The organism is Nitrospira sp., assembly GCA_016788885.1.
Classification (GTDB): Bacteria; Nitrospirota; Nitrospiria; order Nitrospirales; family Nitrospiraceae; genus Nitrospira_A.
Genome location: JAEURX010000052.1, coordinates 1 through 55669, shown reverse-complemented (window position 1 = coordinate 55669; position 55669 = coordinate 1). Strand labels below are relative to the sequence as shown.

Sequence of the window (55669 nt, the reverse complement as noted above, 5' to 3'; positions counted from 1 at the left end):
GTACTGCAGACGGTGGGGCTGCATTTGACGACGGCGTCGAACTCGGCGTTTATCACGGTGCTGTATGTCGTCTTCGTTCCCCTCTACCTCCGCAGGCTCGGTGCGCACACGTGGGTGGCCAATGGGATGGCCTTAGTCGGCCTATGGTTCCTGGTCAAGCCAGCGGCATCCGCCAACCTCGGGGATGTGCTGACCTTGGGGAGCGCGGCTGCCTTTGCCGCGCATATCGTCTGTTTGGAACGGTATACGCGGGTGACTGACGCCGTCTCCTTGTTCGCCTGGCAATTGGTGCTGATGACAGTGGCCATGCTGGGGGCGATGTGGTGGGAGGAGCCGACTGCGACCATGTTCGCGCCAACGCAGGTGTTAGTGGTCGGGCTGGTGGTGACTGGGGTCTTGGCGACCGGCGCGTTTGGGGTGCAGATGTGGGCACAGCAACTCCTGCCGGCCCAGCAAGTCGCATTATTATTCGCGGCAGAGCCGGCTATCGCGGCCTGGCTGGCCTGGTATTTCCTGGGTGAGAACCTGGATGCGCAGGGATGGTTCGGCAGCGTGATGATCCTGGGCGGTGTCCTGCTTGGTTCGTGGGTGTCAGGTGAGGGGGCCGCGACACAGGCAACGTCCGTGTCTGTGCGTCCGGAGGGAGGGGAGCGTGGCTCAGAAGTTCGGGAATAGCCGATGGGTGCAAGAAGGATTTCTCGATAATCGAGAAGACGGGACGGTGGTTGGTCGGATCACCTTCGCGGTGCTAGGACCGGTCGAGTTCTATCTCGCCGGGAATTGCCGTGGAGAAATTGCCGGCAGAGTGATTCGGTTCAAGAATAGCCGGTTCGCGGATGAGGACCTTGCTGCTCAGGTGTTGGGTGACGTCGAGATTCCCCAGGTTGGGGACGCCAGTCTGATTTCCTTCGATCCGCACCCGCATTTGGTGCCGCATCCGTACATCGAGTGGTTCTCGATGAAGAAAAATCACTACCGTATCGAGTTGGCGCCGGAGGACGCGTGGATTGCGAGCGACGCGGAAATCGCAGAGATCGATTCGGTGAGCAGCGAGATTCGGGGGCGGTTGCGGGCTCTGTATGGGCGGAAGCCTGCGTCGGCGGAAGAATCAGAGTGGGTTTAGTGCGGCGTCAAGGGGGCGGGCTTGAATGACCGCCCCCCTTGTATCGTCAGGCGAGTTTGCTTTTTCCTTCCCGAACGTGCGTTGGGACTTCGCGGATATCCCACACTAAGCCGACCGCTTGCATGGCACGGAGGATGTAGTAGGTAATGTCGATTTCCCACCAATAGAATCCCTGGCGGGTCGAGGCCGCATAGTAGTGATGGTTGTTGTGCCATCCCTCGCCGAGCGTGATCATGGCAAGGATGAAGTTGTTCTTGCTGTCATCCCCCGTCTTGTAACGCTGCGATCCATACACATGCGAGAGCGAGTTGATCGTGCAGGTGCCGTGGAGCAGGGCCACGGTAGACACGAAGAACCCCCAGATCAACATTTGCGGACCATTCGTGCCGAGTCCTGGTGCATAGGCTTCCAGCAGCTTCCCCAGTCCGAACATGCCGAATCCGCAGATGGTGGGCACTAGCGTGTCGAAGCGATCCAGAAAGCGCAGTTCGGGGAACTTGGCGAAGTCGCCGATGCTCTTCAGGCGTGGCGGGAAAAACTTCTTGGAGCTGATCCAGCCGATATGGGCCCAGAGGAATCCTCCCTGGCGGACCGAATGCGTGTCTTCGGGCTTATCGGAATAGATGTGGTGGTGCCGATGGTGGCCGGCCCACCAGAGGGGACCGCGTTGTGCGCACGACGAGCCCAACAACGCAAAGGCAAATTGACAGGCTCGGGAAGTCTTGAATGTGCGATGCGAGAAATAGCGGTGATACCATCCGGTGATGGCGAACATGCGGATGAAGTAGAAGGCGGCGCAGACGCCTACGGCAACCCAACTCCAGCCGACGATGAACACGCCGAGACAGATCAAGTGGACCGTGATGAGCGGAATGGCCCGCAGCCAGTCCACGGTGGCGGGAGCAGCATCGGTTTTCATGTTTTCGATGCCGGCCCACGAATCAAACCAATGCAGGATCGTCAGCCAGGGTGTGTGGCTCGGGGCCTGCGCAACCGCAGGTTGTTCGACGGTTTTAGGCAGCTCACCGTTCTCGGGTAAGGTGAGTGGATGCAAGTCACTACTCATGCCACCTCCACAGTTGTGTCAATCAGGATGCGTTACCGAGGGGTCGCGCCGCTCTTGCAGTCGCGGGATTTCATCTTTGCGGCGCTTGCGAGTAATGCGATAGGCAGGCCGCTCAATACACGGGATAGTGTCGATCAGTGAGCGAAGAGACTCAGGTTTTCAGACACGTGCGAGTAGTATACACGGATCAGTAGGGAAATGTCGTGAGATTTTTGATCCTTGCGTCGGGATTTTTTTGACATGCGCGGCGGTTACGACGGGACTGTACGCCTCGGCCGGGGCGATGAGGCCGGCTGCGCAATCGTTCTCGGCTCAGATTGTTTGACTCTGTTCTGACTGCCCCTCTACAATGCGCCCCACTATGAATGATCGATTTTTGAAAGCGTGCCGGCGCGAACCGGTTGATTGTACGCCGGTCTGGTTCATGCGCCAGGCAGGCCGGTACATGATCGAATATCGACGATTGCGGGAAAAGCACTCGATCCTCGAACTCTGTAAAACGCCGGAATTGGCGGCGCAAGTCACCTTGCAGCCCATTGACCGGTTTGCCCTCGACGCCGCCATCATCTTCGCCGACATTTTGCTGCCCCTTGAACCGATGGGCCTCTCCCTGGAATTTGCCGAGGGCGAAGGACCGATCATTCACAATCCCGTACGGGATCGCGCGGCGGTGGATCGGCTCAAGGTCATGGACGACGACGGCCTTCAATATGTGATGGACGCCATCAGCCTCACCCGCACGATGCTGGCCGGCCGTGTCCCGCTGATCGGATTTGCCGGGGCTCCGTTTACGCTGGCGAGTTATGCCATCGAAGGGGGCAGCTCTCGCAACTACATTCATACCAAGCAGATGATGTACGGCGAGCCGGAAGTCTGGCATCGCTTGATGGATAAGTTTGCGCGGGTGATCACCGGCTACCTTCGTCGGCAAGTCAAGGCCGGGGCTCAGGCCGTGCAGCTGTTCGATAGCTGGGTGGGCTGCCTGTCGGCCGGTGACTATGCCGAATATGTCATGCCGCACGTGCAACTGATTTTTGACGGCCTCAAGCATGAGGGGGTGCCGCTCATTCATTTCGGCACCGGGACGACCGCCATCCTCAAGTCGATGCGTCAGGCAGGTGGCGATGTGATCGGCATCGATTGGCGCATTCCACTCGATGAGGCCTGGGCCATGGTGGGGCACGATCGCGCTGTGCAGGGAAACCTGGATCCGGTGGCATTGTTTGCTCCCATCCATGAGATTGAGCGGCGCGTGACGGACATTCTGCGGAGGGCCGGCGGACGTCCAGGGCATATTTTCAACCTTGGCCACGGCATTCTCCCCAATACGCCCGTGGAACATGTCGCCGCAACGATTGATCTCGTCCATCGATTAAGCAAAACATAACCAGGCTGCGGCTGGAGTTGAGCATGCCTCTATCCCAGCGACCGATCGCCATATTGCTGATGGCCATGGGTGGGCCAGATTGTCTGGACAATGTCGAGCCGTATCTGAAGGATGTGCGGGGCGGGCGACCGACCTCTCCCGAACTGGTGGAAGAAATCCGGACTCGCTATCGGATGACTGGCGGGAAATCTCCCGTGCTCGAGATTACGCGCGAGGTTGCCGGCGCGCTGGAACGGCGGTTGAATGACTCAGGCGAAGCACGCTATCGCTGCTACGTCGGGTTGCGGCATTGGCATCCTTTTATCAAGGAAACCTACGCCGAGCTGCGACACGCCTGCCCGGAACGGATTATCGGGCTGTGCATGGCGCCACAATACTCTTCCCTCAGCATCGGGGCGTACATGCAACAGGTGGAAGACGCGCGGGCTGCCTGTGCTGATGAGACGCCGATCAGTTTCGTGACGAGTTGGCATCGTCATCCATTGTTGATCGCCGCCATCGTCGAGCATATTCAGCGGACCTTGAACACGTTTCCCGCAGGCGTGCGTGAACAGGTGCCGGTGGTGTTTACCGCCCACAGCCTGCCGGAGCGGGTGATCGCCATGAAGGATCCCTACCCCGAGGAGGTCCATGGCACCGCTCAAGCGGTCTGTGCGCAACTCGGCGACCGCCCGACGCGCTTCGCCTATCAAAGTCAGGGACGCTCGGGAGAGACCTGGTTGGGGCCATCCGTTGAGGCGACAGTGGAGGCGTTGGCGGATGAAGGACACCGGCATGTGCTGGTGGCGCCGATCGGCTTTCTCTGTGACCACGTGGAAACGCTGTACGATATTGATATTGAGCTCACCGAGTCGGCCCGAGCCAAGGGAATTGACCTGAAACGAATCCCCATGCTGAACGCCTCGGCTCCATTGATCGACATCCTGACGTCGGTGGTGGATGCACACGAGTCCACGCTGGTTGATTAGACGGATGTTGAAACAGGCCTGCAGCATTGTTCTTGCGTCGCTCCGAGGGTCGACCTACCCAGCGACGTACGACTCACCTCCCCGCGTGGAGCCGTCGCGCTACAGGACCTGGTTGCCTATCCTCGGGAAATCATTCGTCGCTTATCCTGACGCTCGAAATGTTCATGGATCGTCGCAGTCTTGTCTCACCTCCTACTAGCAGCACCATCTGTGACGCGCACGCCAAAGTCAGTCATCATCATTGGTGGAGGTATCTCGGGCCTCTCTACGGCCTTTGCTCTTCTTGAGCAGGCGGCAACCGCCAACCTGCCGCTGTCCTGCACCATCCTTGATGCCGCGCCGGTCTGGGGCGGAAAGATCGTGACCCATCGGGTGGGCCAGCTGGTCATGGAGGCAGGGCCCGATTCGTTTCTGTCCCAGAAGCCCTGGGGGATGGAGCTCTGCCGACGACTAGGTATCACCGATCAGCTCATCAATACTAACCCGGTAGAAAAGAAGGCGAGCGTCCTCCGGGGCGGGCAGTTGCATGAGTTGCCGGAAGGGTTGGTGACCTTTACCCCGTCCCAGCTAGGACCGTTTTTTCGCAGCGGGCTCTTGTCCTGGATCGATCTGGCCAGAATGGGTTGCGACGTCCTGATTCCGCCGCGACGATCGACGGAGGATGAGTCGTTGGCGTCCTTCTTTCGCCGCCGGTTCGGTCGGCATGCCTGCGAACGGGTCATGGAGCCGTTGATGGCCGGTATTTATGCCGGTGATGCCGAACAGATGAGCCTTCGTGCGACCTTTCCTCGATTCTATGAATTGGAACAGTCGCATGGCAGCGTGATCCGCGGGATGATGGCGGCCCGTCGCGCTCGCGCGCAGGCCCCTTCCGACGGTCGCTCGCGACATACGATGTTTGTCACATTGAAACACGGCTTGGCGGATCTGGTAGCCGGCTTGACGGTTCGCATTCAGCAGGGCGGCGGCGTGCTCAAATCCGGAGTGCAAGCCGAAGCGGTCCGCGTCCGGTCGCATCAGGCGGGCCGGTGGATGTACGATGTGGTGTGTTCCGATGGGACGGCGCTTTCGGCAGAAGCCTTGGTGTTGGCGACGCCGGCCTATGTGAGTGCCGACCTCGTTCGGCCGTTGAGTCCCCTCGCTGCCGGGTTGATGGAGACGATTCCCTATGCCTCGACGGCGACGATTTCTCTGATCTATCCGGCCGCGGCGGTGGGACACACGTTGCAGGGGTTCGGCTTTGTGGTGCCTCGGGTTGAAGGCCGCGATTTGATTGCCGCGACGTGGACTTCGATCAAGTGGCCCCATCGTGCGCCGCCTGACGAGGTCTCGGTGCGGTGTTATCTTGGTGGTGTGGGGCGGGAAGCGATCCTCCAGCAGGACGATGAAGCGCTGGTGCGATGCGTGCGAGATGAATTGGCGTCTATTGTGGGCCTCCAGGCGGCGCCGCACTACGTGGACGTGAACCGGTGGCATCGGGCCATGCCGCAGTATACGATCGGGCATCTCGACCGGCTGGCACAGCTGGAGACGGCGGTGTCCCGATTCGGTGGGTTGTCAATCACGGGCGCCGGTTATCGGGGCGTCGGCCTGCCTGATTGCATCAGAGACGGCGCGGAGACAGCCGCCCGCACGCTTCGGTACCTGCAATCGGTTTCCACCGGCAGGCCGGAATCATGACGGGTGAGGCAAAAGAGGGAAGACGAAGATGTTGAACGACCAGTTGGTGATTTCCAATGTGACCGGCCCGTTTCGCGAGCCCCGAGAGCCGGTGTTTTCATACGACTACTCCATTCAACGGGCGACCTGGGCGGCGACCCATGCAGTTCGCGTGAAGATCGCCTTGACGGAAGAGTTGGAGTACGTCAAAGCCAAGCTCCTCGGAACGGTCACGGGAAGTCCGGGGCAACAGCTGATGGTCAACAAGTTCCTCTCGCGAAAGATCGGGGATCAGAAAGTTCGAATTGCCGAAGCGGAAGGCTGGTTGAAGGAGCGCGGCGATGTACTGGTGCCTCCCTTCACCGGTCCACTCGCGCACCATTTCCCACAGCTCGAGGCCTGGGTGCAGGCCGAGCAGGAGGCCTTGCGCGCGGAGATCAAAAGCACGATCGGCCTCGGGAGCTAGCCTCTCTTCGCCGGTACGACGGCGGCGCATCGAAGCCGTCGCGATTCTCAGCCTGCCGGTGGTCTCTCGCTTCCCCGTTCAGGGCCCCATGCCAACGTGTCTAAGGTATGTCGCTCGCGCGCGCCGGGTCGCTCTTCCTCACGCACAGAATCTGTGGATAAGCATGTGCATAGTGGCCGTCGAGCCGTCCTGGGCCCTCGGCAGACCGGCCCTTCAGCACCCTGCACAAGTTTTAGGCATTGGGGTGCCAGCGATACGGACCACCATATGCGGTAGAAGATGAAAACCCCTAGGGGCATATTTGCCGGTGTCGATGAGGCTGGGGATAGCGACGGCGCGTCTGGCGTGGGTTTTCGACGGGAGTCTCTAGAAAATGCGTCGATATTGTTTACTGTGAACCCCGGATTCGTCGGCAAATCCGATGGCGCCGGTGTCGGGGTTGCTCGTGTCGTTCAGATCGATGCGGTAATGGCCGCGCACCTGTTCCATCGCCTCTTCGAAAGGAATCGCCTGGGGGTAGAGGTTGCCCGGAGCATGGGCTCCGCGTGCCAAGGTGCCCACGACGTCAGGCGTCGCATACTTGGGGTCTGAAAAAATGTAGAGGTCGGCGACTGCCTGGTCGCCGAGTTTGTGGCCAGGGCTCGTGGCCGGGAGCATGGACGGCAGATTCTGATCCAGCCGGGCTTGTTTGAACTGCTTCAGCAGGCCGACAACCTGACTGGTCGTGACCTGCGCCGGTACCACGATGCTGACGGCATTAAATTCCGTCAGCGTCGCCTGTACCTTAAACATCACCGGCGCTGCATCGGGATCCTCGATCACCACTTGTGAAATTTCGGGGCCGGTAGCCTGCTTTTGTTTCCCGCTGGGCACGGCGAGATTGATGAGGAGCCACATGATGAGAATGGCGCCGAAGATGACGATGAGCGGATGGAGCCCCGCGCGTTTGCCCTCTTCGTATGGATTCTTGTCGGTGGTCATGAGGAAGAGTGAGTCGGGTTCGTTGAAGGAGCCGGCGTGGCGCCTGCCTGGTTCTGCTCCTGTGATTCCTGCTGCTTCGCGGCATTCCAGAAGGCATCCATCTCCGCCAGGGTCAAATCATTCACGTTGCGGCTAGTTCGCGCCGCCTCCTGCTCAATGAACTGAAAGCGGCTGGTGAAGCGATTCGTTGCCAGCCGCAAGGACTCCTCCGGATTCACTTTGAGGTGACGCGCCACGTTCACCAGTGAGAACAGCAGGTCTCCCAGTTCGGCGGCCATGGCCGCTGTCGGCTCCATCTTGGGCGTGGAGGCGGTCTGCGGCGGTGGCGACGCGTCGTGGATGGCGTGGCGAAGTTCCCCGAGTTCTTCGTCCACCTTATCGAGGACCGCAGCCAGCCCCTGTGGGCTCTCGGGCCAGTCGAATCCCACCCGTGCGGCACGAACCTGAGTCTGGTAGGCCCGCAACAGTGCCGGCAGGGCTTTGGGAATGTCGTGCAGGACCGAATCCGGCTTTCCGGCACTCTTGCGCTCGGCCCGTTTGATGTCTTCCCAGCGATGCACGACCTGGTCGGAATTGAGGGCAGGTGTCCCGTCGGCACTTTCGCTGAAGACGTGCGGATGGCGGCGTACGAGCTTGTCGCCGAGTTGCTCGAGCACGTCGTCGATGGTGAAGGTGCCCGCTTCGGTGCCGATCTGGCTGTGAAACAGCACCTGGAGCAACACGTCGCCCAGCTCTTCCTTGAGCTTGGCGAAGTCGCGTCGATCGATGGTATCGAGCGCTTCGTAGGTTTCCTCGATGAGGTAGGGCTTCAGCGACTCGTGGGTCTGCTTTCGATCCCAGGGGCAACCGCCGGGGGCACGGAGGCGAGCCATGATACGGACAACGTCGTCGAAACGTGCGGACATGCGAATTCCTTTCGTGGCGCCACTCTAACCGAGTTTGATCCGGCCTTCAACGGGCCTGGCTGTCTTGCGTGCCCTCCAGGCCTATGGTAGGGTACGGCCCTGCACGGTATGGCCGGTTGATCGGAGGGCATGTATATGGGTGATGAGAAGGAGCAAGGGTTCGTCATCCGCGATCGTCGAGGACGAGGTGAAGAGGCGCCCGCCGCAGCATCGGCTCCCACACCTCCTACTCCTGAACCGGCACCGGCCGAGTCACATCATGCTGACGCGCATGGGCATGCCGGGCATCTGCCGGTCAACTTTTCGTCCTTCGTGATTTCCATGGGCAGTTCGGCTCTGATGCTGATGGGGGAACAATTGGATCCTCAACAGCCGGCCATGCCGCTGAACCTTCCTCAAGCGAAGGAAATCATCGATCTCCTGTCCATGCTGGAAGAGAAAACCCGAGGCAACCTCACGCCGGACGAGCAGGTCGTCATGAAGGACATGCTCTACGCGTTGAGGATGAAATTTGTGAGCCTGACTGCCGGAAAACCGTCGATCCACACCCCGTAACGTGTGAGTGCTTCCTGCGTGCGCGCCGTCCCTTGCCGCGTGTCCTCTCCCCCGGGTTCTCCCTTGCCTTGTGCCCTTACCCGTGTCGCCGAGCTTTCTGAAGCGAGACCAGTCGGTGCTGTGCAGATTTTGAGACTCTTGGGGGAATTCGTTATAGTGAGGCAGGCCTGCACGGGCCGAAAATGAGTCGGAGTAGCCTCGATGCCTGAGTCGACGGACATGACCAAACTCCTCCCTCCGGGGGTGTTGCGCGAACAGGAGCCGTCCTCACCCGCCTCCCTGGAGAGCGAGCGGCGCAAGCGCCATGTCCGGCCTGTCTGGATTGTCCTGATCCTCCTCCTGCCATGCCTGGCGCTGACATTGTACTATGCGCAAATGGCTGTTCCGGTCGGGGAGGAATCGGATTCCTTTCTCCCCAGCACCGGGTATGCTTTCGTCTTGCTACTGGTCAATCTCGACCTGATCGGGTTTGTCGTTCTCACGCTGCTCCTGTCCCGCAACCTCATCAAAGCCTATTTCGAACGCCGACATCGTCTGGTGGGGTCAGGGTTTCGGGCAAAGCTGGTCGCGGCCTTCATCGGATTTTCCCTCATTCCCACCGTGCTGCTCGCATTGGTCGCCAGCGGGCTGGTCAACAAAGCCGTTGATGTCTGGTTCAACGATCAGATCGAACATGTGATGAAGGACTCGTATGAGGTGGCGCGCATGCACCATGCCGGGCATGTGTCGTTGGCGATCAACAGCGCGCGTGCCATCAGTCATGAGATCTTTCGCGAGGAATTGTTGCTGCCGGAGCAACGGGATTTGTTGGTCGCGGCGATCGCCAGAAAACGAGCCGAATATGCCACGGCTGGCATCGAGGTGTTCTCCTCAAAAATGGAAACGCTGACGAAGGCCTTGGATCCTGAGGTGCCGGTAACCGTGCTCGATCTGCCGATTGGTCAGCTGGTGTTACAGGTGATCAACGGCAAGCAGGAGCTGACCTCGGTGCAGGAAGCGCAGACCGGCCGGTTGGTGCGGGCCGGTGTACCGATTGCCTCCAGCGTGCGGCGCGGGGAAATCGACGGAGTCGTGGTGGTCGACGCCTATGTGCCGGAATCGTTGCTCGGAAAAATGGAGAGCATCGGTCGGCAATATGCCGAGTATAAACAGATGAAAGCGATGAAGAATCCCATCAAGGCCGGCGCGTATCTCCTGGTGGCCGTCATCACCGTGATGATTTTGTTCAGCGCCACCTGGTTCGGATTTTACGTGGCGCGCGGTATCACCGTGCCGATTCAACGGTTGGCCGAAGCCACCGAGGCTATTGCGCAGGGGGATCTGTCGGTTCGTATCGAAGCGAAGGCGACGGATGAAATCGGCACTCTGGTCGAATCCTTCAACCGGATGACTGCCGATTTGCAAGGCAGTAAAAGTAAGGTCGAGGAGGCGAACGTCTCGCTGCGCCAGTCCAACCTCGAACTGGACCGACGGCGCGCGTATATCGAGACGGTGGTCGATACGATTGCCGCGGGGGTCCTGTCGATCGACCGTCAGGGACTCATCACGACCTTTAATCCGTCAGCCGAACGCATGTTGGGATTGTGGGCCGACCGGTTTCGCGGCCGTTCCGCCAACGAGGTGTTCAAAGAGTACAAGCTCGATCTATTTCAGTCTGTCTATGATCGCATGCTGGCCGACCAACGGGACAACATCGCGCTGGAAGGGCAGCTGGATTTGCAGGGACGCTTTCTGACCATCGGTGTGCATTGCTCGCGCATGAAGGACGAGTCGAACAAGGATCTCGGGTTCGTGCTGATCTTTGAGGACCTGTCGGAATTGATCAAGGCGCAGAAGGCGGCGGCCTGGCGGGAAGTCGCGCAGCGGATCGCGCATGAGATCAAGAATCCGTTGACGCCGATTCAACTCTCCGCGCAGCGGCTGCGCAAAAAATTTCAGGACAAGGCGCCGGATTTCGACCGTATCTGCGACGAGTCCACCCAGGTGATCGTCAACGAGGTCGGCAGCCTCAAGCAGATGTTGGATGAGTTTTCGAAATTTGCACGCATGCCGGCGCCGCACATGACGATGAACTCTCTCGACGATGTCGTGAAAGAAGTCGTGGCGCTCTACGAGAGCGCACATCGCGAGATTGCCTGTGTGGTGTCCCTCGACTCCGACCTGCCGCCTTTCAATTTCGATCGCGAGCAAATCAAGCGTGTCCTGGTGAATCTCTGCGATAACGGCATTCATGCCATGAATCAGAAGGGACGGTTGTGGATCACGACCCGATACGATACCAAACAACGCCGGGCGGTCGTCACCGTGGCGGATGAAGGCACGGGCATCGCCCCCGAGGATCAGGACAAACTCTTTGTGCCCTATTTTTCCAGAAAGAAGACCGGGACCGGCCTGGGGTTGGCGATCGTGCGACGGATTGTGACCGATCACGACGGCCAGATTCATGCCGGCAATCATCAGCCGAAGGGAGCCTTGTTCACGTTCGAATTGCCGGTGTAGAGGAACGAACGATCGTGTTGCTGTTGCCGGATCGTATGTGGGGGATGCATGTCTGCTTCGATTCTCATTGTCGATGATGAAGTCTCCATTCTGAATTCCTTGAGCAGCATCCTGGAGGATGAAGGGTATGACGTGAGTGTGGCCAAAAGCGGCATGGAGGCCCTCAAACATTGCGCCATGAATCCACCCGAACTGATGATGCTGGACATCTGGATGCCTGAGATGGACGGACTAGAGACACTCAAACGCCTGCGCGAACTGGTGCCCAGCACGCAGGTAATGATGATGTCCGGGCATGGGTCGATCGAGACCGCGGTGAAGGCGATCAAGTTGGGCGCCTACGACTATATCGAAAAGCCGCTCTCGCTTGAAAATGTGACGCTCAGGGTCAAGCACGCTCTGGATCAGCATCGGCTGGAGCAGGAGAACCGCAGCCTCCGCACGAAGGTCGAACGGAAGTTCGAACTCATCGGGCAGGCGCCGGTCATGCAACAGTTGAAGCAACTGATCGAAACGGCCGGTCCCACGAACAGTCGTGTGTTGATCGGCGGCGAAAACGGCACCGGGAAGGAATTGGTGGCCAGGGCCATCCATCAGCATAGCCACAGGGCGACCCGGCCTTTTGTGGCGGTGAACTGCGCGGCGATTCCTGAAACCTTGATCGAGAGCGAGTTGTTCGGTCACGAGCGCGGGGCCTTCAGCGGAGCGACCACCATGAAGCGGGGCCAGTTCGAACAAGCCGACGGCGGCACGTTGTTTTTGGACGAAATTGCGGACATGAGTCTGAGCACGCAGGCCAAGGTGTTGCGTGCCCTTCAGGAACAGCAGTTCACGCGGGTCGGGGGGACCAAGTTGATCAAGGTGGATGTACGGGTGCTGGCCGCCTCGAATAAGGATCTGCTGCAGGAGATCGAGAAGGGGACGTTCCGTGAAGACCTGTTCTATCGGCTGAACGTGGTGCCGATTGTGGTGCCCACCCTGCGCGATCGCCGTGAGGACATCCCGTTGCTGGTGAAGCATTTCTTGCGCGTGCATGCAGAAGAGCAGGGCCTGAAGATCAAACAGGTGTCGCCGGAGGCCATGGATGTGTTCATGCAGTATGAATGGCCGGGGAATATCCGTGAACTGCGGAATTTGATTGAGCGGCTGATGATTATGGTGCCCGGTCCGGTAATCGAAGCGGCGCATGCCTCCGTCGCCTTGCAGGTGCGTCCTCAACCGCTGGTCGCACAATCGGCCGCCGGTGTGCAACCGGCCAATACATTGCTGACCAGACCGTATGATTCGCTCCGCGATGCCCGCAATGCGTTTGAGAAAGAATTTATCGCCCGCAAACTGCGCGAGCATCATTGGAACATTTCCCGCACCGCCGAAGACCTCAAGATCGAGCGCAGCCATTTGCATCGGAAGATTAAGTTGCTTGATGTGGAGATGCGTCCCGAAATGTAAGGCAAGTTGCTGAAAACGGCCGCCAGCGGCGTTCTCAGTCGCGACGCTCCCTGCGACGTACCCCGAGGGTACGCCTCACTCGCGTCGGCTCCTTGCGGCCTTGCTGGACGACCGTTTTGAGCAACGTGTTCGTAACGGCGAGTGCCCTGATGTCCATCTCTGATGTTGACCTATCCTTTCGTCCATCGCTAAGATGCGGCCCCAATGACTACCTATCGTGATGCCGGAGTCGATATCGATGCCGGCGATGAATTCGTCGAGCGAATCAAGCCGCATGTGCGGGCGACGTTTCGCCCTGAGGTGATGACCGATCTGGGCGGCTTCGGTGGCCTCTTCCGGTTCCAGGCCAATCGTTACCAGGATCCGGTGCTCGTGTCGGGAACGGACGGCGTCGGGACGAAACTCAAGATCGCCTTCCTCATGGACAAACACGACACGGTCGGCATCGACCTGGTCGCGATGTGCGTCAACGATATCGCCGTGAGCGGTGCGGAGCCATTGTTCTTTCTCGATTACTTCGCCACGGGCAAACTGTCCATCGCGACGGCGGCAGCGGTGGTGAAGGGGATTTCCGACGGCTGCCGTCAAGCAGGCTGTGCGTTGATCGGCGGTGAAACAGCCGAGATGCCCTCGTTTTACGGCGACGGTGAATACGACTTGGCTGGTTTTGCCGTGGGCGTCGTGGATCGTCCGAAGATCATCGACGGAAAGCAGATTGTTCCGGGTGACGTGATCATCGGGTTGGCCTCGAGCGGTGTGCACAGCAACGGCTTTTCCCTCGTGCGGAAAGTCCTGCTGGAGCGAAGCCGGTTGACCGTCGAAACGGTCATGCCGGAATTAGGCGGACCGCTCGGCGAGACCCTGCTCACGCCCACGCGGATTTATGCGAAGCAAGTGCTGTCGCTGATGGAATGCTGTCCGATCAAGGGGATTGCCCATATCACCGGCGGGGGGATCACCGATAATTTGCCGCGAGTCTTTCCAGCGCGATGCGGCGCGCGGATTCGTCGTGGGTCCTGGCCGGTGTTGCCGATTTTCGAGGCGATTCAGGCGCGCGGCTCGGTGCCGCTGGATGAAATGTATCGCGTCTTCAACATGGGAATCGGCCTGATCCTGGTCGTGGCTCCCGATCATGCTGATCGGGTCATGGCGAAGGCTCGTGAGTTAGGGGAGCAGGCGTATCACATCGGCGAGATGGTCGCACAGCAGACCGACGAAGGGGTGGTCGAGTATGTCGGCTAAGGCGCCTCGGCTCGTGCGGCTCGGTGTCTTGGCTTCCGGACGGGGATCCAATCTGCAGGCGATCATCGACGCCATTGAGCGGGATGCGCTGTCGGCAGAGATCGCCGTGGTGATCAGTAACAAGCAGGATGCCGTGGCTCTCGAGCGCGCACGCACGCATGGCGCGCCGGCGGTGTGGCTCGATCCCAAACCTTTTGCGGGGAGACCGGAGAGCCGCGAGGCCTATGACCGTGCCGTCCTTGAAGTGTTGCAGAAGCATGAAGTGGATGTGGTGCTACTGGCCGGGTACATGAAAATCGTCACCGCGGTGCTGGTCTCAGCCTATGAAAACCGAATGATGAATATTCATCCGTCGCTGCTTCCTTCGTTTCCTGGCCTGGATGTACAGAAGAAAGCCATCGAACACGGCTGCAAAATTGCGGGCTGCACCGTGCATTTCGTCACGGAAGGCGTGGACGAAGGCCCGATCATCATTCAGGCGGCCGTGCCGATTGTCGAAGGGGACACGGCCGACACGTTAGCCGCTCGTATTTTGGAGCACGAACATCGCATCTATCCACGAGCCGTTCAGCTCTATGCCGAAGGGCGGTTGCGAGTGGAAGGGCGGCGGGTAGTGGTGACGGATCCTCCTCAACCGGCAGTCGGTTTTCAGTATCCGTGATGGGTTGCTTCGCAGAACCATCACGTTAACTTCATCTGGAGACTGGCGCGCTGGTTGTGTATAATGCCGTTCAAGTTGTGGGGGGCTAGCTCAGTTGGGAGAGCACTACGTTCGCAACGTAGGGGTCGGGGGTTCAACTCCCCTGCCCTCCACCAAACTTATTGTTTCCTGCCACTAGCTGCAACAACCTCACGTAGTCTCCGCAGACTTCAGCCGTCAGGTAGCGTTCACCTCCGTTTGCCGTTGGGTGGAGGGCGATTTCTCACGCCCGTCCAACGCTGATCGTCAATAATGCGCGGGTACTCGGCAGGGTGGTGATCCACTCGTACTCTTCATCGATAACACGTCGCGTGTTCTTCGTGTCCGAGCCGTTGTCCTAGAGAGCCTTTCCGGAACCGCCTCGTCTCACCGAAGCTTCATCCCTTCTTCGACGAATCTTCATCTTTCTCGCACTATTCTTTCTTTTGCTCCGGGGTGTGTCCGATGCGGCTGTTTGGCCGCTGCAGTCGGATGAGGCACGCTGAGCGCGCAGGAGCGGTCCTAACGATATAGGTGGAGAAAGAACATGAACATTGCGCAGATCGGTCCGTTTTATGAAGCTGTGTCACTGCACAGTGAAGGTCCAGAGGGACGAATGATTGCATCGCTGAGTGAAGGGTTGCTCCGTCTGAGGCATGACGTCACGGTGTTTGCCAGTGGAGATAGTCACACCGTCGGGAGGGTGATTCCAGTAGCGCCGTTGGCCATGCGAGCCTATCCGATGCCAAAGCGGCACCTTGCCGACGCGCTGGCCATGTTGGCGCTGGAGAAGGCCTTCGCCATGGCGCCCACCTTCGACATGATCCATGTTCATGCCGGTTCGGTCGCCTTTCCGTTGATGCGCAGGAGTCCCATCCCCATCGTGGGCACTATTTACGGCCCGATCGATGCCCCGGAAGTATTGCGACTCCATCGGGAATTCCGTGAATTGGCGCTGGTCGCCACCTCGGCTTCGCAAGTGCAGCGGGCTCCTGATCTCAACTGGCAAGCGGTCATTCCGTCGGACTTGTCACGAGGGGAGGTGGGCAATGAAGGTCTAGAGACACGTATCGCACGAGCCTACGAATCCATCTATGAGTGGATTACCCTTCGTCGCTCGGCTGCTCGCCAGGACCGTGCCCTCGAGTTCTGTCATGGTGTCTAGCATTGAACGTGTCCGAGGCGAAGTGTTCTGCGCGTCCGTACATCGAATTCGGCGATACGCTTGTACTAAGATATGTCTGACGCGTGCGGCTACCAGTCGAGGGGGATATCTGCAGTGCGCGCGCCGCGTTAGAGGGAACCCATATGCGTATTCTCTTGGTAGAAGATGATGCCGATCTGGCCCAATTTCTGAGAAAAGGGCTCAGAGAGGAGCGGTACGCGGTGGATGTGGCGGTTGACGGCGAACAGGGACTCCACTTCGGTACCCTCAATCCCTATGACCTATTCATCCTCGACATCATGCTGCCGCAGATTGATGGACTGACGCTCTGCCGTCGTTTGCGTGACGCAGGCGTCACGGCTCCGGTGTTTCTCCTCACTGCGCGTGACACGACCCAAGACAAGGTCTCGGGTCTGGACTTGGGGGCCGACGATTACCTGACGAAGCCGTTCGCCTTTGCAGAACTTCTGGCGAGGGCGAGAGCGCTGTTGCGTCGGGGCGGTCCGCAGCTACAGGCGAGGCTGAAGGCGGCGGATTTGGAACTCGATCCCGCGACCCATCGAGTGTGGAGGCGAGGGACCGAAATCGCGTTGACCAATAAGGAATATGCCTTGTTGGATTTTCTGCTCAGGAATAAGAATCGGGTGCTCACGAGGACCGCCATCATCGAGCATGTGTGGGACATCAGTTATGACCCGATGACGAATATCGTGGATGCGCATATCCGGGCGCTTCGGGCGAAAATCGACAGAGATTTCGCTCCTTCCCTGATCACCACGGTTCGTGGCGCCGGCTACATGTTGGAAGAACAGGAGCCCCAATCGTGAACGCGCTGGGACGACTCATTCGAACAACGGCCTTGATGCTGGTCGGGGGACTGTTGCTTGCCTTTTCTCTGCTGATCTATGTCGGCGGTGAAACCTTGCTGAACCGCTATGTCGACCGGCGGTTGTTGGAGCTGGCGGACACGCTTGGACGGATCATTGAGCAGCGCCCCGAGCTGATCCGCAGTGCGGGAGGCGAGCTCGTCGCGTTAGGCCAAAACGGACGGAGTCAGGAGGAGCAGCATGAATTGCGCGAGGCCTCACATACGATGAGGGTGCTCTCCGTGGACGGCCAGCTGGTGTGGAAGGGGTCCGACGTCGTCCCGCGTCCGCCGGTACTTCGGACTCTGCTCGACCAGGTGGCGCGCGGCGAGACCGTCTTCGATCTTGTGCACTTGCAGGACGGGTCGCCTATTCGGCGCGTGTCTATTCCTGTCTCGAAAGAGGGCGGGATCCGGTATGTGCTACAGGCGGAGGAATCTCTTCACTACGCGCAGGAGACCCTGCGCGGGTTGGCGATTCTGCTGATGATCGGTTCCGGCGCCATCATGCTGATCGCCTGGGCTGGCAGTGTCTGGATCGCTAGGATGGTGCTGACCCCCATCGAGCAGCTCAGCCGTCGAGCCGAAACCATGTCGGAGGCGGATCTGGGAGAACGGCTGGTGCTGGATTCTCCCTTTCGCGAGTTCCATCGCTTGACCCATGCCTTCAACGCGATGATGGACCGCTTTCAGAAAAGCAGCCGAAGCCAACGGCGATTCGTGGATTACGCCGCACATGAAATGCAGACACCGCTCACCGTTCTCCAGGGAAATCTAGAGGTGACGCTGCAGAAGGCGAGAACGACAGCTGAGTACCGCGATGCCCTCATCGGCAACCTGGAGCAGGTGGAAAAGCTGATCACTCTGACTCGGTCGTTGCTCGCATTGACCAAGGTCACTGGGGATCGCCCGCCCATGCGGCTGGAGCCCTTATTGCTGCAATCGCTGGTGGAAGATCTCCTTGCGGAATTGGCCCTGCTGGCCGAAGATCGGCGGATCACCCTCACGTGTGATGCGGTGTCGGTGCCGCCGATCTCTGGTGATGGGCAATGGCTGAAGCAGGCCCTGATCAATTTGCTCGACAACAGCCTTCGGTATACGCCGCCGGGAGGTAAGGTCGTGGTGCGGCTACGTCAGGCCGAGGGGCATATCGAGATTGCCGTCAGGGATACGGGGCATGGCATCGAACCGGAGCATCTGCCGCACCTGTTCGATCACTTCTACCGCACCGACAGGGCGAGGGCGAGGGATTCCGGCGGCACAGGACTTGGGCTGGCCATCGTAAAGGGCATTGTCGAAGCGCACGGTGGAACGGTTGCAGTCGAGACGCAAGTGGGGATGGGGTCGGAGTTCAGGTTACGATTACCGGTCCTGAGCAGGGAGACCGCAGAAGTCTAGTGTGCGTGAAGGCGGCCGGGGGCCCTACGGAGTGTAGATGACGGTCACCTTTACGAGGAAGTCTTTCAGGTCTGCCACCTGTGCGGTGACTGCCGCAGGATCTTGTGCGATGGCGGCTTGTTCCAGTCGGTCGCCGATCGCACTGATATGATCAAAGCCGTATCCCCCGCCGTCACCTTTCATCCGATGGCCCAGCATGCGAATGGTGTTGAAGTCGCTTTGTTTCAGGCAGGCTTCGATTGTCACGAGATCCCGCCGGCGATTGGCCAGGAATCCCGGGACGATCGGTTCGAGGTCCTGACTGATGTGGACGAGAATGGTGGCCTGGCTGTGTTCTGGACTGTCTGGCATCACTGCGCGCGTGTCTTCTCGTAGGCGGCGAGTAGCTCAAGGAGCGTGGTTTTCTTGAGTGGTTTGGTCATGTGGGCGTTGCATCCCGCTTCGAAGATTCTTGCCGACTCTTCCTTTAGTGCCAAGGCGGTCAAGGCGACGATCTGGACTGCGGGCAAGCCCTGTTCTTGTTCCCAGCGTCGGATGGTCCGGGTGGCTGTCAGCCCGTCCATGACCGGCATCTGCATATCCATGAGGATCAAATCATAGTGCCCATTCTGAAACTTGGCGACGCCGATTTGACCGTTATCGGCCAAGTCAATCCTGTGAGAGGTGCTTTTCAAATACGACTGGATCAATACCTGATTGTCGGGCGAGTCTTCGACCAGCAAGATCCGTAACGATCGCCCCTGGGGGGCGACCGGAGCAGGCGTGCTCGATTGGGCAGCTGGCAAGCCACGCTTGCTTCGGCCCAAAGCGATGCTGATGGTTTGTTGAAGATCGGACCGCCGGATCGGCTTGACCAGATATCCGCCCAGGCCCAGGTCATACGTCTTGGCGATGTCGTCGGCCCAGCGATCTGACGCCAGCATGATGATGGTCAGGTCCTGAAGCCGAGCATCCGCATGGATGCGTTCAATGACTTCGAATCCATCCATGCCGGGCATACGACAGTCCAGCAGCAGTAGGTCAAACCGCATGTTGGCACTCAACGCAAGTTCGATGGCGTCCATGGCCTGTTCACCACTGTCCGCCTCGACTACCTCGGCACCCCAGGCGAAGAGGGTCTCTTTCAGGATCAAGCGATTGGTCGGGTAATCATCCACCACGAGACAACGGACTCCGCTCAGATTCAGTGCGCCTGCGGCCTTCGATGGGGGCGGGTCGGCCTGTACGCCGAGTTGCACGACGCAGTGGAACGTACTGCCTTTGCCCAGGGTGCTCTCGACCCAAATCCGTCCGCCCATCAGTCCGGCTAGCTGCTGCGAGATCGACAGTCCAAGCCCCGTGCCCCCGTACCGGCGGGCAATCGTGCTGTGTGCCTGGGTGAAGGTGTCGAAGATGGCCGTGATTTTATCGTGCGGCACCCCGATACCCGTATCGGTCACCGAAAACCGGATCGCGCCCGGTGTCGAGCAGTCCGGATCGTTGGTGATGGTCATGACCACCGATCCCTTCTCGGTGAACTTGATCGCGTTTCCGAGCAAATTGAGCAGGACTTGGTAGAGGCGGTTGGGATCACCGATGAGGTGGCACGGCACATCGTTGGAGAGATGGCAGACGAGTTCAAGGCCCTTTTCATTGGCTCGAAGCGCCAACATTTCACTCGCCTTGTCGATGAGCTCCGAGAGATCGAAGTCGATGTTGTCCAGATCGAGCCGGCCCGATTCAACTTTCGACAAATCCAGAATGTCGTTGATCAGACTCAGCAGGCTGGCCCCGGCGCGACGAAAGATCCGGAGATATTTGCGTTGTTCAGGCGTCAGCGTCGTGTCCCAGAGCAGGTCAGCCATGCCGATGATGGCGTTCATCGGCGTCCGAATTTCGTGGCTCATGCTGGCCAGAAAGTCGCTCTTGGCACGATTGGCGACATCAGCGGCATCTTTCGCGCGCTGGAGCTCTTCCACCCGGTGTTGCAATTCTTTGGAGGCGCGGTCGAGCGCGCGTTCGGCGCGCCGGCGAGCGGCTTGCTCGCGTTGGAGTGCGGTCAATGGACGGGAAGAGGCGCGCAGGGGGCGTTTTGACGCGGTGCCGGTGGTGGGTTTCGTTCGCGCAATGCGTTTTGCCATGTCGTCCGGTCGCCTCAGTCAACGATGACGGTCCTCCGTCGCGGCTCGGTGAAACGTGAAGCGGCCATGGCGACGTCGACGCGCAATCAATCTTTATGGGTGTGATGCACGAGGGTCAGCACTCCGGCTTGTTTGGCTCGGTTGCGCCCATCCTGTTTCGCTTGATAGAGGGCCTGGTCGGCTGCTCGAATAAGGTCCGTCGGGGCGGCGACGCGGCTGGGTACCGTGCTGGCGAAGCCCAGGCTGATCGTCACCGGGTCCCCGTTCGGGTGTTTCATCTCGGCCTCACAGACTTTCCGTCTGAGGGTATCGGCGACCTGTGCGGCGCCATCCACGGTCGTACCGGGCAGCACGATGACGAACTCGTCGCCGCCGTACCGTGCGACCAAGTCGCCCGGACGATTGACGTGGCTGGAAATCAGCTGCGCGACCTGGCGGAGGCATTCATCACCGGCCTGATGCCCATGGCTGTCGTTGTAGGTCTTGAAATAATCGATATCCAACATAATGAGGGAGAGCGGGGTGGATTCACGCGCGGCGCGCCGCCATTCTTGGTCGAGAAAGTCGTCGAATTGCCGTCGGTTGGTGATGCCGGTCAGGCCGTCGAGACAGGAGAGACGCAACAGCATCTGGTTGGCTTCCTGCAATTGGCGCATGACCTCCAGCAGTTCCTGCTCGCGCGCGCGACGTCGTTCGATTTCGTGGACGAGTCGGAGCACGCAACGGACGCGAGTCAACAATTCGATCTTGCTGATGGGCTTGGCGACATAATCGATGGCGCCGGCGGCAAAGGCTAGTTGCAGATCAACCGGATCGGTTTTGACGGTGACCATGATGATCGGGATGTCCCGGTACCGTTCGACGGCCTTGATCTGCCGACAGGCCTCGATCCCGTTGGTGGACGGCATGACGATATCCATCAGGATCAAATCCACCCGGCCGGTCATCTGACGCATGCCGTCGAGGCCCAGCAAACGAAATGCGGCAGCGGCGGATTCCGCCACAAACGTTTCTTCGTACCCGGCGTTGGCGAGGATGGATTGGATCAACAGACGATCGTCTGTCGAATCATCGACGATCAGGATACCCATGATCATGTCTCCCTGAAAGAGTGTCGTAGGTCGATGCTAGCAGCTAGTCTGGGTAAACACCAGGGTAATGCTTTTTGATGCAGGGGGTGCAGAGGCCGTGGCTGAATTCCGCTTCGGAGTGCTGTTGGATGTATTCTTCCAATTGTTGCCAGAAGCCTTGGTCGTTGCGGATTTTTTTGCAGGAGGCACAGATGGGCACCAAGCCCTTCAGGACTTTCACTTCCCGCAAGGCGCGTTGCAGTTCGTCATTGCTTCGGCGGAGTTCCACCTCGCGGGCCTTGCGGCAATCCATCTCCTGTTTCAGCATCAGGGCGGAGTTCACCCGGGCGAGTAATTCCGTGCTGGTGACTGGCTTGGTGATGAAGTCCATGGCGCCGGCGGAAAATGCCGCTTGAAGGTCGCCCAGCGCGGTCTTCGCCGTGACGACGATGATGGGAATGTCGCGTAAGGCGTCTAGGTTCTTGATGTGTCGGGTGGCGACCACGCCGTCGATGCCCGGCATCAGAAAATCCATCAAAATCAAATCGACGGCATGGGGGTTGCTTTGGGGCTGATCGATTCCGAGTTGAGCGTAGGCTGCGGTTGCGGAATCGGCGATGAGCAGGTCCTGGTGACCGGCCTTGGAGAGGATCGTTTTCAGTAGGAGTTGCTGGTCAGGGGAGTCATCGACGATCAGGATATTCATGGAGTGCCTCATCCGGCCGAGGTGGCAATGGCTGCGTCCCGAAGCGGAGCGAACGCCGGTATAGAGAGGCGAGCCGCTGCCCGGGCCAGATTCAGTATCGGCCGAAAGCGCCCGGAGGTTAAGCACCGCCGGTGGCCGGCTTACCGTTGAAGGGCGGCTTTGACCAGGTCGCTGACGACTTTGCCGTCGACGGACTGGCCGGCGAGGCGAGCCATGACCGTTTTCATCACCTGGCCCATGTCCTTGAGGGACGAGGCCCCGGACTCCGTCACCACCGCCTTGACGAGTTGTGAGAGTTCGTCAACGGAGAGGGCAGCCGGGAGATAGCCCTCGATAATGGTGATTTCCTGCCGCTCCTTGGAGGCGAGGTCTTGACGGTTGCCCTTTTCGAACTGCTCGGCGGCTTCCTTGCGCTGCTTGATGAGCGTCGTCATGATTCGGCTCATCCCGGCGTCGTCGAGATCTTGTTTCAGTTCCACTTCTTTGTATTGCACGGCGGCTTTGATCATGCGGATCACGTCGATGCGTAGCTGATCCCGCGACTTCATCGCCGATTTGAGATCTTCGGTGAGACGGTCATGTAGTGACATCGGATTCCTCTCAGATTGGGGCACCAGTCGTCGCGGAGGATAGCGCCTTTAGAAAAGGCAGTCAACGTGGTGAACCCGGTTTCGTTTTCATATTGAGCGTGAGAGGGGACTATCCCATAATGCATCGTCGGTGGTGAAGTCACGGTTGTCCTGTAGGGAAAGGGGGGCGGAATGAATCAGAACTGCAGCAAGCGGTGTGCGTGGTTTCGTGGCCTCGGCATGATCGGAGCGGTTGGCATCGCGGTGGTGCTTGTCGCCGGATGTGCGAGCGAAAAACCCAAGCCGATGGCCCAACCATCCTCCGAGCAAGTCAAAGGAAGTGCCGATCGCGCATTCGACCGCTTGAAACAGGAAGAGGTGGAGCGCAGACCGTCGGGGATGTAGCCCAGGGATGCGCACGCTCTAGGGCGCCACGCGTGGGCTTCTCCATGGCCGTCTCGTCATCAGGAGTTTGAGGAACGGGAGTTCCCAGACTGGATGACCCTCTGGCGGGGAGGCAATGCGTCGGGGCTCGGCGAACGTCCGCAGCAAGCTCAGGGCGATCACCAAGCGCAGCCCCCCGGAGAGGCAGAAGAGAAACGGCAGGTTCGACGCCGGTGTCAGGTGCCACGAGCCCAGCGAGACGGTCGCCGGCATCAGGGTGGCCACCCAGCTGCCGGTCAGCGCGCCGAGCCCCCATCCGACTGCATTCATGGCATTGGCCAGCGCCACACCCCTGGTGCGCTCCTCCGGCTGCAGTGAATCAAACACATAGTTCTGCAAACCCAGCGACAGTCCAGCCCAGATCACCCCGCCGCAAAAGTTCACGATCAGCAGGAAGGCATAGTGCTCGCTCAGCATGTAACCCATGGGCAGGAAGGGAACTGCCGAGGCGGTCAACGCCAGCAAGGCTTTGTTGCCGTATCGATCACCGATCCGGCCCCAAGGCCCTAACGTGAGAAATTGGGCCGAGATGCTACTGGCCATCCAGCCGGCGTATTGCAGGTACGACCAGTGGAGGTCCCTCAAGAGATAGATCACAAAGAACGGTCCCGAGAGCATCACGGCAAAGTGCATCAGACCGGAGAAGGTGAGGAACCGACGGAAATCGCCGCTGCCGGCATGGGCGAGAATATGCCGGAACCCGTGCGGCGCGCCGGGTTGGTGCACCGGCATCATTCGCGATACATGGGTCTGGCAGGTGGTGGCTCCCATGCGCGCGGCCGCCGCGCCGAGAAAGATGATGAGAAAGCCGATCCAACTCATGTCCCATCGTTGCCCAAGTGTCAGGATTGCTCCCGCCAGTCCTAGGGCAAGGAAACTGGTGAGCGCTGTCGTCCGTGCCCGCCGGGCAAAGTAGGCGCCGCGTCTGTCGGCTTCCGCCACATCGACCAACAGGCTATTCCAAACCGGGGCGGTCACATGGCCGAAGCCGAAATACAGCATCGCGAACCCGATCAACAGCCATGAGCCATGTTCCGGGGCGATCAGCGGCAGCGACAGAATCGGGAGCCAGCAAAAGGCCTGGGCCCGGCCTCCCGCAATGAGGAGGCGGCTGGGCAGGCGGAGATACTGAAGCAACTTCACCGATGCGAGTTGCGCGACCACGCCGACGAGTTGGGGCAGAGCGGATAAGATCGCGATCTGGAACGGAGAGGCGTGCAGGAGCAAGGCGAAAGCCGAGAAGTAGTTTTCCCCGCCGCCTTGCGCTGCGGCTTGGCAGGCTGCATCACGGACACCATAGTGCTGGCGCTGCGTGTTGACCTCGCGCGCCGACGTTTCAGGCTGGTCTGCGCAGGGGATCTGCTGAGGCGACGAGGGGGAAGGCTGAGCGTCAGTTGAGTGATTCATCAGGTCTTGCGCGGCAACGAGTGCCAGTGCAGTCACGTGTGTCTGGGACGAGTGCGATTATACCAGAGCCCACCGGTTTGCCCCTGTGTCAATCAAATCTCTGCAGGCCGGTTGACCCTTCCTTCTCGCAGTGGGTACCATAACTTCATGGATGCCATCGGTGTGCGACGAGCGGCGGGGGTGAGTGCACGCCAAGGTGAGACACGCCTTTCCTGGCGACTGGGTGTGATCTTGTGTGCGGCGTCGACTCTGGGCGTGCTGCAAGGAGGCGCGGAGGGGCGTGATTTGATGGTCCCTAAGGAGCAGGTCACGACCGAGTTTGAGCCGACCGAAACGCCGTCACTGGATGTGCAACAGAAGGGCGTGCCCCAGTCCTTGTTCACGTGGATCAAGATGGCCAGAGGCTATGAGGTGGAGTGGGACACGTTCGGCCGCAAGGGGTGGTTTACCCAGGATCCACGGCTGAAACCCATTGCCCCTGGAACGACGGTGTTCACGCCCGATGCGTCCGCAGTCTATATCGTGTTCGAAGTCGCTCCGCTTGAAGATCCAGCTCAGTTCGCTGCGCAGGTCTTTCGTGTCGGTGTCGACGGCAAGGCGGGGGAAGCCGTTGTCGTCCAGGATAGTTTGGAAGTACCGGGGCACGAGCGGTATGGGTTCTTGGAGTTGAAGAAGCCCGCGTCGCACTGGCCGACCGGTACGTATCTGGTAAAGATCTACATCACCTCGTTGGGACAGCAGCCCTTTCATGCCGTGAACCAGGTGGGCACGATGCGGTTCGTTGTCACGGATCAGCCGGCACCTGATGTCCTACCTGCCGTGCCCGAGCCTTCCTCCCGTTGAAACTGTCCCCTCGCTTAGTCTAACGTGCACCCACCGTGCGCGCCGCACTGTGCGCAGCGTCGATTAACGTCAGGGAGTGGAGGCATGAAGGAGACCGATTCGGAGAAATTAGCGCTCTTGTATGAGCGTTTGTGCGATGTCTGTTTGGTCGAGAAGGAAGTCTGGACGGAAATCTATATGCCGCGGACGTTCAAGGACGGCACGGCGGTGCGGACCAATATCCAGGACCGCTATCACGTGGTGATCGACGATCGTGGTGTGGAGGATGCGCTGGAGGCCAACATCCCTCTTGGGAAGGCCGCATTGGCTGCGGCCATCCAAGAGTATCGCGATCACATCAGCTTTGAGAAGAAGGCCTGAAGCCGATCAGCTTTTTGCGAGAAACCGTTCGACGTCCTTGACGATATCCTGAGCCAGCGGCTTCGTGCCGTGTTTATAGCGGGCGACGACATGGCCCGAACGATCGACCAGGTATTTCTGGAAGTTCCATTCCACCTCACCGGGGAACGGGCTCTGCTCCGTGAGGTAGCGGTAGAGTGGATGTTTGTCGTCGCCCTTCACGCTGATTTTGCTGAAGAGGGGAAAGCCGACACTATATTTGGTGAGGCAGAACCCCTTGATCTCTTCGTTGCTCCCCGGCTCCTGCTGGCCGAAATTGTTGGCGGGGAAGGCCAGGATCTCAAACCCCTTGTCTTTGTAAGTCTCGTACATCTGTTCCAGGTCGGCATACTGCGGGGTATTGCCGCAGAAACTGGCCGTGTTGACCAGCATGATGACCTTGCCCTTGTATTGGCTCAGGGAGACTGGTTTGCCGTCGATGTCGTTCAGCGTGAAATCATAGACGGTCGAGGTATTGGCTGCCATGTGCGAGACTCCTTGTTGGGCCGCATCGACCGACCCCAGGCCCATTTCTACGGCACCAATCCCGAGACCCACGATGAGCCCAAGAACCAGAACCTTCCATGAACAAGTCGGTCTATAGATCGGCATTGTATGGACTCCTTCGGTTAGAGACGTTCCAGCGCCGCCACACGCTCCTCGATCGGAGGATGGGTCGCCAGCAAATGCATAAATCCGGATGTGTTGCCGGAGATCTTCATCGTGGCCAACGCGTCTTGCGTCGAGTATTCGAACTGCGCGCGGTTGACCCACCGGTCGATCGCCTGCAGGGCCTTGATCATCGAGTCTTTCCCATACACCTTCGCGGCAAACGCATCTGCCGCATATTCCCGGCGCCGCGAATGCCAACTGACGACCAGCATCGCGAGGATCGACAGCACGACCTGCAAGAAGAGATACACGACGAATCCCAGGATCGGGCTCCCGCTCTGGCCTTCCTCCCGATCGCTGCCTTGTGGTTGCGCAACCATCTGGTAGACGAAGTTGCTGATGTAATGCACGAAGGTGTTCATCAACCCGGCCAAGACCGTCGTGGAGAACATATCGCCGTTAAACACATGGCCCATTTCATGCGCGAGGACGGACTTCACCTCGTCTTCTCGCAGGTTCGCCAGGAGCCCCGTGGATACCGCCACCATCGCGTTGTTCTTGCTCGGCCCTGTGGCAAACGCGTTGGGGTCTGGTGAATCGTACACCCAGACTTCCGGCATGGTGATCTGAAGGCGGTCCGCAATCTCTCGAACGGAGCCGTAAATGACCTGTTCCGCTTGTGTGCGGGGCTGCGTGATCTGAGTGCAATCCAGCATGGCTCGCGCCATCTGTTTCGAAAAGATCAAGCTGATGAACGCGCCGCCGAAGCCGATGACCAGCGACCAGACCAGCAGTTCCTGACTGAAGACCCCCCGGACGTCGATGCCGAATGCCGGCAACACCATGTTCACCAGCACTCGGACGGTAATCGACAGGGTGAGGTAAATCAGAATATTCGAGAGAATTAGCAACCCGATACCCTTCAACGACTTCATATCGCTCCTCCGTTGGAGGTTCGCGCCTCCTTCTTCTCTTACGAAGCGTCGCGAACCTTGGATGTCATTATACCGAACACCGCGCCAATTCGTTCACCCCGGGGCGGATCCACTGTTGTTGTCTTGGTGTTCACAGATAATACCAGGTTTTACGCCAGTCAAGGCGGTCCGCCCTCGGGTTTCGGCGGCCGGTGCTGGTGTGCCGCAGGGAGAGAGGGCCGATGGCGGTCGATTTCTGGTCGGTTGACCGGTTCCGAAGCCTTCTGTTAGAAACCTTGTCATGCATATAGGTCTCTCGTCCCGGCCGCTAGGCCTCTTGGTGTTGGGGGTGATGATGATGGGCACGGCGCCGGTCACGGCCGCCGATCCGGCCACGCCGGTGCCGCCGCTACAGGTTCCTGTTGATCTGGTAGACGGCCTGCAACGGGCCACTGTGGTCCTGGACAGCTACGCGTATACCCCGCATCACCTCATCGTTCAGGTTGGGAAACCCGTCGAACTCTTCTTGACCAGTATCACGTCCATCACTCCGCACAATTTTGTGTTGCGGGATGAGGCTGCTGGCCTCTCGATCGAACGAGATGTTAGTGCCGGTAAGACGGTGACGGTGCAATTTACGCCGACGAAGCCGGGCCGCTACTCCTTCTATTGCGATAAGAAGCTGCTGTTTCTTCCAAGTCATCGGGAGAAAGGCATGGAAGGCACCCTCGAAGTCAGATAAGCAGGTCGAGCCACGAGTACCCAGCCTTCCAAGCACGAACTTCTTCACGTCATTCTCAAGCAGGTATCCCGTTCATTTTACCTGACGTTGAATGTCCTTCCGTCGGATGTGCGCGATGAAATGGGGTTGGCCTATTTGTTCGCGCGCGCGGCCGATACGATCGCCGACACTGATCTGCTCGGGCGGGAACAGCGGCTGCAGTATCTCAATATGTTTCGCGCGCAGTTCAGGGGCGATGAGGTTCAGCCGCAAGCCGTGCAGGCGATTCAATCGGCCCTGCTGCCGCACCAGACCGACTCGGCTGAACGCGTGTTGCTCCAGCGTTTGCCGGAGTGTTTGGCGCTGTTCAGGCAGTTCGATCAAGGAGATCGCGAGCGCATTCGCTGGCTGATGGAAGTGCTGCCGAATGGTATGGAGATGGACCTGACCAGATTCCCCGGCTCATCGGCGAACGAGCTCACGGCGTTGGAGCGGCCGGACGAGTTGGATCGCTACACCTATTTTGTCGCAGGCTGTGTCGGCGAATTTTGGACTCGCATGGTCTGTGCGCATCGGCCGGCGATGGCCCATTGGGATGTCGATCAGATGTCTACCATCGGCGTGCGATTCGGCAAGGGGCTGCAGTTGACCAACATCGTCAAAGACCTCGCTCGCGACCTTCACAATGGCCGCTGTTATGTGCCGACGCAATGGCTGGATGAAGTCGATCTCAAACCGGTGGATCTGCTGAAACCGGAAAGTCTGCCGACTCTTCGTCCGATTCTGCTGCGCATGATCCGTCAGGCGGTCGAACATTTGGATCAGGGATGGCTCTATACGATGGCACTGCCGAGGCTCGAAATCCGGCAGCGGTTGGCCTGTATGTGGCCCATCTTACTGGCCGGGGAAACACTCAAACGCGTCGCGATGGCTCCCGATCTCCTCAACCCCACCGTCAATGTGAAGGCTCCACGCTCGGTCGTCTATCGAGTGATGGCCCTGACCACGTTCACCGGAGGCTGTGGATACGTTGGTACGGCCTACTGGGGTAGACTGAGGAAGCAGATCGTCTAACGCGATCTGCCCATGCGTGAGATGGCGGGTGGCGGCAAGACCTTCTCCATCGTTCCCCATCGATGCACCTGGCCGATCTCCACTGGGCGCATCCCACGGGGCCTTGTAAGGCCGCGCGTCGCGCGAGCAGAGGGACTCAGCTCCGGGGATCCCGATTACTTCTTCTGCGGCTCCAACAGCTTATCCCCTTTGCGATAGACCGCATAAATCGCCTGTGACGGACAGGCGTCCAGGCACAGCCGGCAGCTTTCCAGGCAACGTGAGGGATCAAACTTATACGGCGGCGTCGAAAGCCAGGCGCTTGTGGGGCAGACCGGCATGCAAATGGCTTGGTGGGTACACCGGTCAGGATGGCGCACCAGGTGATCGCGAATGAGCATCATAGGCTTGACTCCTTCGAAGAGACCTTGCGAGAAGATCTCGAACATGTTCTTTTGGGGCAGACTGCTCACTTCCACTCCTTGATCAGCTCAACGAGCCGGTCTTTTAATTCCGGGAGCTGGTTCGCGTTGTTGCGAATCGCACCGAGAATGTTCTCGAGGCGGGCGGTCCGTTGCGCCTCTTTGTCCTTCTTGAGCAACTGGTCGTATTCGGCATAGGCCGCGCCATGTTTGGGCTCGAGAGACGCCCGGCCGACCTGCAGCGCTTCCCCAAGCTCATAGGGTTCGGGACTCAGCAGCGGCACGACCACAAACGATCCGTCCGTGCAGATGAGCGCCGCGGACCCGGCTTTGCTTTTCAACGGCACCACCGTCTCCACCGTTTTGCCCGTCAGCTGGTCCCAGGCGTTCAGCAAACCGGGGAAGGCTTTCATGTAGGCCACCTTCTCCATGTTGGCCTTCCATTTGTCATCGGCGGGCATACAGATCTCGTGATACTCCGCAGGTGTGACCGGCTTATAGGCTCAATGGGGAGAGCAGGGGGGAGGGGGCCTGGTCGGGGATCAACAGTCGGTCGACCACTTCTCCCTTCATGATATGGCGCTCCATGATCTCTTTCACGTCTGCTTCAGAACGCACGCGGTACCACACCCCTTCCGGGTAGACCACCACGGTGGGACCCTGGGCGCAATAATCGAGGCAGCCCGCCTTATTGGCGCGTACAACGCCCTTCAAGTTGAGCCGCTTGGCTTCCTGCTTGAAGCAGGCGTGGAGTGCCTCCGAGCCGAGTTTGGAGCAACTGCCGCGAGGATCATCGGCCTCGCGCGTATTGGTGCAGACGAAAATATGTCGTTGATAGCCGGTCATGGCAACAGTCTCGAAGCGGTGTTGGTCACTGTGTGGTCCGCACGATCAGGCGCGCGCGTGGAATTGTTCGATCAGTTGAGTCACTTCCGTCGCGTTGAGCAGTGACGAACCGGCGGACTGCGTGCCGGTAATGGCCGCAATTTCGCGGAGGCGCAACTGCGCGCGTTGTTTGGCCTCTGGTTCAGACAGTGCGGAAGCCTGCCCCTTGGTAAGCTTGTCGAATTCCGTGCGAATATCGCGGAAGTCCCGCTGCAAATTCTTCATCATGGAGCAGGGTTCGCAGTACCATTTCGGACTCTGATCCGAAGACGGGGACAACCGGTCGTAGGTGCGCCCGAAGAAATCCTTGCCCAGGGACAGTTTCATCAACGGTGTGCCTGCGGCGCTGCAGGCATTACAGGATCCGGCATCCATGCGCGAAGTGCTCCTCTTAGGGGGAAAAGTCGATAGACGGCGAATCTTACCGCACTGGTCTTTCGGCTGGCAAGGTGGACGTGCGGCTCACGGCAGGAGGGGTGTCGGCCCATGTATAATGAGCATGAGAGGCCGGTGTCGAGGGTAAGGAGGCGGACATGGTGATCGGGGTTCCCAAAGAGATCAAGGACTACGAATTCCGCGTGAGTGTCACGCCGGACGGTGTGCGGGCGTTGCGACAAGCCGGCCATCAGGTGTTGGTTGAACCGACGGCCGGGCAGGGAAGCGGGTTTTCTGACGAAGCCTATCGACAGGCGGGTGCCGAGATTGCGCAATCCAAGGAAGACGTGTTTCACCGGGCAGAGCTCATCGTGAAGGTCAAAGAGCCTCAATTGTCGGAGTGCGCGCTGTTTCGGCCGGGCCAGGTGCTGTTTACCTATTTGCACTTGGCGTCGTTGCCGGATCTGACCAAGGCCTTGATGGCGGCTGGGATCACCGCGATCGCCTATGAGACTGTCGAGGCCAGGGATCGCAGCCTGCCGATGTTACGGCCGATGAGTGAAATCGCCGGGCGGTTGTCCGTACAAGTGGGCGCGCACTACCTCGGGACTGTCCAAGGGGGGCGCGGAGTCTTGTTGGCCGGAGTTCCCGGGGTTCTGCCAGGGCATGTGGTGGTGATCGGTGCGGGTATCGTGGGAACGTCGGCCGTCCGGATCGCCGTCGGCTTGGGCGCACGAGTGACGGTGATCAATCTGGATGTGGATCGACTGCGGATGCTCGACGATCTCTACGGGGGGCGCATCGCGACCTGTGCGGCTTCCGCCTCCGCCATCGAGCGGGCGGTCGTGGAGGCAGACGTGGTCATCGGCGCGGTGCTGGTCCCTGGTGCACGGGCGCCCAAAGTGATCTCCCGCAACCTCGTGGAACGGATGCAGCCGGGTTCCGTGATTGTCGATGTGGCCGTGGATCAGGGCGGCTGCTGTGAAACGACCACGCCCACTACGCACTCGAATCCCGTTTATGGCGTGAACGGGGTTGTGCACTATTGCGTCACCAATATGCCAGGGATCGTGCCGCATACCTCGACGAGAGCGTTGACCAATGCGACACTCCCATACCTGCTCCGTCTTGCCTCGGAAGGGGTGGAGCGAGCCATTCGGTCGGACCCAGGGATGGCCAAGGGGGTAAACGTGATGCAGGGTACAATTACGTGTCAGGCAGTGGCCGAATCTCACGGCTTGCGTTTTACCCCTCTCTTGTAAGACAATCCGCTCTCCGTTTTCTGATTCGCCCGGTCGGGGCGTAGCGCAGCCCGGTAGCGCACTGCGTTCGGGACGCAGGGGTCGGAGGTTCAAATCCTCTCGCCCCGACCAAACCGCATCTCCTCTCATTTCACGTTCAGCCATCTCAGTGTCCACGAGGAGTTCTTCCGAACCCCGCGCTCATGCTTTGTGCGATCCCTGCCGATAAGGGGGAAGTATGAGCGTAGACGCGCCGCGCAAACCGCTAAATCGCGTGACGGCATCTAGTCGCTGTGAGAATATCCTGGTCAAGGCGCGATTCTCGCTCTGCGCCGATGTCTGTGCCCAAGGGAGTTGTGAATCGATGACAGAGACGGGCGATGCCGTACGGGCAAAAATCTTGGTGAGCGGTCGTGTGCAGGGAGTGGGCTATCGGGCGTTCGCCTGCCGCATGGCCGCCTCGCGCGGATTGACCGGTGGTGTGGAGAATCTGGATAGCGGGCAAGTCTCTGTGGATGTTGAGGGGTGTCGGAGTGTCCTCGAGGAATTCCTGACGGATCTCAAACGCGGGCCGGTGGGGGCGCGTGTGACCCAGGTGCACGTGGAGTGGGGCAACGCGACGGGCCGGTTTCATGACTTTACGATTCGGTAGCAGGTAACGACGTTATGGCTCGACGTGCAACCATGCGACAGGACACCGGGATGAATCCGTCGGTCTCGACTCGCCGCCCGCGCGCGACGCGGAGAGATGAGGATGAGGAGTCGGACTCCCAGGGCCATGTTGAGGCGGAAGAGTCTGGAGCCGAGAGCCGTTCGTCCGAATCCGGGCGCGCAGAAGGCCTCGACACGATCAAGAGTTATCTGCGCGAGGTGCGCAAGTCGACCCTGTTGAATTTCAAGCAGGAACAATCGCTGGGCAAGCGGATCATGGCTGGCGATGAAGCCGCCCGGCAGGAGATGATCGAGGCGAATCTTCGGTTGGTCATCAGCATCGGGAAGCGGTACATGAACCGGGGATTTCCCTTTGCCGATATCGTTGAAGAAGGCAATCTCGGTCTGATCAAGGCGGTCGAGAAGTTCAATTACAAGCGCGGGTTCCGGTTCAGCACCTACGCGTCCTGGTGGATCCGGCAGTTTATCGAGCGGGCCATCATCAACCAGGGGAAGCTGGTTCGATTGCCCGTTCATGTCGTCGAGCGGTTGAACCGCTATCTGGGCAAGGTGGAGCAACTGGTTCATGAGCTTGGGCGGGAACCGCTGTCCGAGGAAGTCGCGGCCAAACTGAAAGTCAGCGTCGCGGAAGTGGATGATCTCAAGCAACTGGTCCGTACCACCTGTTCGCTCGACAGCCCGATCAGTGATCGCCAGGATACCTTTTTGCGGGACGTGATCGAAGACCCGCTGTGCCTCACTCCAGCCGATACCGCTGAAGGTGTGATGCGGCGGGCCGAACTGATGGCCTGGGTCAACGAGCTGCCGGAAAAGGAGCGCACGGTCATTCTGGCTCGGTTTGGACTTGACGGGGCTGAGTCGCGGACGTTAGAAGAGATCGGCCAAGAGATGGGGCTGACTCGTGAGCGCGTTCGTCAGATCGAAACGGCCGCACTTGCCAGGCTCCGCGGAATCATTGAACGGAAAACCATGAAACGGGCGGATCTCTTATGAGGACCTCCCGATCCCGTCAGACGCATGAACTACAAAGCCCTCATTCGAGAAGTCCCCGACTTTCCTAAGCCCGGCATTCTGTTCTACGACATTACCACCCTCCTCAAAAACGCTCAGGCCTTTCGCGCCATTGCCGATGAGCTGGCTGCCCGGTATGAAGGCCAGGGCATTGCCAAGGTCATTGGAATCGAGTCGCGGGGGTTCATCCTCGGTGGCACCTTGGCGGCCAGGCTCGGGGCCGGATTCGTGCCTGTCCGAAAGCCTGGAAAACTGCCGGCGGACATTTTTGAGGTGGAATACAACCTGGAATACGGGTCCAGCGTGTTGGCAATCCATCGGGACGCGGTCGCGGCCGGAGAGCGGGTGTTGATCGTGGACGACCTGCTGGCTACAGGGGGGACGGCGGCGGCGACGGTGGATCTCGTGCGCCAGCTCGGTGGAGAGATCGCGGGACTGGACTTTCTGATCGAGTTAAAAGGCCTGAAGGGGCGTGATCGACTGACCGGCTACAACGTGCATTCCATGATCATCTATCCCTAAACACCCAAGATCTTGGGGAATCGGGTACTTGTCAAACGATCTATAGCGTGATATACCTGCCAAACTTTTTCGCCTTGCACTCATCACGAAAGGGCATGAGACTCTATGGCGACGAAAGTCAGCGCGAAGAAAAAAACTCCAACAACGAAAGCCAAAGCCATCGCTCCTGAGAAGCCCGTGAAGAAAGAGCGTCCGGCTCCCGTAACCGCTATGACCGAAAAAGATGAAGACAGCGTGGCCGCGCGTGTGGTGGCCGCGTTGACCCAGAAAGAAACGCCGAAAGAAAAAGAAGAGCGCCAGCGCCGGCGCGAAGTCCTGCAGCGTATGCTGCTCGGGAAACGTCAGGAGATTATGCGGGAGATCGAGGGGAACCTCGGCCAATCGCTGACGGAAGACCAGCAGCGTCGGTTGGAATCAGCCCGCGATGTGGGCGACCAAGCGCTCATGGATTTGGATCGCGAACTCGGCATCTCGCTCATGGAGATGCGAAACAGGAAGCGGCAGGCGATCGATGAGGCGTTAACCAGACTCAGCGAAGGCACCTACGGTATTTGCGCGGAATGCGGCATCGAAGTCAGCGAAAAGCGATTGGAAGCCGTGCCCTTCGCGAAACTGTGCGTGCAATGTCAGTCTCAGCAGGAACTCCTCGAGAAGATTGAGAAGGAAGAGGATCGAGACTAGGGCCGCGGCCTCAGCACGATTCTCTTCCGGTTTTCCCTCAGATCCCGCGCTGGTCATCACACGAGTGCTCCGTCTTTGGTACTCGTCCTCAGTGGGTTCCGGCAGTCTTGCCTCTACGTATGACTCATCCCCAGTCGAAGGCCGTGGTGTTGCTGAGTGGCGGGTTGGATTCCACCGTCACGGCCGCCATCGCGCAACAGGATGGCCATCGCATTCACTGTGTGACGATCGCGTATGGGCAACGCCATGGTGTGGAGGTGCAGCGTGCTCAGGCCGTTGCGGCGGCATTGGGTGCGGTAGGCCATGTGATTGTCACGGTTGACCTGCGGGCATTCGGGGGGTCCGCCCTGACTGCCGATGTGGCGGTACCGAAAGACCGGACCCAGACAGAACGGGCCGGAGAAATTCCGGTCACCTACGTTCCGGCACGCAACACGATTTTTCTCTCGCTGGCATTGGCCTATGCCGAAACCCTGGACGCGCAGGCCATCTACTTCGGCGCCAATGTGCTGGACTATTCCGGTTATCCGGATTGCCGCCCGGAGTTTATCCGCGCGTTTGAGACGGTGGCCCGGCTTGGGACGAAGATGGGGATCGAGGGACGTGCGGTTGAGGTTCGCGCACCGCTCCTGATGCTCTCTAAGGCGGAGATCGTGCGCCGGGGACAGGAACTGGAGGTGCCGTTTGCGCTCACACACAGTTGCTACGATCCCAGCGTTGACGGGGTGGCCTGCGGGCGCTGCGACAGTTGTCGGATTCGTCGGGAAGGTTTTCGCCTGGCGGGAGTTGAGGATCCTGTCCCCTATGCGATACTCTAGCGAACGAAGCGCACGATGCTTGTCTGAGTCGGGAGAGATGGATCAATGACGCCTGAAGAATTCTTTATGTACCTGATCATCGCGTTGGTGATCGTGACTCCAATCGGGGCCAGGCTCTACCGCAGATTGACGCTGAATCGTACGACGCAGATGTTACGCGAGCAATTAAACCAATCGCAGCCCAATCAGTCGGCGACGACACCCCCGGAGCCACCTCGATGAGGCAGAAGATGGTGGAGCACATGTCGATGAAAGCCTGGATGGTGGGCGCGAGCGTGGCGGTCATGGTGGCCGCCTTGGTTGCCTGCGAGTCGAATGCGACCAATCCGGAGGGGGCCAAGCCGGCCGGCGGTTCGACGCCGGCGGATGTGCAAGTCGGAGAAGGCAAGTTCGCGGCGAACTGCGCCGCCTGCCACGGCGCTCGCGGGGTCGGCACAAAGCAGGGGCCACCTCTCGTCCATAAGATTTATGAGCCGAATCATCATGCCGATATGGCCTTTTTCCGCGCAGCGGAGAATGGCGTGCGCGCCCACCATTGGGAGTTCGGGAATATGCCGAAGATTGAGGGCGTGACGCCCGCCGATGTCGAGCAAATCATTCGGTATGTGCGCTGGTTGCAACGCGAGGCGGGGATTTACTGATCTGCCTGATACGCCTGTCGCCTCCACCCTTCTCCTGGTGTTGTTCCTCACACTCCCTGCGCCAGTCCCCTCGTTTGACAACCTACGCGTGCGGTTCGTAAGGTAGTTGCATGGCCAAACGAGGCCGTGGAAACCCGCCTGCCCCGCAGGGGGCTCGGTTCGTTGGCGAGGCCTTTTCACAGGAGGAACCTATGCGACAGGGAGCCTGGTTCATGCTGGGGATGGTGGGGATCGTCGGGGCATCGTTGTCGACCTCAGGCTGTGTGGCGATCGAAGCCGGCCACGAGGGTGTCATGGTCGAGCAGCCATTCTTCTTCGGCCATGGAGGGGTCGATCCGTCGCCGACGAAGACCGGCCGTGTGTGGGTGGCGCCGACGACGAAAGTGATCGAGGTGGACATCCGACCGCTGCAGTATTCGGAGCACTTCGACATTATCTCCGCCGAAAATGCCCCCGTGTCGTTTGATGCGTTCCTGATTGCGAACGTCGTCGAAGGGCGCACCCCTGAACTCATCGGTCGTTACGGGACGACCTGGTATCAAAACAACGTAAAGGAAGCGTTCCGCACCTTCGTCCGTGAAGAAGTCCAACGGTATCCGCTCTTTCAGTTGACGACTGATCCGACGACCAGGACGAAACTACAGGACGCGATTGCACGCGAGGTGCAGAACAAGCTGATCGACAAGCAAAATATGCCGATCCGGCTCAACCGTGTCGTGGTCGGGAGCATCCTTCCGCCGAAGGGCGTGGTCGAACAGACGACGCAAACCATTGTGCAGGAGCAGCGCAAGATGACGATGGTCGAGTTTCAAAAAGCCGAAGAGGCGCGAGAGAAGGCGGAAAAGCAGCGTGGGATCGCCGATCGTGCCTATCGCGAATCATTGGGCCTGACGGCGCCGGAATTTGTCGACCTTCGCCGTATCGAAGTGCAGAAGGAAATTGTGCAGCATGCGCCGACGGCACTGACGGTCATCATGGGATTGGAACGAGTCGGGATTAATATGCCCTCGTCAGGCACGGATCGGTAGCAGGATTGACCGGAGTGTTGTGAACCGCGTGAGACGGGAAGCCAAGCCGGAGTCGGTCCGGTTTGGCTCCCGCAGTGCGGACGTTACTTGACGACCCAGACTCGGTAGCTTTTGGCGTTCTGTGGTTTTGCGATTCTGAGCGTGCCTACTTCCCCGGGATTCATCACATCATCGCCGGTCGCGGTTTTTCTCGCCGGGTGGCGACTGCTTCGAACCAACACGCCCTGCTCGTCGTAAAAATCTACCATCACGTCGGCTGATTCGCGAAGCCCTCCCTGATAGGCAGTCCCCAGCCAATCGAGACGTTTGAGTGCTTGATAGGTGACGACCAGCAAGCCGTCCGTTTCTTCGTGTGCGTTGAGGATCCTCAGGGCGCGATTTTGGTCCAGGGCCTGGTCGGTTCCGCTCACCGTTTGCGCAAGAAGGACCTGCTCCACGGCATCCGTCTGGAAGAGGGCTTTGACTTTGCAGTATACCGTTCGGCCCTGTTCGCTCTGCTGCACGACTTGTTGATCGGAAACATGCTGCGTGGCAAGGGTGTGAATCAGCCGGTGAAAGAACGGCGAATCGACCAGCGTCGCGGTACGCTCTTTCACGGCCGCCGAGTTGCTGACCGCCAGATGTAACGCTTGCGCGCAGGCATGCTGCTTCGCCTCGGTGAGAGTTTCCGGCTGATGAAAGGCATACCGGTAGTCGCCGGTGATCTCGACCCGCCCGTTGTCCGGCGAGGCCTGGACCGGTGCAACGACGGCGAGGCATTGAACGGCGATCGCAACGAGGGCGCCGCACCCTGTGAAAGACAGCCATGGAGTCATACGAGCCACCTCCCTCCCGATCGCAAAGTCCACATTGTGCGGCTGCTAGGCGTCGCGTACTGCGTGTGTTCATGCTATCACGCGTATGGGGCGGCGGCAATGTGGGTCAATCGGGGATTCCGGCCAACGCCTCCACAATGGCCTGGACGGTGAGCGGGGCGTTGCCCTCCGAACGATTGTTGACGAGCACATAGGGCAGGACCTTTTGCCTGGCCGCGGCATGAATCAGGGAGGCGGCCTCTCGGCGCATGTGAGGTTGAGCGGTGACGATGCGGTTGTACGGCGCGAACCGTTCTACCGCTGAGGCGTGGCGGAGACCAAGTGGCGTCAGGAGACGCATCACGAGCAAGGGGGCGGTGAACCGTTCGCCCATCAGGCGATGCTGCATGAGGAGCGGCGGCATGCCCGTCCAATGGTTGTAGGTATGCGCCACGCCATGAGTGCGCAGGATGTCCCGGTATCGCGGGCCCAGCACGGCGGGATTTCTGATTTCCACGGCGTAGGTATGCCCGACTGGAAGCTGAGCGAGGAAACGGTCCAGCGCGTCAAGAAACGGCTCCGGTTCGAGGCCGCTGCGCTGAAACTCGAAGATGAACGGGCCGGTGCGGCCGGGCAGGCTCTCGACAAAGGGGTGAAGGACCATGTCCTGAAACGCGCCCACGTCGAGAAAACGAGGGTTCGGTTTCCCTGCCTTGCCGCCGTAGCGCGGGAGGTTGGCGTAGGTGGGGATGGTGATTTCCTCCCACACCTTGGCGCAAAAGTGAAAATCCGGCGGGACCAGCGCAGCATATTGCGTGAGTTGTCTGGGTGTCGCGGGTCGATAGAATGTGTGGTCGATGCCCACCGTGCGAAACAGCGGTGCTCCACCGGGTGCATAGGCGGCATATTCGGCGAGGCTATCTTTGGAAAATCGGCCGGCGGAATAGGCATGATGGTAGACCTGGCCATACCAGCCTTCATAGGCCCAGGAACTAGTCCCGAAACGGACAAGGGCGAGGTCCATCATGCCGGGCACTCGTTGACGCGCCATGGCGCCATCACGTTCGGGTGCGGACGGCTCAGGAGTCGTGCGGCCTCCAGTTGGTTGAGGGAGCGATGCATGCGCCGGATTGTATCGCAACCCTTCGGAAAAACGTAGGATGCCTTGACTTGATGGAGGTCTTGACTCACACTCGCACGACACCATGTACAACGGCACCGAGCAAGACCTGCTTCGCCTTCTCGCCTCGCGAGCCGGTATTGCTGCTGACTATCACGACATTGCCGGCACGCTGCATATCACCAGCGACGACACCCGCCGCGCGATTCTGTCTTCCATGGGGTTCGATGTTGCGTCCCGCGAGTCGCTGCTGCAGGCGCTCATCGATTTAGACGATGCACCTTGGCGACAGACGTGCGATCCGATCCTCATTCTCCAACAGGGCTATGCCCCCACGTCGTGGAGTTGCCGACTCGCAGTCGAGCCGGACGAAGAGCCGCAACTAGCGCTGAAGTGGCAGCTGATCGACGAAAAAGGCACCAGCATCCATCGCGGAGAGATCGGTCCGGTCATGAAGCCGCAGGAAGTCCGATTCGTGGCGGGGCGACGGATGATTCGGATCGAGGTGCCGCTGGTCTCGGATCTGGAACTCGGGTACTACGAGCTCTCGGTTGCGAGTGTGGGGTGTAAGGTGTCGACGGAGGGAGCGGTCCGTGTCGTGGTGGCACCTCCCCATTGTTACGTGCCGGAGGGGATTGCCCATGGCGGACGCGTCTGGGGTCTGGCCGTGCAACTCTACTCCGTACGCTCGCGAACCAATTGGGGCGTCGGCGACTTTACGGACCTGGCGAGGCTTGTGGAATGGGCCGGACGCGAACTGGGGGCGGGCATTGTCGGTCTGAATCCTTTACATGCCCTGAAGAATTCTCGCCCGCACCATCTGAGTCCCTACTCTCCCACGAGCCGCCTGTTTTTGAATGAACTTTATATCGATCTCGATCGGCTACCGGAATATCATGCGTCGGCAGAGGCGCAGCGCCTGAGGCGTAGCCCCGAGTTTCACAGGACGGTGGAGCAGGCACGCGCGTCTGATTTTGTGGATTCCGAGTCCGTTGCGCAAGCAAAACGGCAGATGCTCGACCTGGCGTATCGCCAGTTCCTCATCGACAATTACACGGGAACCGAACCCTCTCTCCAACCCACGAGTGCGCGTGGGTGGCTGCTGGAGCGGTTCATTCGCGATGAGGGCGAGTCGCTGGAACGATTTGCGCTGTTCCAGGCCGTGGATGAGGATCGGCGTCTGGTCGAACAAACGCAAACGTTGTGGCCTGAGTGGCCGTCACAGTATCGCACGGCCGATTCACCGGCATTGCGTGAGTTTGCTCGACGCCATCGCAAGCGTGTTCGCTTCTTCCAATACATCCAATGGGTCGCCGCCGATCAGCTTCGGGCGGCCAATGCGCGTGCCGAGCAGGTGCACATGTCGGTTGGGCTGTACCCTGATTTGGCGCTAGGCAGCGACCGCAATGGAGCAGAAGCGTGGATGCTGCAGGATGTCCTGGCCCTGGGCACGGATTGCGGCGCACCGCCGGATGCCTTCGCGCCTCAGGGGCAGAACTGGGGATTTGCACCGTTCAATCCGCTGCGTCTGAAGGCGACTGCATATCGATCGTTCATCGAACTGCTGCGGAAAACGTTCCAGCAAGGGAGAGCCATCCGGATCGATCATGTGATGACGCTGTTTCGCTTGTTCTGGGTGCCGCGGGGGATGACCGCCGCGGCGGGAGCCTATGTGCAGTACCCGGCGGAAGACTTGTTGCGGATTCTGGCGCTGGAGAGTACACGCGCACAGACGTTGGTGATCGGAGAAGATTTAGGGACCGTGCCGGATTACGTACGTGAGCAGTTGGCGCGCTACAAGGTGCTCTCCTACCGGGTCTTATACTTTGAGCGAACCTGGGATGGCTCCTACAAGCATCCGTCAGCCTACCCCGATCAGTCCCTTGCGGTCGTCACTACTCACGATCTGCCCACGCTGACCGGCTATTGGATCGGTGAAGATATTCGGCTGCGTGCCAGACTTGGCATGTATGCGCATGAACAGGCCGTGCAGCAGGCATTCGAGGAACGCGCCCGGGATAAGCGGCATATCCTCGCCGCGCTGAATGGGGTGGGCGTCTTGCCGGCCGGAACCAGTGAGCAACCGGAGCATGTTCCGGTCATGACGCCGGATCTCTGCCGGGCGATACACGTCTATTTGGCGATGTCCCCGGCGTGGGTCGTGATGGCGAATCTTGACGACGTGATCGGCGAAGTGACACAAATGAATCTCCCCGGAACGGTAGATGCCTATCCCAACTGGTCGCGTAAATTGTCGCTGTCGCTGGAGGACCTCCAACGGGATGAGCGTGTACAAGCTCTCGCTGCCGCTGTGCGAACGCTTCGGCCTCCTGCCGGAGCGAGCGAGTAGGCCAGGCACGCGTTTCCGTTCATGCGCTGGGCCGTCGCGCACCGACCTGCTCGCGATCACTCATGCCTGTTGCCTTCCAGCCAGTGCCGTCCCTACCCACAGAAATCATGTGATGCGTCGTACTCGACCCGCAGCGCCCTGCACGCGGCTCGGCGCGGAGGGGGCATGAAGAGTCGGAATCAGGTGGTGCTGGTCATCGCGGCGTTGCTGTTTTTGCTCGTCACGGTGATGGAGTGGATGTTCCCGTTGAATGTCGTGGGGGCATTCGGATTTGTGCTGCCGATTCTGTTGGTGGCCACGGTGCGCAATCGTGGACTCATGATCGTGACCCTGGCCCTGTGCATCCTCGTGACGTTCGTCGGTCTCTTCCAACCGGCCAAGAAAAAGGAACGGTTCACGACGGTCGTGTTCAATCGCATCATGGTGGTATGCGTCCTAACCGGCGTCGCCTATATCGGCGTGACGTGGGAGGAGCGCAAGGCCCGCGAGGAGGCAGCCCAGGCTGCCTTGGCCACGCAGACGGAACACCTCCTGCGGGCGAACACCCAGCTGGTAGAGATCAAGGACAAACTCGCGCGGTCGGAGAGGTTGGCCACGGTGGGGCAGTTGGTGGCCTCGGTGGCGCACGAGGTCGGAACGCCGTTGCATTCTATCGCCTGGCATGTCGAAGCGTTGGCGGAGGAGTCGGGCGTCACTCCGGAGATGCACAAGCGTATCGGCATCATCGAGGAACAGTTGAATCGTGTGGTGCGGATCATTCAAGATCTTCTCTCCTCCACCAGGCAGCGCAGGCCGGAGCCGACCTGGTATCCGGCTGAACGCCTGATTGAGCCGGTCATGGCATTGATGGAACCGGGATATCATGCCAAGGGGGTGGTGCTTCACTCGAAGGTGTCCCCGTCGCTGTTGGTTTGGGCCGATCCCGAGAAGATCCATCAAGTGTTGGTCAATCTCCTCACCAATGCGTTAGCCGCGACCGGGACAGACGGGCAGGTGACGGTGACTGCAGCCATACGGCCGGCCTCGGGGGATGAACGCGAGCGCGCCGCATGCACAGGCCGATCCGATCTCGAGACCGTGGTGACGCTCGTCGTGTCCGATTCCGGGTGTGGAATGCCACGGGACGACGTGGAGCGTGCCTTTCAGCCCTTTTTTACGACTAAAGCGATCGGGAAGGGAACGGGCTTGGGGCTGTTCCTGAGTCGCGAGGCGGTCGTTGCCCATGGCGGAGATCTGACGCTGGAGAGTGAATTGGGAACGGGGACGGCGGTGACGGTGGTGCTTCCCGGCATGCCGTCGGAGTCGGTGGCAACGTAGGAGCAGAACGCTGATGAGCCAGGCAAAACTGTTTGTGGTCGACGACGATGAGGCGGCGCGGACCTTATTGGCCGAAGCGCTGGCGAAGGAAGGGTACGAGGTCGAAGCGTTTGCCAGCGGTCAGGCTGCGGTAGAACGTGGACGGCAAGCCCAGCCGGACGTGGTCTTGACCGACATTCGAATGGAGCAGGGTGACGGATTCCTGGTGCTGAAGGAATTCAAACGGTTTAGTCCGGATACGTCCATCGTGTTGCTGACCGCGTTTGGTTCGTTGGAGGGCGCGATCGAGGCGATTAAGCAGGGCGCGTATGACTACCTGGCCAAACCCTTCAAGCGAGATGATATTCGCCTGGTCGTACAGCGGAGTTTGGAACATTGCCGGCTCGTGCGGGAGAACGCCCGTTTTCGCGACGAGGCGCGAGCCCGCGAACCCTGGTCGCACTTGGTGGGCAGCAGTCCGGCCATGTTGGAGGTGTACAAGCTCGTGGCTCGTGTGTCCGATGGGCGCAGTACGGTGCTGATCGAGGGGGAAAGCGGAACCGGGAAGGAATTGATTGCGCGGGCGGTGCATCTCAACAGCCCGCGTCGTGATAAGCCATTCATTCCGGTGAACTGCGGGGCATTGCCTGATCACCTGCTTGAGTCTGAAATGTTCGGATATGAAAAGGGGGCGTTTACGGGAGCTGTGGGATCCAAGGGAGGATTGTTTGAAGCTGCCAACGGCGGCACCTTGTTTCTTGATGAGATCGGGGATCTCGGTCAGGCGCTGCAGGTCAAATTGTTGCGTGTGATGCAGGAACATGAGGTGCGGCGGGTCGGGAGTACCTCGTCGGTGAAGGTCGACGTACGCATTATTGCCGCGACCAACCGAGACCTGGCTGCTCAGGTGAAAGACGGCAAGTTCCGCGATGACTTGTATTACCGCTTGAACGTGGTTCGGATCGCGCTGCCATCGTTGGCCGAGCGGCGGGAAGACATTCCGATGCTCGCCCACCATTTTCTGCAGAAGTATGCCAAGCAGGCGACGCACGTGCGTGGTTTTATGCCTGAAACCATGGCCCTTCTCAGGCGCTATCATTGGCCGGGAAATGTGCGGGAGTTGGAAAATGCGGTTGAGCGGGCCGTCTCCCTTAGTCATGGGCCGCTGTTGTTGCCTGACGACCTCCCTGAGTCGATCCGTGCTGAACCGGATTCATCGATGGTTCACAAAGGGAGTGACGGGGACCCGGATCCCGAAGCCTTATTGACCTTGGACGAAGTCGAAAAGCGGCATCTCTCTCGGGTGCTCAAGGAGACGCGGGGAAACAAAGTCAAAGCGGCGAAGATTCTCGGGATCGATCGGCGAACGTTGTATCGGATGGCGGAGCGGTTCGGCTTGGATTTCGGCGATGAGGGGGAGGAGAAGTAGCCCGAGGCTACAATAATCGAAGTACGTTCTTGATTCGCCGAATTTCATTCGCGGCGCTTTGGGGCAGGGGCGTTTCCGCATCTTCCCATGTGTCGAAGAGGCCGTCTTTCCCACGGTGAAAGACCTGGAGCCGCAGCCGGGTCGTGGTCTCATCCTGTGGAACAACCCGCGCTTCCACCCGGCTCTTACCGACACCGAATCTCCATCGCAGCAACCAGTTCCACGGACTGCTGACCTCCCGCCTCATTCCCGTCGTCACATTGCCGGTCTCGTCCTCATCGACCGAGTAGCCTCCTTGCGTGAGGACATCGGCGACGGCAGCTTTCACCTGATCGGCAGGGGCCTGAAGCGTCACTTCCATCACGTCCGGTTCCGGAGTGGGATGGGCAGTGGCACAACCGGCAATCGCCGCGATGAACAGGATGGCCGCCGTGCGTGGCCGTCTCCAACTCATTTGGGCTTACCTTCTTGCAGCCGATAGACCATGTGTGTGTCCGTCTGATCGACACCGGGAATGGCATGAATTTTTGCCAACACCAGCTGAGTCAAGGCGTCTTGATGGGGAATTTCCACGATCGTGAAAATGTCGGGCTTGCCCCAGCAGGGGTCGATTTGTTTGATCTCTTTAATGTCCGACAAGGCTTTCACGACGTCGGCGGTCTGGCCAGGATGGACATTGATCAAGACGTAGGCTCGGTCGGGCATAGAAGGGATTCTCCCTTGAAGTGGTGTGGCGCGGACGAGCGCGTCCCACGGGTCGAAACCTATCGGATTGCTCCGGATGAAGTCAACAAACCCTGCGCTGAATCAGCGGCGCGGGGCCGTTATTTCGGCGCGACGAGGACTTCGACTCGATACCGTGGCTCGGCGGTGGTCAAATCGGCTTCCAGCCCACGTGGGTTTCCCACTCGGCCCTCCGGATCGTAGATGAAGCACACCAGGGTGGCGGCATCCGGTCGAGCCGCGTAATGACTCTTGTCCGCTGCAATCTGCTCGGCCAGATCCTTGCTCGACAGGCCTGAGCGGGTTTGTTTGACGACCACCACTGTCTTCCCCCAGTCGAGAAGATAGCTGGTCCGCTGTGTGCCGTTTGCATACGGTGGCGACCAGTCATCCGTGCCGACCTCATCAAACTGCAGGCGCAGGAGCGCGTAAAAGAGGTCTTGGAGATCGTATTCGTCGTTGATTTCCAGCGTTGGGCGATATTCCTTTCTGAGTCGCAGCTGGCGAGCGACCAGGTGAAATCGCGCGCACACCCTTCTCAACACCTCGAGGGTTCCGCTTTCTTCTTGGGCCTTTGCTGGAGCCGTGGACTGACTCGGCGCGGGCGTGGGTGGTTGGACCTGTGGGGCCATTTGCGCCACGGCTTGGGGAGTGGATGTCTCCTGTCGAGGTGTGGGTGTGGTACCGGTTGGTTCCGGCATCTGAGTGGGCGGAATCATGTGGCGCACTTCGGGAGTCGGCACGAGTCCTACGGTGCTCGTCGGTGCAGCCACCGGTGGGGCAGCGGCCGGTGGTGGCGTAGAAATGGGAGTGGATGTCGACAACTGGGGAGTGGTGACGATTGGTGCCGGTTGAGCGGGTGTCAAGGATTCCGTGCTGGCAACCGGCGAGAGCTTTGGGCGCAAGGTCGTGTGTGGAACAGGCGGAATGGTTCCTGAGGGAATGGCCCTCGCCGTCGGTGTGACCGGAGGGAGTGTTCCCGTAGGGATCAATGCCTCTGAGGCCGTGCTTGTCGTGGAACTGGTCGTTGAGGACGGCGTGGTCGGGGCAGCAGTGGTGGCGGGCACCGGTGACGCGACCGACGGTTGGGGCAGGGCAACCTGCGAGACGACTGCGGTCTCAACTGAGGCTGAATTGCCAGACGGTGCTTGCTGAGTTGGCCGAGGGCGTACTGTGTCACGCGAGGGCTGGGGCGCGACTTCCATGACCGGCGGCGGTGAAGCTGGAGCGACAATCGGTGCGGGTGTGATGCTTGGGGGAACGGCCGAGAGAGACGGGCTGATGGTGGCGGCCGCCACCGTAGTAGGCGCAGGGGCACTGGGAGTAGGTACGGGTATTTGCGGGGCAGGACTCGGCGCGGGCTGGGCTGTCGTGGAATCAGGTGGAGTGGCGTGTGGAACCACTGTCAGTGACGGACGATCGGGTGCTGGCGAGACGACGGCGATGATTTCGTCAGACTTGGGACCAAGCAACTCGGCTTTCTGAATCTCCAGCGCCGCGATGAATTCCTTCAGGAGCGCAGTGCTGTGCGTGGATTCCGCACGAGTGCCGACCTTGAGTTTGTGGTTTTTGTGTGTCTGATATTCGGGCGATTTTTCGCCGAACAATCGCCGAATCGTTTCACGAAAAGAGAGCTCGGTTCTTGCGCGGACGGCTTCCCGGTATGGAAATCCGTCTCGGCTCAGATCGTCGATCTGAACGCTCAATTCCCGGAGCGTGGCAATGCCGCGGGTGAGTTCTTCGACGACTTGTGGCTTGGTCCGGCTGCGTACGGGTTCGGTGGCTTTTGCTCGTGCCATGCGACGTGCACCTCTGGTGAAAAAGTCTATCCGAGGGAGTGTGACCTGACAAGCAATCCCTGCTTTTCGTCGTCGCAGCAGGTAGGCGTGGGCGCGTGACGGCTCTCAGTCAACCCACTCGACGTCGCCCTTGTCCGTTGAGGAGGACTTCGTCGGAGCGGGTGCGGCCGGAGGGCCGGCCAGTGTCTGCTGGACCAGCATGAGCAGGGCTTCGCCGGTAAAGGGTTTTTTCAAGAAGGGCAATTCCTCCCGGATGAGGCCGCGACTGTGTAGGTCGGCTCCCGGAGTACTGGACATCAGAATGATGCGGATATCTCGTTTGTTCTCCAGTAGGCGGTCGACCATTTCAAGACCATTGACACGGGGGTAGGGATTCTTCTCAACGGAGAGTTGGAAGCCGGGGGGTGGGAGGAAGATGTCGGTGACGACGAGATGGATGGGTGTTGGGTGTTCCGCGTATAGCCTGAGCGCTTCGGCGCTTCCTGGCGCCTTGAGTACAGTATATCCGTGATCCTGCAGTGGTTTTGACGCCAGCAGCAGGGTTGAAGGATCGTCGTCGACGAGGAGGATTGTCGAGCGTCGTGCTGTTTCCGTAGCCATGCCAGTCTCCTTCCGAACGATTGTGCGTGCCGCACCGTCAGAATCGGGGATGTTGCTCCTTCAGCCGCTCGTATTCCCGTTGCTCGCATGCTCCAGGCTTAGGACGTAGTGCGTCTGGAACCTCCGCGAAACGGAGTGAGCAATAGCGCTGAGCGGCTCGACGGCGTTCCTGATCCTGCTGTTCTTCGAGTTGTTGGAGTCGAGTCGTAAGGTCGATGGTTGGCAGATCATTGCCGATGGTCGGCGCCTGCAGTGCTGGCGCCGTGGACTCGTCACTGGATCGTGGATGCGGGCCGTTCAGCCGCCATCGTGTCAACACATCATCCTGGTTGAACACGATGGTTAGTCCGAACTGCGCATAGTCCCAAATCAGTTCGCCTTGCTCCGGTCGCGCCCAGATCGATCGCGGCAATCCGTAACGGCTCCAGACCTCGTCACGCAGCATCCCCACGCGAGGCGTGAGGTTTCGGATGGCCGTGGCTTGCGCAAGGATCGGGGAGATATCTGCCGGTTTCCCAGGCGTTGCGTGTTTTGCGAGCGATTCCAACGCGGTCCTGGGTGCTCGCAGCAATCGCCACACGGTCACAAAGCCCTGGGCACAGTCCGCAGGACGGGCGTCCTCAAAAATCATTTGCGTGTCCAATGGAAACCCTTCGATCTCTTTGGCGCGGGTGAAATTTCTGACCTCCTGGACTGCGGCGAGGTAGGCACGTTGACGTCCTTCTTCAATCGAAGGGGCACAGGAGGAGCGGCCGGTAAAGAAGACATCGTCTCCGAAATGAAACAACGCTTGCTCTGTCCAGAACGGGCGATTGTCGGCAGCGCGCGTGGGTAGAGGGAAGAGGAGCGAGAGGCATAGGATCAGAATGAGCAGGCGATAGGGCATACGTGTCCCCGGCCGGGAATCGTGACGTGTGTCACCCGGTTAGTATAACGCCTGGGGAGGAAAAATCGAGAGAAAGAGCACGTTTGTGCGCAAGCAGGGGGCGTGCGTGAAATTCGCTAATTGTTCATTGATGGTGTGAGGTTCTCTCGGCCGGAGGAGGTCGGGTTTGTCGAGGGTCTGTGGGTGTCAGTGATCATGACACCGGACCCCCGGGGGCACACATTATCCGGCGCCGTCGCCCCAGGATTGCGCATGCCCCATGCTGTCGCTAACGCATGGCAGGTGAGTAGGCTAACGCCCTCCTCAATGTTGCTGAACCGTTCCGTGGATTGAGCCTTTCCGCTCCACTCGATTTCCCCGGTATTCACATCCACTGCGCGTAGGGAAATGGTGGCCGAATACACTCGTTGGCTATGAGGAAATCCGTTGCTCCAATCGAGTGCTTCCCAAGAGCCCACTTCGGCGTTGCTGAAAACTACTAGGCGGGCACCGACCAGTTTGGCCATTCGGAGTACATCGGTTTCGAGGTATTGATATCCCGACAGGTTGACTTTCTGGTCAGCTGCCGTCTGAAGAACCTTCGTTTGGTCTACCACCAACAGCCCTTTTTTCAAGAGCCAGGTGCTGGCGCTCTGAGCGGTATCGGGGCGCCCGCCCCAGACGACGGCCCGTGTATAGGGCGCGGGCAGCTTGGAATGGAAGCCATCAGTCGTGGGAGTTTCCACCAGGGTATATCCATGGCACCCGGCCGTTGCGAGGAGGAGCAGAACCAAACTACTGAATAGATTCGCCGGCTTCCTGGGTACGTTGGGAAGGGATTTGCCTCGACCGTTTGCCATGAAATGCATCTCTATCAAGAATGGCTCTCGCAGCGTGCAGGGCACGTATCCGCTAGTTCCGCCACAGTATACATGACCAATTCTACCTACGTCTGCTGTATTCGTCGAGTCCATTGGGTACTGGCGTGGTCTCGATATACCCTTACCTACTTAGGCGCACCAAGTGAGGAGCGCGTGTCGGCGGTAGATCTGTTCGACAAACCGGGGGCCTGAACTATCGGTAGCGGGTGAGTCGTGGGAGGGGGCGGATACTGGCCTCGCAAGGCGGCGGCTCTGCTCATGGCGGGCAGAGCCGCCGCAGGCTTACAGGATTTCGACCTGCGGAAAGGCGTTTTGCTCGCCCTTCTGCTGAGGGCGGTCAGCCATGATCATCAGCTGGAAGGCGACGATCGGCAGCAGTGCATAACCTATGAGGAGCAGCGGAAACTCAATCATGATGTGGACTCCTTTTGTTATGTGGAGCCTCCACTGCAAGCTCAGTACCGTTGTTCTGAGTTGCGACAACCTATTGATTCTGCTGATAACTCATGTGTCATGCTTCGCAAATATCCGGTCAGGGGCCAAAATTCGAGGGAGAGAACTGTGCAATGAGAACATTTTGCGCTGAGCCTGAAGGCCTAAGGGTGATCGTACGAATGGCCGGCGGTGTGTGCGGAATGCTTTCGAGGGCATCGAACGTTAGGTTTGTGAAGCTGAGCACAGCACCGTTCCCGAGAGTATCTGGGGATCAAGGCTGGCAACCCGCTGAAGGAGAGGGCCTGAGGCATCAGATGCAGCAGGGGATGATGTCAGATGAACGAAACGCAGGCGAGCTGGTTGGTGCCCCCGACACGAATTGAACGTGCGACCCGCGGTTTAGGAAACCGCTGCTCTATCCAACTGAGCTACGGGGGCGTTGTCGTACGATACTGAAAGCCGGTGAGATTGTCTACAGCGAGGCATGCCTCCGAAGGGCATGGTCACCTTCGGAGGCGCGTCGGAGATCGACTTGGAAGTCAGATTACCGCTGGTTGGCCTGGTCGCGCTTGCAGCTCTCTTCGGCCAGCATCCGCTGCCCAACCGACCCGTCTTTCGGGATGCGCGCCATGCAGGCTTCCAAACTATCGCCGGCAGCACCGGCCGCGGCGCGGTTCCCGCTCTTCGCTGCGGCGTTACCCGCAATGGCTTGGCGGAGTGTTTCGTCTCTCTTGCAACTTTCTTCGGCAATCATGCGCGTCCCCGCCGTGCCCCCGGATGGAATGCGGCTCAGGCAGGACTGGAGGGAGTCGTACGCTTGCGTGGCGGCTGCTTTCATCGATCCACTCGCCGATGCGGCTTGCGTCGATCCGCTGCTGGTCATGGTTTCTTCCGTCGCACAGGCACTCAGCAAGAGCAGAGATAAGGACAGAACAACGGCACCGTGGAAACGCGAGTACATCATTGAAGGATCCTCCTTGATCAAGAGCGATGGGCGCACAGTAGCATATTCCTCCTCTTCCTGGAAACACCTCTGGTAGCGTTTAGTGGGATGTTGCCGGGACGCTGGCAAGCAGTGCCAACCGGGAAGGAATCTGGGTCAGGAGGTCGGGGCGCACCTGAAAGATGCCTGGGATTCGGTGGCCGATGGCATAGAGGAGCCCGCCGGATTGATTGCCGAGGGCGAGGCGTCCCGCAACACGGCCGTCTTTTCCGGTGGCGACAAATTCCGCGACCGGGGCGACCAGTCCGTAAGGCGCTAACGGGCCAACTTGTTTGAGGACACGTTCTTCGGCTGGAAGATTGACGATCCGGCTGACCAGCAGATCAGTCACGTCTTGCCGCAGTTTTTCGGTCGGCTGATCCTCGAGCATCCATCCGTCCCGGTCATGAACCAGAGTGTATTGTTCCTCGCGTGTTTTGATGGAGAGCAGGGCGATGTCGCTAGTCTCTACCCCGAGTAGCCGCTTGTCCTGAAGCGCGAACAGGTCTTTGGTCAATTCCTTAATAATAGAGGGACTGATTTTGTAGATGGGACCTTCTGCCGCGGTTTGCGCATAGGCTTCGCCGCTGGCCGGATCCGGTTGAAAGAGGCGAATGATTTGGTCGGTTCCGGCTGCGTGCACGGTGACTTTCACCTTGGGCTTGGTGAGTAACGGCGCGAGCTGTTCTCGCTCAGGACCGGGATCAACAATGGCCAGGGCCTTGAGGTCTTCCAATCGAAAGAGGAGCGCCTGGACTTCCGTGCGATCGGCCTCAGCCTCGATCGGGTAACGGATCTTCCACTTTTTCTTGGGCTTCTCCTCAATTCCGTACAGCACGATTTCCGTTGTGGGGTAGGTCAGACGGAGTTGCTCCGCCTCCTGTTGATTGAATTGCAACAATTCTTTCCGCCGGAACGACAGAAGCGTTCGGTTCAGAAAGTCCTTTGGGGCCAGGTCGGTTAGGAGCACAGCCTCGTCCGACGCTCTCAGGACATACAGTGTCGAGGAGAGGGGGCCGGCGTCTCCGATCGAGAGCGTTTCGTTGCGATCCCCAGCGGTCACGGTCACAACGGTGGATGGGTGATCCAGACCGAACGGCGTCAACGAGACCGGATGGGTTTCGACCAGCCGCGAGACTTTCCCCGTCACGAGCGCACGGACGAGGGCCTGGACCTGGCGTTGATCAGCGTCGGTTTGAATCGGCGCAGTGATGCCCCAGGGGCGGCCGGGTGTCTGGCTGAGTACGACTTCCCCGGAATGGCTGCGGACGCGTAAGGCGGTGATCTGGGCTTGCTCAAACGGCAGGATTTGCTTAGCCTGGGTGGCGCTGACGAGTTCTGTGCGTTGTTCAGGCAGTTCGACGAAGTAGAGGTACAGGCCAAGCCCTGCAAGGACGCCTGCCAAAAGTACTGTCGGCCAATAGCGCGCCATGACCTAGAGACGACGCCGCTTCCGCCAGACCAGGAGGCCGCAGAGCACGGTCATGGCCGGGAGGAAGATGACCTGAACGTAGAGCAGAATCCGCTCCTGGAGCGGGTTGGGCGTGAACGGTCGAACCGCCGGGTCTTTTGGTGTGAGCGAAATGAGGTCGCGTTCTTCCGAGAGCCATCCGACCGTGCGTTGAAAGAAATCGCTGTTTCCGACGAAGTTAATGAACCCGTTGCTGGCGAAGGCGGAATTGCCGACGACAACGACGGCGGGACGTGGCTTGCCTTCCTCGGGAGCTTGCTTAGGGGTTAAGGCGGCGGCCAGCGCCAACGGCCCTTGCACATCTGCTTTTTCGTCATAGCTGACGACCCGACCCTTCATATCGGTTTCTGCCCAGCTTCGTGGTGATGTGCGCGCCAAGGGCACGTAGTCCCAATCCTTTCCCTGCTCTTCGTGAAAAATCAGATGGCGGGCCAAGGGAAACAAGACCGCGGCGGTGAGTTCGTGGGTAATTTCATGGTCGGTAAACGTGCGGACCAGTAGCGCCGTCAGGTCGCCCTGTGCGAGCCGGTCCTGTAGATCGACGAGGACTCCCGGCCCTAGTTCCAGCCCCCAGACTTTGAGCAGGTCATCCATGTTCGATTGCGTGTCCGGATCGAGCAACATAAGGAGGTGGCCACCCTGCGCGACGTAGGCTTGAATCCGTTCCTTCTCTTCCTTGGTGACGGCGCGTCGGGGGCCTGCGACGATCAAGACATCTGTGTTGCCCGGTACCGATGGTTCTTGCAGCAGCGTGACGGTGCCGACGTCGTAGCCCTGCTTCTCCAAGACTTCCTTGGTGAGGGCCATTCCACCGCGGTCTTTGTCTTCCAGGCTTCGTTCGCCATGACCTTCCAAAAAGACGATGCGCTTTTTTGCGTCCTTGGAGACCCGCACGAGTGCGCCGGTGATCTCTACTTCTGCCGGCGAGGTAATGCGAACCGATTGCGGGCCACTTTCGAAGATGGCCACGTCGGTGCGGGTGACGCCGTAATTCTGCGCGACTTTTGGCTGGCGCTCCGGGTCGATGAATTGAACGGTCAACTTGGGACTGGCTTGCCGATAGCTGTCCAAGCGTTCCTTATAGGCTTGGTACCCGGGGTCTTTTTCCCGCGTAAACACGGTTACGCTGATCTCTCGCGGGAGATTGCGCAGGACGCGATAGGTTTCGGGGGCGAGCGTGTAATTTTGGTTTTCGGAAAAATCCCAGCGAATCGAGTGCCGGACGGCGAGGAAGTTTACGATGCCCACAATTGCCAGAAAGAGCGCGACCATCAGCGCACTGTTGGCGCCCAGGCGTGTGGATCGTTGGGACGAGAATCGTTTGAGGCGATCAAAATGAGTGGCAAGTGCCCAGATCAGAGAGGCGAGCGCAAGGCCTTCCAAGAGCGTGACCAGCCACAGCTTATCCGGAGCCAGGGAGTACGCAATCACACCGGCGATAGCTAGACCGGTGCCGATCGCGCCGATGGGAAGGGGGGTGCGCGTCATTTCCATCGTGAGGCATCCACAATGCGGTGGGCAAGGAACAGCATCAGCACCGTTCCGCTCACGTAATACACCAGGTCTTGTGTATCGATCAGGCCGCGAACTAAATGGTCGTAGTGCTCCATGAAGGACAGGTAGGAGACCACCTGCCCGGCGGGGGTGTCTCCTAGGAGCGAGCCAAGTCCGGCCAGCAACCAGCACATGAGCAGCAGCCCGAAGCTGGTGAAGGCGGCCACAATTTGATTTTCGGTAATGGAGGAAGCAAAGAGGCCGACAGCTAGAAAAAACCCGCCCAGGAGCGTCAAGCCGAGATAGCCGGTGAGCACGGGATACCAGTCGAAATCGCTAAAGAGAGCCAGTGTGAGGGGAACCAGGGTGGTGAGCGCCAGCATCCCGATGAAGACAAGGTAGACGCTGATAAATTTCCCGACGATGATTTCGCTGACCCGTATCGGTGCGGTCATCAGAAATTCAAAAGTTCGAAGCTTGCGCTCCTCGGCCAGCAGTCGCATGGTGAGGATGGGTAAGATCAACAGCAGCACGAACCGCATGCTGGCAAAGAGGTTGCGGAAGACGAGGTCGTTCAGATTGATCTGCGCGGGGCCGCCTTGCATTTGCGTCAACTGGATGGCTTGCGCTCCTGTAAACACAATATAGAGATAGGCGAGGAATCCGAAGGTCAGCAGGAACACCCCGCCCACAACATAGACGATCGGGGAAACGAAATAGGAGCGCAATTCCTTCCTGATGATGGCGTGAACGGGTGGCATCAGCTATGGTGCTCCCCTCCCGCCGTCTCGCGTGGTTCGGATGGTGCGTCCTCGCGCTGAGTCAGCCGAAGGAAGACGTCCTCAAGGGTCATGGAAAGTGGTTTCAACTCGAGCAGTCCCCATCCCTGTCCCACAGCAAAACTCGCAACTGCTTCCCGAATGTCGAGACCGAGCGCACATTCGATGAGAATCGTGTGGGGATCGGCGGTCGCTAAGACATGTTCAACTCCCGCGACGGCGCGGAACCGTTCCAGCACATTGGCGGGTGGGGCCTTGAGCGTGACGCTGATTTTTTCCGACCGGCGAAGTCGGGCAGAGAGTTGGTCCGGGGTATCCTCGGCGACGATGCGTCCGCCATTGATGATCACGACGCGCTGACAGACCGCCGTGGCCTCCGGAAGGATGTGCGTGCTCAAGATGACTGAGTGTGAGCCGGCTAGACTTTTTATCAATTCTCGGATTTCAATGATCTGCTTCGGGTCGAGACCGACGGTCGGTTCGTCCAGAATCAGGACGGGTGGATCGTGAATCAGCGCTTGTGCGAGTCCGACACGCTGTCGATAGCCGCGTGACAGGTTGGCGATGAGTCGGTGTCGAACGGAGCCCAAGGCCAGCCGCTCCATCACGCGATCTATGGCTTTGGTCAACTCTGCTCCACTAAATCCCCGAAGCTTGCCGACGAAGTCCAGATATTCGGCCACCGTCAATTCTTGGTACACCGGGGGGGTCTCGGGGAGATAGCCGATACGTTTCTTGACCTCCTCCGGCTGCTCCGCGCAGTCGAAGCCCGCCACCTGTGCGGTGCCTTCTGTCGCAGGAATGAAGGAGGTGAGAATCCGCATGGTGGTTGTTTTCCCCGCGCCGTTCGGTCCCAAAAAGGCCAGAACTTCTCCCTTGTCGACGCGAAAGGTCACCCGGTCGATCGCCGTAAGGTGCCCATACCGTTTCGTGATGTTGCGAACTTCGATCATGCAGTCGGAGCTGACGGCTGGATGGGTGTGAGTCCTGCTGATTGTTAACGTGGCACGTGGTGTGGCAATTCGTGCGTGATCTTACCGACCGTCCCGATTGCAGTCAAGAGATGGACGCGTGCCGCGCATGACGACGGTAGGAGAGAAAGCTTGTTCAT

At 59.5% G+C, this 55669-nt stretch carries 59 protein-coding genes and 3 tRNA genes (1 of these 62 cut by a window edge); 33 read left to right on the top strand and 29 right to left on the bottom strand.

Annotation, left to right across the window (positions count from 1 at the left end):
* Positions 1–675, top strand: the 3' portion of a protein-coding gene (locus tag JNL86_13975) for a DMT family transporter (protein ID MBL8044017.1). 228 nt of this gene lie to the left of the window's left edge; 675 of the gene's 903 nt are visible here — the last part of the coding sequence; its start codon lies off the left edge, out of view; the stop codon is at positions 673–675.
* Positions 653–1123 carry a hypothetical protein gene (locus JNL86_13970; protein MBL8044016.1) on the top strand — a complete coding sequence of 157 codons (471 nt, stop codon included), beginning with the start codon at positions 653–655 and terminating at the stop codon, positions 1121–1123. Before JNL86_13975 ends, JNL86_13970 begins: the two co-directional genes overlap by 23 nt.
* A gap of 46 nt (positions 1124–1169) precedes the next feature.
* Here the strand turns inward: JNL86_13970 and JNL86_13965 are convergent, their stop codons facing one another.
* A complete protein-coding gene (locus JNL86_13965; protein ID MBL8044015.1) occupies positions 1170–2189 on the bottom strand; it encodes an acyl-CoA desaturase in 1020 nt (339 codons plus the stop codon).
* A 361-nt stretch (positions 2190–2550) separates the two neighbouring features.
* Between JNL86_13965 and hemE the strand changes: the two genes are divergently transcribed.
* The 4 genes from hemE (at position 2551) to JNL86_13945 (ending at position 6669) form a co-directional block, all read left to right on the top strand.
* Complete coding sequence (hemE, locus tag JNL86_13960; GenBank protein ID MBL8044014.1) at positions 2551–3576, top strand: uroporphyrinogen decarboxylase; 1026 nt, start codon at positions 2551–2553, stop codon at positions 3574–3576.
* A gap of 17 nt (positions 3577–3593) precedes the next feature.
* Positions 3594–4544, top strand: a complete 951-nt coding sequence (gene hemH / locus JNL86_13955; GenBank protein MBL8044013.1) for a ferrochelatase — start codon at positions 3594–3596, stop codon at positions 4542–4544.
* Between the two features lie 210 nt (positions 4545–4754).
* Positions 4755–6224, top strand: coding sequence for a protoporphyrinogen oxidase (gene hemG / locus JNL86_13950; protein MBL8044012.1), 1470 nt, complete (start codon positions 4755–4757; stop codon positions 6222–6224).
* 28 nt (positions 6225–6252) lie between these two features.
* Positions 6253–6669 carry a hypothetical protein gene (locus JNL86_13945; protein ID MBL8044011.1) on the top strand — a complete coding sequence of 139 codons (417 nt, stop codon included), beginning with the start codon at positions 6253–6255 and terminating at the stop codon, positions 6667–6669.
* 366 nt (positions 6670–7035) lie between these two features.
* Here the strand turns inward: JNL86_13945 and JNL86_13940 are convergent, their stop codons facing one another.
* Both JNL86_13940 and mazG read right to left on the bottom strand, forming a co-directional pair.
* Positions 7036–7650, bottom strand: coding sequence for a hypothetical protein (locus JNL86_13940; protein MBL8044010.1), 615 nt, complete (start codon positions 7648–7650; stop codon positions 7036–7038).
* On the bottom strand, positions 7647–8555 hold the full coding sequence (mazG, locus tag JNL86_13935; GenBank protein MBL8044009.1) for a nucleoside triphosphate pyrophosphohydrolase: 909 nt from the start codon (positions 8553–8555) through the stop codon (positions 7647–7649). Before mazG ends, JNL86_13940 begins: the two co-directional genes overlap by 4 nt.
* A 135-nt stretch (positions 8556–8690) precedes the next feature.
* On the opposite strand from mazG, the gene JNL86_13930 reads away from it, so the two are divergent.
* From JNL86_13930 to JNL86_13890, 9 genes are all read left to right on the top strand, one after another.
* Positions 8691–9110, top strand: coding sequence for a DUF1844 domain-containing protein (locus tag JNL86_13930; protein MBL8044008.1), 420 nt, complete (start codon positions 8691–8693; stop codon positions 9108–9110).
* A gap of 201 nt (positions 9111–9311) precedes the next feature.
* Complete coding sequence (locus tag JNL86_13925) at positions 9312–11609, top strand: HAMP domain-containing protein (protein ID MBL8044007.1); 2298 nt, start codon at positions 9312–9314, stop codon at positions 11607–11609.
* Positions 11610–11657: 48 nt separating this feature from the next.
* Positions 11658–13058: a sigma-54-dependent Fis family transcriptional regulator gene (locus tag JNL86_13920; protein ID MBL8044006.1), complete on the top strand. Its 1401-nt coding sequence runs from the start codon at positions 11658–11660 to the stop codon at positions 13056–13058.
* Positions 13059–13262: 204 nt separating this feature from the next.
* Positions 13263–14300: a phosphoribosylformylglycinamidine cyclo-ligase gene (locus JNL86_13915; protein ID MBL8044005.1), complete on the top strand. Its 1038-nt coding sequence runs from the start codon at positions 13263–13265 to the stop codon at positions 14298–14300.
* 13 nt (positions 14301–14313) lie between these two features.
* Positions 14314–14961 (top strand): phosphoribosylglycinamide formyltransferase, encoded by a 648-nt coding sequence (locus JNL86_13910; GenBank protein ID MBL8044004.1) that lies wholly within the window; start codon positions 14314–14316, stop codon positions 14959–14961.
* A gap of 79 nt (positions 14962–15040) precedes the next feature.
* A tRNA-Ala gene (locus JNL86_13905) sits at positions 15041–15116 on the top strand.
* A gap of 410 nt (positions 15117–15526) precedes the next feature.
* Positions 15527–16144, top strand: coding sequence for a glycosyltransferase (locus JNL86_13900; GenBank protein ID MBL8044003.1), 618 nt, complete (start codon positions 15527–15529; stop codon positions 16142–16144).
* A 143-nt stretch (positions 16145–16287) separates the two neighbouring features.
* Positions 16288–16971: a response regulator transcription factor gene (locus tag JNL86_13895; GenBank protein ID MBL8044002.1), complete on the top strand. Its 684-nt coding sequence runs from the start codon at positions 16288–16290 to the stop codon at positions 16969–16971.
* Positions 16968–18407, top strand: coding sequence for a HAMP domain-containing protein (locus tag JNL86_13890; protein MBL8044001.1), 1440 nt, complete (start codon positions 16968–16970; stop codon positions 18405–18407). The genes JNL86_13895 and JNL86_13890 overlap by 4 nt, the downstream gene beginning before the upstream one ends.
* Positions 18408–18431: 24 nt before the next feature.
* On the opposite strand, the gene JNL86_13885 is transcribed toward JNL86_13890, so the two are convergent.
* The 5 genes from JNL86_13885 to JNL86_13865 all read right to left on the bottom strand — a co-directional run bounded on the left by JNL86_13885 (position 18432) and on the right by JNL86_13865 (position 22893).
* Complete coding sequence (locus JNL86_13885) at positions 18432–18758, bottom strand: Hpt domain-containing protein (GenBank protein ID MBL8044000.1); 327 nt, start codon at positions 18756–18758, stop codon at positions 18432–18434.
* Positions 18758–20527 carry a response regulator gene (locus tag JNL86_13880; protein ID MBL8043999.1) on the bottom strand — a complete coding sequence of 590 codons (1770 nt, stop codon included), beginning with the start codon at positions 20525–20527 and terminating at the stop codon, positions 18758–18760. Before JNL86_13880 ends, JNL86_13885 begins: the two co-directional genes overlap by 1 nt.
* 86 nt (positions 20528–20613) lie before the next feature.
* Positions 20614–21618 carry a diguanylate cyclase gene (locus tag JNL86_13875; GenBank protein MBL8043998.1) on the bottom strand — a complete coding sequence of 335 codons (1005 nt, stop codon included), beginning with the start codon at positions 21616–21618 and terminating at the stop codon, positions 20614–20616.
* A gap of 43 nt (positions 21619–21661) precedes the next feature.
* Positions 21662–22303 carry a response regulator gene (locus JNL86_13870; protein ID MBL8043997.1) on the bottom strand — a complete coding sequence of 214 codons (642 nt, stop codon included), beginning with the start codon at positions 22301–22303 and terminating at the stop codon, positions 21662–21664.
* A gap of 140 nt (positions 22304–22443) precedes the next feature.
* Positions 22444–22893, bottom strand: a complete 450-nt coding sequence (locus JNL86_13865) for a GatB/YqeY domain-containing protein (GenBank protein MBL8043996.1) — start codon at positions 22891–22893, stop codon at positions 22444–22446.
* Positions 22894–23064: 171 nt separating this feature from the next.
* Here JNL86_13865 and JNL86_13860 point away from each other — a divergent pair, with 171 nt between their 5' ends.
* Positions 23065–23277, top strand: a complete 213-nt coding sequence (locus tag JNL86_13860) for a hypothetical protein (protein ID MBL8043995.1) — start codon at positions 23065–23067, stop codon at positions 23275–23277.
* A gap of 18 nt (positions 23278–23295) precedes the next feature.
* Here the strand turns inward: JNL86_13860 and JNL86_13855 are convergent, their stop codons facing one another.
* On the bottom strand, positions 23296–24723 hold the full coding sequence (locus JNL86_13855; protein ID MBL8043994.1) for an MFS transporter: 1428 nt from the start codon (positions 24721–24723) through the stop codon (positions 23296–23298).
* Between the two features lie 180 nt (positions 24724–24903).
* Here JNL86_13855 and JNL86_13850 point away from each other — a divergent pair, with 180 nt between their 5' ends.
* Complete coding sequence (locus JNL86_13850; protein MBL8043993.1) at positions 24904–25566, top strand: hypothetical protein; 663 nt, start codon at positions 24904–24906, stop codon at positions 25564–25566.
* An 84-nt stretch (positions 25567–25650) separates the two neighbouring features.
* On the top strand, positions 25651–25926 hold the full coding sequence (locus tag JNL86_13845; GenBank protein ID MBL8043992.1) for a hypothetical protein: 276 nt from the start codon (positions 25651–25653) through the stop codon (positions 25924–25926).
* Between the two features lie 6 nt (positions 25927–25932).
* Here the strand turns inward: JNL86_13845 and JNL86_13840 are convergent, their stop codons facing one another.
* Positions 25933–26430 (bottom strand): glutathione peroxidase, encoded by a 498-nt coding sequence (locus JNL86_13840; protein ID MBL8043991.1) that lies wholly within the window; start codon positions 26428–26430, stop codon positions 25933–25935.
* A gap of 143 nt (positions 26431–26573) precedes the next feature.
* Positions 26574–27491, bottom strand: a complete 918-nt coding sequence (gene htpX / locus JNL86_13835; GenBank protein MBL8043990.1) for a protease HtpX — start codon at positions 27489–27491, stop codon at positions 26574–26576.
* A 280-nt stretch (positions 27492–27771) separates the two neighbouring features.
* Between htpX and JNL86_13830 the strand changes: the two genes are divergently transcribed.
* Together JNL86_13830 and JNL86_13825 are read left to right on the top strand one after the other, a co-directional pair.
* On the top strand, positions 27772–28212 hold the full coding sequence (locus JNL86_13830; protein ID MBL8043989.1) for a cupredoxin domain-containing protein: 441 nt from the start codon (positions 27772–27774) through the stop codon (positions 28210–28212).
* 51 nt (positions 28213–28263) lie between these two features.
* Positions 28264–29265 carry a squalene/phytoene synthase family protein gene (locus JNL86_13825; GenBank protein MBL8043988.1) on the top strand — a complete coding sequence of 334 codons (1002 nt, stop codon included), beginning with the start codon at positions 28264–28266 and terminating at the stop codon, positions 29263–29265.
* 155 nt (positions 29266–29420) lie between these two features.
* Here JNL86_13825 and JNL86_13820 read toward each other — a convergent pair whose 3' ends face one another.
* From JNL86_13820 to JNL86_13805, 4 genes are all read right to left on the bottom strand, one after another.
* Positions 29421–29648, bottom strand: a complete 228-nt coding sequence (locus tag JNL86_13820) for a hypothetical protein (GenBank protein ID MBL8043987.1) — start codon at positions 29646–29648, stop codon at positions 29421–29423.
* A gap of 65 nt (positions 29649–29713) precedes the next feature.
* A complete protein-coding gene (locus tag JNL86_13815; GenBank protein MBL8043986.1) occupies positions 29714–30127 on the bottom strand; it encodes a hypothetical protein in 414 nt (137 codons plus the stop codon).
* 34 nt (positions 30128–30161) lie between these two features.
* On the bottom strand, positions 30162–30512 hold the full coding sequence (locus JNL86_13810) for a (2Fe-2S) ferredoxin domain-containing protein (GenBank protein ID MBL8043985.1): 351 nt from the start codon (positions 30510–30512) through the stop codon (positions 30162–30164).
* Positions 30513–30557: 45 nt separating this feature from the next.
* Positions 30558–30926 carry a hypothetical protein gene (locus JNL86_13805; GenBank protein MBL8043984.1) on the bottom strand — a complete coding sequence of 123 codons (369 nt, stop codon included), beginning with the start codon at positions 30924–30926 and terminating at the stop codon, positions 30558–30560.
* Positions 30927–31084: 158 nt separating this feature from the next.
* Here JNL86_13805 and ald point away from each other — a divergent pair, with 158 nt between their 5' ends.
* The 10 genes from ald (at position 31085) to JNL86_13755 (ending at position 37540) form a co-directional block, all read left to right on the top strand.
* Positions 31085–32188 (top strand): alanine dehydrogenase, encoded by a 1104-nt coding sequence (gene ald, locus JNL86_13800; protein ID MBL8043983.1) that lies wholly within the window; start codon positions 31085–31087, stop codon positions 32186–32188.
* A gap of 34 nt (positions 32189–32222) precedes the next feature.
* Positions 32223–32299 (top strand) — tRNA-Pro (locus JNL86_13795).
* Between the two features lie 232 nt (positions 32300–32531).
* Complete coding sequence (locus tag JNL86_13790) at positions 32532–32819, top strand: acylphosphatase (GenBank protein ID MBL8043982.1); 288 nt, start codon at positions 32532–32534, stop codon at positions 32817–32819.
* A gap of 14 nt (positions 32820–32833) precedes the next feature.
* Positions 32834–33832 (top strand): sigma-70 family RNA polymerase sigma factor, encoded by a 999-nt coding sequence (locus JNL86_13785; GenBank protein MBL8043981.1) that lies wholly within the window; start codon positions 32834–32836, stop codon positions 33830–33832.
* A gap of 24 nt (positions 33833–33856) precedes the next feature.
* Positions 33857–34372: an adenine phosphoribosyltransferase gene (locus JNL86_13780; protein ID MBL8043980.1), complete on the top strand. Its 516-nt coding sequence runs from the start codon at positions 33857–33859 to the stop codon at positions 34370–34372.
* A 210-nt stretch (positions 34373–34582) separates the two neighbouring features.
* Positions 34583–35053: a TraR/DksA family transcriptional regulator gene (locus tag JNL86_13775; protein ID MBL8043979.1), complete on the top strand. Its 471-nt coding sequence runs from the start codon at positions 34583–34585 to the stop codon at positions 35051–35053.
* A 119-nt stretch (positions 35054–35172) separates the two neighbouring features.
* Positions 35173–35871, top strand: a complete 699-nt coding sequence (queC, locus tag JNL86_13770; GenBank protein ID MBL8043978.1) for a 7-cyano-7-deazaguanine synthase QueC — start codon at positions 35173–35175, stop codon at positions 35869–35871.
* A 45-nt stretch (positions 35872–35916) separates the two neighbouring features.
* Positions 35917–36093, top strand: coding sequence for a hypothetical protein (locus JNL86_13765; GenBank protein MBL8043977.1), 177 nt, complete (start codon positions 35917–35919; stop codon positions 36091–36093).
* Positions 36090–36512: a cytochrome c gene (locus JNL86_13760; protein ID MBL8043976.1), complete on the top strand. Its 423-nt coding sequence runs from the start codon at positions 36090–36092 to the stop codon at positions 36510–36512. Before JNL86_13765 ends, JNL86_13760 begins: the two co-directional genes overlap by 4 nt.
* 191 nt (positions 36513–36703) lie before the next feature.
* Positions 36704–37540 (top strand): hypothetical protein, encoded by an 837-nt coding sequence (locus JNL86_13755; GenBank protein ID MBL8043975.1) that lies wholly within the window; start codon positions 36704–36706, stop codon positions 37538–37540.
* Between the two features lie 83 nt (positions 37541–37623).
* Here JNL86_13755 and JNL86_13750 read toward each other — a convergent pair whose 3' ends face one another.
* Positions 37624–38355: a hypothetical protein gene (locus JNL86_13750; protein MBL8043974.1), complete on the bottom strand. Its 732-nt coding sequence runs from the start codon at positions 38353–38355 to the stop codon at positions 37624–37626.
* A 106-nt stretch (positions 38356–38461) separates the two neighbouring features.
* Complete coding sequence (locus tag JNL86_13745) at positions 38462–39385, bottom strand: DUF72 domain-containing protein (protein MBL8043973.1); 924 nt, start codon at positions 39383–39385, stop codon at positions 38462–38464.
* A 154-nt stretch (positions 39386–39539) separates the two neighbouring features.
* Between JNL86_13745 and malQ the strand changes: the two genes are divergently transcribed.
* The 3 genes from malQ (at position 39540) to JNL86_13730 (ending at position 44529) form a co-directional block, all read left to right on the top strand.
* Complete coding sequence (malQ, locus tag JNL86_13740) at positions 39540–41804, top strand: 4-alpha-glucanotransferase (GenBank protein MBL8043972.1); 2265 nt, start codon at positions 39540–39542, stop codon at positions 41802–41804.
* A 165-nt stretch (positions 41805–41969) separates the two neighbouring features.
* Positions 41970–43121: a hypothetical protein gene (locus tag JNL86_13735; GenBank protein MBL8043971.1), complete on the top strand. Its 1152-nt coding sequence runs from the start codon at positions 41970–41972 to the stop codon at positions 43119–43121.
* Positions 43122–43134: 13 nt separating this feature from the next.
* Entirely contained in the window at positions 43135–44529 is a 1395-nt protein-coding gene (locus JNL86_13730; protein MBL8043970.1) for a sigma-54-dependent Fis family transcriptional regulator, read from the top strand.
* Between the two features lie 7 nt (positions 44530–44536).
* Here JNL86_13730 and JNL86_13725 read toward each other — a convergent pair whose 3' ends face one another.
* From JNL86_13725 to JNL86_13670, 12 genes are all read right to left on the bottom strand, one after another.
* The gene (locus JNL86_13725) at positions 44537–44983 is read right to left on the bottom strand and encodes a hypothetical protein (GenBank protein MBL8043969.1); all 447 of its coding nucleotides are present in this window, start codon (positions 44981–44983) and stop codon (positions 44537–44539) included.
* Positions 44980–45234: an Lrp/AsnC ligand binding domain-containing protein gene (locus JNL86_13720; protein MBL8043968.1), complete on the bottom strand. Its 255-nt coding sequence runs from the start codon at positions 45232–45234 to the stop codon at positions 44980–44982. The genes JNL86_13725 and JNL86_13720 overlap by 4 nt, the downstream gene beginning before the upstream one ends.
* 119 nt (positions 45235–45353) lie before the next feature.
* Positions 45354–47051, bottom strand: a complete 1698-nt coding sequence (locus tag JNL86_13715; GenBank protein ID MBL8043967.1) for a hypothetical protein — start codon at positions 47049–47051, stop codon at positions 45354–45356.
* Between the two features lie 105 nt (positions 47052–47156).
* Positions 47157–47651 (bottom strand): response regulator, encoded by a 495-nt coding sequence (locus JNL86_13710; protein ID MBL8043966.1) that lies wholly within the window; start codon positions 47649–47651, stop codon positions 47157–47159.
* Positions 47652–47688: 37 nt separating this feature from the next.
* Complete coding sequence (locus tag JNL86_13705; GenBank protein MBL8043965.1) at positions 47689–48537, bottom strand: hypothetical protein; 849 nt, start codon at positions 48535–48537, stop codon at positions 47689–47691.
* A 116-nt stretch (positions 48538–48653) separates the two neighbouring features.
* Positions 48654–49376 (bottom strand): hypothetical protein, encoded by a 723-nt coding sequence (locus JNL86_13700; protein ID MBL8043964.1) that lies wholly within the window; start codon positions 49374–49376, stop codon positions 48654–48656.
* Positions 49377–50193: 817 nt separating this feature from the next.
* Positions 50194–50270, bottom strand: a tRNA-Arg gene (locus tag JNL86_13695).
* Between the two features lie 106 nt (positions 50271–50376).
* Positions 50377–50796 carry a hypothetical protein gene (locus tag JNL86_13690; GenBank protein MBL8043963.1) on the bottom strand — a complete coding sequence of 140 codons (420 nt, stop codon included), beginning with the start codon at positions 50794–50796 and terminating at the stop codon, positions 50377–50379.
* Positions 50797–50875: 79 nt separating this feature from the next.
* Positions 50876–52246 carry a DUF4340 domain-containing protein gene (locus JNL86_13685; GenBank protein ID MBL8043962.1) on the bottom strand — a complete coding sequence of 457 codons (1371 nt, stop codon included), beginning with the start codon at positions 52244–52246 and terminating at the stop codon, positions 50876–50878.
* Positions 52247–52249: 3 nt separating this feature from the next.
* Positions 52250–53779: a GldG family protein gene (locus JNL86_13680; GenBank protein MBL8043961.1), complete on the bottom strand. Its 1530-nt coding sequence runs from the start codon at positions 53777–53779 to the stop codon at positions 52250–52252.
* Positions 53770–54540 carry an ABC transporter permease subunit gene (locus tag JNL86_13675; GenBank protein ID MBL8043960.1) on the bottom strand — a complete coding sequence of 257 codons (771 nt, stop codon included), beginning with the start codon at positions 54538–54540 and terminating at the stop codon, positions 53770–53772. Before JNL86_13675 ends, JNL86_13680 begins: the two co-directional genes overlap by 10 nt.
* A complete protein-coding gene (locus JNL86_13670) occupies positions 54540–55511 on the bottom strand; it encodes an ABC transporter ATP-binding protein (GenBank protein ID MBL8043959.1) in 972 nt (323 codons plus the stop codon). Before JNL86_13670 ends, JNL86_13675 begins: the two co-directional genes overlap by 1 nt.
* Between the last annotated feature and the right edge of the window lie 158 nt (positions 55512–55669).

Coding starts and splice junctions, on each gene's coding strand:
- JNL86_13965 (MBL8044015.1), bottom strand. CDS start 2,189: ATGAGTAGTGACTTGCATCCACTCACCTTACCCGAGAACGGTGAGCTG.
- hemE (MBL8044014.1), top strand. CDS start 2,551: ATGAATGATCGATTTTTGAAAGCGTGCCGGCGCGAACCGGTTGATTGT.
- JNL86_13945 (MBL8044011.1), top strand. CDS start 6,253: ATGTTGAACGACCAGTTGGTGATTTCCAATGTGACCGGCCCGTTTCGC.
- JNL86_13940 (MBL8044010.1), bottom strand. CDS start 7,650: ATGACCACCGACAAGAATCCATACGAAGAGGGCAAACGCGCGGGGCTC.
- mazG (MBL8044009.1), bottom strand. CDS start 8,555: ATGTCCGCACGTTTCGACGACGTTGTCCGTATCATGGCTCGCCTCCGT.
- JNL86_13930 (MBL8044008.1), top strand. CDS start 8,691: ATGGGTGATGAGAAGGAGCAAGGGTTCGTCATCCGCGATCGTCGAGGA.
- JNL86_13925 (MBL8044007.1), top strand. CDS start 9,312: ATGCCTGAGTCGACGGACATGACCAAACTCCTCCCTCCGGGGGTGTTG.
- JNL86_13920 (MBL8044006.1), top strand. CDS start 11,658: ATGTCTGCTTCGATTCTCATTGTCGATGATGAAGTCTCCATTCTGAAT.
- JNL86_13915 (MBL8044005.1), top strand. CDS start 13,263: ATGACTACCTATCGTGATGCCGGAGTCGATATCGATGCCGGCGATGAA.
- JNL86_13900 (MBL8044003.1), top strand. CDS start 15,527: ATGAACATTGCGCAGATCGGTCCGTTTTATGAAGCTGTGTCACTGCAC.
- JNL86_13895 (MBL8044002.1), top strand. CDS start 16,288: ATGCGTATTCTCTTGGTAGAAGATGATGCCGATCTGGCCCAATTTCTG.
- JNL86_13885 (MBL8044000.1), bottom strand. CDS start 18,758: ATGCCAGACAGTCCAGAACACAGCCAGGCCACCATTCTCGTCCACATC.
- JNL86_13880 (MBL8043999.1), bottom strand. CDS start 20,527: ATGGCAAAACGCATTGCGCGAACGAAACCCACCACCGGCACCGCGTCA.
- JNL86_13875 (MBL8043998.1), bottom strand. CDS start 21,618: ATGGGTATCCTGATCGTCGATGATTCGACAGACGATCGTCTGTTGATC.
- JNL86_13870 (MBL8043997.1), bottom strand. CDS start 22,303: ATGAATATCCTGATCGTCGATGACTCCCCTGACCAGCAACTCCTACTG.
- JNL86_13865 (MBL8043996.1), bottom strand. CDS start 22,893: ATGTCACTACATGACCGTCTCACCGAAGATCTCAAATCGGCGATGAAG.
- JNL86_13860 (MBL8043995.1), top strand. CDS start 23,065: ATGAATCAGAACTGCAGCAAGCGGTGTGCGTGGTTTCGTGGCCTCGGC.
- JNL86_13855 (MBL8043994.1), bottom strand. CDS start 24,723: ATGAATCACTCAACTGACGCTCAGCCTTCCCCCTCGTCGCCTCAGCAG.
- JNL86_13845 (MBL8043992.1), top strand. CDS start 25,651: ATGAAGGAGACCGATTCGGAGAAATTAGCGCTCTTGTATGAGCGTTTG.
- JNL86_13840 (MBL8043991.1), bottom strand. CDS start 26,430: ATGGCAGCCAATACCTCGACCGTCTATGATTTCACGCTGAACGACATC.
- htpX (MBL8043990.1), bottom strand. CDS start 27,491: ATGAAGTCGTTGAAGGGTATCGGGTTGCTAATTCTCTCGAATATTCTG.
- JNL86_13830 (MBL8043989.1), top strand. CDS start 27,772: ATGCATATAGGTCTCTCGTCCCGGCCGCTAGGCCTCTTGGTGTTGGGG.
- JNL86_13820 (MBL8043987.1), bottom strand. CDS start 29,648: ATGATGCTCATTCGCGATCACCTGGTGCGCCATCCTGACCGGTGTACC.
- JNL86_13815 (MBL8043986.1), bottom strand. CDS start 30,127: ATGCCCGCCGATGACAAATGGAAGGCCAACATGGAGAAGGTGGCCTAC.
- JNL86_13810 (MBL8043985.1), bottom strand. CDS start 30,512: ATGACCGGCTATCAACGACATATTTTCGTCTGCACCAATACGCGCGAG.
- JNL86_13805 (MBL8043984.1), bottom strand. CDS start 30,926: ATGGATGCCGGATCCTGTAATGCCTGCAGCGCCGCAGGCACACCGTTG.
- ald (MBL8043983.1), top strand. CDS start 31,085: ATGGTGATCGGGGTTCCCAAAGAGATCAAGGACTACGAATTCCGCGTG.
- JNL86_13790 (MBL8043982.1), top strand. CDS start 32,532: ATGACAGAGACGGGCGATGCCGTACGGGCAAAAATCTTGGTGAGCGGT.
- JNL86_13785 (MBL8043981.1), top strand. CDS start 32,834: ATGGCTCGACGTGCAACCATGCGACAGGACACCGGGATGAATCCGTCG.
- JNL86_13780 (MBL8043980.1), top strand. CDS start 33,857: ATGAACTACAAAGCCCTCATTCGAGAAGTCCCCGACTTTCCTAAGCCC.
- JNL86_13775 (MBL8043979.1), top strand. CDS start 34,583: ATGACCGAAAAAGATGAAGACAGCGTGGCCGCGCGTGTGGTGGCCGCG.
- queC (MBL8043978.1), top strand. CDS start 35,173: ATGACTCATCCCCAGTCGAAGGCCGTGGTGTTGCTGAGTGGCGGGTTG.
- JNL86_13765 (MBL8043977.1), top strand. CDS start 35,917: ATGACGCCTGAAGAATTCTTTATGTACCTGATCATCGCGTTGGTGATC.
- JNL86_13760 (MBL8043976.1), top strand. CDS start 36,090: ATGAGGCAGAAGATGGTGGAGCACATGTCGATGAAAGCCTGGATGGTG.
- JNL86_13755 (MBL8043975.1), top strand. CDS start 36,704: ATGCGACAGGGAGCCTGGTTCATGCTGGGGATGGTGGGGATCGTCGGG.
- JNL86_13750 (MBL8043974.1), bottom strand. CDS start 38,355: ATGACTCCATGGCTGTCTTTCACAGGGTGCGGCGCCCTCGTTGCGATC.
- JNL86_13745 (MBL8043973.1), bottom strand. CDS start 39,385: ATGGCGCGTCAACGAGTGCCCGGCATGATGGACCTCGCCCTTGTCCGT.
- malQ (MBL8043972.1), top strand. CDS start 39,540: ATGTACAACGGCACCGAGCAAGACCTGCTTCGCCTTCTCGCCTCGCGA.
- JNL86_13735 (MBL8043971.1), top strand. CDS start 41,970: ATGAAGAGTCGGAATCAGGTGGTGCTGGTCATCGCGGCGTTGCTGTTT.
- JNL86_13730 (MBL8043970.1), top strand. CDS start 43,135: ATGAGCCAGGCAAAACTGTTTGTGGTCGACGACGATGAGGCGGCGCGG.
- JNL86_13725 (MBL8043969.1), bottom strand. CDS start 44,983: ATGAGTTGGAGACGGCCACGCACGGCGGCCATCCTGTTCATCGCGGCG.
- JNL86_13720 (MBL8043968.1), bottom strand. CDS start 45,234: ATGCCCGACCGAGCCTACGTCTTGATCAATGTCCATCCTGGCCAGACC.
- JNL86_13715 (MBL8043967.1), bottom strand. CDS start 47,051: ATGGCACGAGCAAAAGCCACCGAACCCGTACGCAGCCGGACCAAGCCA.
- JNL86_13710 (MBL8043966.1), bottom strand. CDS start 47,651: ATGGCTACGGAAACAGCACGACGCTCGACAATCCTCCTCGTCGACGAC.
- JNL86_13705 (MBL8043965.1), bottom strand. CDS start 48,537: ATGCCCTATCGCCTGCTCATTCTGATCCTATGCCTCTCGCTCCTCTTC.
- JNL86_13700 (MBL8043964.1), bottom strand. CDS start 49,376: ATGGCAAACGGTCGAGGCAAATCCCTTCCCAACGTACCCAGGAAGCCG.
- JNL86_13690 (MBL8043963.1), bottom strand. CDS start 50,796: ATGATGTACTCGCGTTTCCACGGTGCCGTTGTTCTGTCCTTATCTCTG.
- JNL86_13685 (MBL8043962.1), bottom strand. CDS start 52,246: ATGGCGCGCTATTGGCCGACAGTACTTTTGGCAGGCGTCCTTGCAGGG.
- JNL86_13680 (MBL8043961.1), bottom strand. CDS start 53,779: ATGGAAATGACGCGCACCCCCCTTCCCATCGGCGCGATCGGCACCGGT.
- JNL86_13675 (MBL8043960.1), bottom strand. CDS start 54,540: ATGCCACCCGTTCACGCCATCATCAGGAAGGAATTGCGCTCCTATTTC.
- JNL86_13670 (MBL8043959.1), bottom strand. CDS start 55,511: ATGATCGAAGTTCGCAACATCACGAAACGGTATGGGCACCTTACGGCG.